The sequence below is a fragment of the Microbacterium sp. FW305-3-2-15-F-LB2 genome (genome assembly GCF_058787255.1).
Window position 1 is genome coordinate 2,585,645 of the sequence record NZ_JBYSZO010000001.1, and the last position, 56,114, is coordinate 2,641,758.

The 56,114-nt window shown below is 70.6% G+C and carries 54 protein-coding genes (2 of these 54 running past the window's edge); 27 read left to right on the plus strand and 27 right to left on the minus strand.

All coding sequences use genetic code 11. From position 1 onward, the window contains the following. Positions 1-1,243, plus strand: the 3' portion of a protein-coding gene (locus AC3WLZ_RS12535; protein WP_492470248.1) for a glycoside hydrolase family 2 protein. Its footprint begins 575 nt before the window's first position; the window shows 1,243 of its 1,818 coding nt (coding positions 576-1,818); its start codon lies beyond the left edge, outside the window; it ends in the stop codon at positions 1,241-1,243. Between the two features lie 53 nt (positions 1,244-1,296). Here the strand turns inward: AC3WLZ_RS12535 and iolD are convergent, their stop codons facing one another. The 6 genes from iolD to AC3WLZ_RS12565 all read right to left on the minus strand — a co-directional run bounded on the left by iolD (position 1,297) and on the right by AC3WLZ_RS12565 (position 10,918). Further along, positions 1,297-3,237 carry a 3D-(3,5/4)-trihydroxycyclohexane-1,2-dione acylhydrolase (decyclizing) gene (iolD, locus tag AC3WLZ_RS12540; RefSeq protein ID WP_492470249.1) on the minus strand — a complete coding sequence of 647 codons (1,941 nt, stop codon included), beginning with the start codon at positions 3,235-3,237 and terminating at the stop codon, positions 1,297-1,299. Then, positions 3,234-4,121, minus strand: coding sequence for a 5-deoxy-glucuronate isomerase (gene iolB / locus AC3WLZ_RS12545; RefSeq protein ID WP_492470250.1), 888 nt, complete (start codon positions 4,119-4,121; stop codon positions 3,234-3,236). The genes iolD and iolB overlap by 4 nt, the downstream gene beginning before the upstream one ends. Continuing rightward, positions 4,121-5,647 (minus strand): CoA-acylating methylmalonate-semialdehyde dehydrogenase, encoded by a 1,527-nt coding sequence (locus AC3WLZ_RS12550; protein WP_492470251.1) that lies wholly within the window; start codon positions 5,645-5,647, stop codon positions 4,121-4,123. Before AC3WLZ_RS12550 ends, iolB begins: the two co-directional genes overlap by 1 nt. A gap of 10 nt (positions 5,648-5,657) precedes the next feature. Further along, the gene (locus AC3WLZ_RS12555) at positions 5,658-6,560 is read right to left on the minus strand and encodes a Cgl0159 family (beta/alpha)8-fold protein (RefSeq protein WP_492470252.1); all 903 of its coding nucleotides are present in this window, start codon (positions 6,558-6,560) and stop codon (positions 5,658-5,660) included. Next, complete coding sequence (gene iolC, locus AC3WLZ_RS12560; protein WP_492470253.1) at positions 6,553-7,524, minus strand: 5-dehydro-2-deoxygluconokinase; 972 nt, start codon at positions 7,522-7,524, stop codon at positions 6,553-6,555. Before iolC ends, AC3WLZ_RS12555 begins: the two co-directional genes overlap by 8 nt. Positions 7,525-7,792: 268 nt before the next feature. Beyond that, a complete protein-coding gene (locus AC3WLZ_RS12565) occupies positions 7,793-10,918 on the minus strand; it encodes a glycoside hydrolase family 2 TIM barrel-domain containing protein (protein WP_492470254.1) in 3,126 nt (1,041 codons plus the stop codon). A 297-nt stretch (positions 10,919-11,215) separates the two neighbouring features. Here AC3WLZ_RS12565 and AC3WLZ_RS12570 point away from each other — a divergent pair, with 297 nt between their 5' ends. The 8 genes from AC3WLZ_RS12570 (at position 11,216) to AC3WLZ_RS12605 (ending at position 18,576) form a co-directional block, all read left to right on the plus strand. After that, the gene (locus AC3WLZ_RS12570; protein ID WP_492470255.1) at positions 11,216-12,427 is read left to right on the plus strand and encodes an ROK family transcriptional regulator; all 1,212 of its coding nucleotides are present in this window, start codon (positions 11,216-11,218) and stop codon (positions 12,425-12,427) included. A gap of 115 nt (positions 12,428-12,542) precedes the next feature. Beyond that, positions 12,543-13,211: a nucleoside/nucleotide kinase family protein gene (locus AC3WLZ_RS12575; RefSeq protein ID WP_492470256.1), complete on the plus strand. Its 669-nt coding sequence runs from the start codon at positions 12,543-12,545 to the stop codon at positions 13,209-13,211. An 82-nt stretch (positions 13,212-13,293) separates the two neighbouring features. Continuing rightward, a complete protein-coding gene (locus AC3WLZ_RS12580; protein WP_492470257.1) occupies positions 13,294-13,656 on the plus strand; it encodes a GntR family transcriptional regulator in 363 nt (120 codons plus the stop codon). After that, positions 13,653-14,549 carry an ABC transporter ATP-binding protein gene (locus tag AC3WLZ_RS12585; RefSeq protein WP_492470258.1) on the plus strand — a complete coding sequence of 299 codons (897 nt, stop codon included), beginning with the start codon at positions 13,653-13,655 and terminating at the stop codon, positions 14,547-14,549. Before AC3WLZ_RS12580 ends, AC3WLZ_RS12585 begins: the two co-directional genes overlap by 4 nt. Continuing rightward, positions 14,546-15,274, plus strand: a complete 729-nt coding sequence (locus AC3WLZ_RS12590; protein WP_492470259.1) for a hypothetical protein — start codon at positions 14,546-14,548, stop codon at positions 15,272-15,274. The genes AC3WLZ_RS12585 and AC3WLZ_RS12590 overlap by 4 nt, the downstream gene beginning before the upstream one ends. A gap of 17 nt (positions 15,275-15,291) precedes the next feature. Beyond that, positions 15,292-16,158 (plus strand): GNAT family N-acetyltransferase, encoded by an 867-nt coding sequence (locus AC3WLZ_RS12595; protein WP_492470260.1) that lies wholly within the window; start codon positions 15,292-15,294, stop codon positions 16,156-16,158. Between the two features lie 60 nt (positions 16,159-16,218). Next, a complete protein-coding gene (locus AC3WLZ_RS12600) occupies positions 16,219-17,526 on the plus strand; it encodes an HNH endonuclease signature motif containing protein (protein ID WP_492470261.1) in 1,308 nt (435 codons plus the stop codon). A 93-nt stretch (positions 17,527-17,619) separates the two neighbouring features. Continuing rightward, complete coding sequence (locus AC3WLZ_RS12605; RefSeq protein WP_492470262.1) at positions 17,620-18,576, plus strand: NAD-dependent epimerase/dehydratase family protein; 957 nt, start codon at positions 17,620-17,622, stop codon at positions 18,574-18,576. Between the two features lie 9 nt (positions 18,577-18,585). Here AC3WLZ_RS12605 and AC3WLZ_RS12610 read toward each other — a convergent pair whose 3' ends face one another. Then, the gene (locus tag AC3WLZ_RS12610) at positions 18,586-19,152 is read right to left on the minus strand and encodes a ribonuclease H family protein (RefSeq protein ID WP_412925256.1); all 567 of its coding nucleotides are present in this window, start codon (positions 19,150-19,152) and stop codon (positions 18,586-18,588) included. A 118-nt stretch (positions 19,153-19,270) separates the two neighbouring features. On the opposite strand from AC3WLZ_RS12610, the gene AC3WLZ_RS12615 reads away from it, so the two are divergent. After that, positions 19,271-19,798, plus strand: coding sequence for a hypothetical protein (locus AC3WLZ_RS12615; protein ID WP_492470263.1), 528 nt, complete (start codon positions 19,271-19,273; stop codon positions 19,796-19,798). A 1-nt stretch (position 19,799) separates the two neighbouring features. Here the strand turns inward: AC3WLZ_RS12615 and gnd are convergent, their stop codons facing one another. Both gnd and AC3WLZ_RS12625 read right to left on the minus strand, forming a co-directional pair. Next, entirely contained in the window at positions 19,800-20,861 is a 1,062-nt protein-coding gene (gene gnd, locus AC3WLZ_RS12620) for a phosphogluconate dehydrogenase (NAD(+)-dependent, decarboxylating) (protein WP_412925258.1), read from the minus strand. Between the two features lie 79 nt (positions 20,862-20,940). After that, entirely contained in the window at positions 20,941-21,444 is a 504-nt protein-coding gene (locus tag AC3WLZ_RS12625) for a bifunctional nuclease family protein (protein WP_412925259.1), read from the minus strand. Positions 21,445-21,638: 194 nt separating this feature from the next. Between AC3WLZ_RS12625 and AC3WLZ_RS12630 the strand changes: the two genes are divergently transcribed. The 4 genes from AC3WLZ_RS12630 to AC3WLZ_RS12645 are packed head-to-tail and all read left to right on the plus strand — an operon-like array spanning position 21,639 to position 25,988. Further along, positions 21,639-22,574, plus strand: coding sequence for a hypothetical protein (locus AC3WLZ_RS12630; protein ID WP_492470264.1), 936 nt, complete (start codon positions 21,639-21,641; stop codon positions 22,572-22,574). 5 nt (positions 22,575-22,579) lie between these two features. Continuing rightward, a complete protein-coding gene (locus tag AC3WLZ_RS12635) occupies positions 22,580-24,085 on the plus strand; it encodes an efflux RND transporter periplasmic adaptor subunit (protein WP_492470265.1) in 1,506 nt (501 codons plus the stop codon). After that, positions 24,082-24,759 carry an ABC transporter ATP-binding protein gene (locus AC3WLZ_RS12640; RefSeq protein WP_412925262.1) on the plus strand — a complete coding sequence of 226 codons (678 nt, stop codon included), beginning with the start codon at positions 24,082-24,084 and terminating at the stop codon, positions 24,757-24,759. Before AC3WLZ_RS12635 ends, AC3WLZ_RS12640 begins: the two co-directional genes overlap by 4 nt. Continuing rightward, on the plus strand, positions 24,756-25,988 hold the full coding sequence (locus AC3WLZ_RS12645) for an ABC transporter permease (RefSeq protein ID WP_412925263.1): 1,233 nt from the start codon (positions 24,756-24,758) through the stop codon (positions 25,986-25,988). Before AC3WLZ_RS12640 ends, AC3WLZ_RS12645 begins: the two co-directional genes overlap by 4 nt. 2 nt (positions 25,989-25,990) lie before the next feature. On the opposite strand, the gene AC3WLZ_RS12650 is transcribed toward AC3WLZ_RS12645, so the two are convergent. From AC3WLZ_RS12650 to AC3WLZ_RS12660, 3 genes are all read right to left on the minus strand, one after another. Next, positions 25,991-26,353, minus strand: coding sequence for a hypothetical protein (locus AC3WLZ_RS12650; protein WP_492470266.1), 363 nt, complete (start codon positions 26,351-26,353; stop codon positions 25,991-25,993). Between the two features lie 108 nt (positions 26,354-26,461). Beyond that, on the minus strand, positions 26,462-26,707 hold the full coding sequence (locus tag AC3WLZ_RS12655) for a hypothetical protein (protein ID WP_412925265.1): 246 nt from the start codon (positions 26,705-26,707) through the stop codon (positions 26,462-26,464). 96 nt (positions 26,708-26,803) lie between these two features. After that, a complete protein-coding gene (locus tag AC3WLZ_RS12660) occupies positions 26,804-27,355 on the minus strand; it encodes a PadR family transcriptional regulator (protein WP_412925266.1) in 552 nt (183 codons plus the stop codon). A gap of 131 nt (positions 27,356-27,486) precedes the next feature. Between AC3WLZ_RS12660 and AC3WLZ_RS12665 the strand changes: the two genes are divergently transcribed. From AC3WLZ_RS12665 to cydC, 4 genes are read left to right on the plus strand one after another with little or no spacing between them, the layout of a single operon-like run. After that, positions 27,487-28,929: a cytochrome ubiquinol oxidase subunit I gene (locus AC3WLZ_RS12665; RefSeq protein WP_492470267.1), complete on the plus strand. Its 1,443-nt coding sequence runs from the start codon at positions 27,487-27,489 to the stop codon at positions 28,927-28,929. Positions 28,930-28,939: 10 nt separating this feature from the next. After that, on the plus strand, positions 28,940-29,971 hold the full coding sequence (cydB, locus tag AC3WLZ_RS12670) for a cytochrome d ubiquinol oxidase subunit II (protein ID WP_412925268.1): 1,032 nt from the start codon (positions 28,940-28,942) through the stop codon (positions 29,969-29,971). After that, the gene (cydD, locus tag AC3WLZ_RS12675) at positions 29,968-31,593 is read left to right on the plus strand and encodes a thiol reductant ABC exporter subunit CydD (protein ID WP_492470268.1); all 1,626 of its coding nucleotides are present in this window, start codon (positions 29,968-29,970) and stop codon (positions 31,591-31,593) included. The genes cydB and cydD overlap by 4 nt, the downstream gene beginning before the upstream one ends. After that, entirely contained in the window at positions 31,590-33,278 is a 1,689-nt protein-coding gene (gene cydC, locus AC3WLZ_RS12680; RefSeq protein WP_492470269.1) for a thiol reductant ABC exporter subunit CydC, read from the plus strand. The genes cydD and cydC overlap by 4 nt, the downstream gene beginning before the upstream one ends. A 17-nt stretch (positions 33,279-33,295) precedes the next feature. Here the strand turns inward: cydC and AC3WLZ_RS12685 are convergent, their stop codons facing one another. The 5 genes from AC3WLZ_RS12685 to AC3WLZ_RS12705 form a co-directional block, all read right to left on the minus strand. Continuing rightward, entirely contained in the window at positions 33,296-33,865 is a 570-nt protein-coding gene (locus AC3WLZ_RS12685) for an ATP-binding cassette domain-containing protein (protein WP_492470270.1), read from the minus strand. After that, positions 33,826-34,341: an ATP-binding cassette domain-containing protein gene (locus AC3WLZ_RS12690; RefSeq protein WP_492470271.1), complete on the minus strand. Its 516-nt coding sequence runs from the start codon at positions 34,339-34,341 to the stop codon at positions 33,826-33,828. Before AC3WLZ_RS12690 ends, AC3WLZ_RS12685 begins: the two co-directional genes overlap by 40 nt. After that, positions 34,338-35,066, minus strand: coding sequence for a molybdate ABC transporter permease subunit (gene modB, locus AC3WLZ_RS12695; protein WP_492470987.1), 729 nt, complete (start codon positions 35,064-35,066; stop codon positions 34,338-34,340). The genes AC3WLZ_RS12690 and modB overlap by 4 nt, the downstream gene beginning before the upstream one ends. A 50-nt stretch (positions 35,067-35,116) precedes the next feature. Then, on the minus strand, positions 35,117-35,875 hold the full coding sequence (gene modA, locus AC3WLZ_RS12700; protein WP_492470272.1) for a molybdate ABC transporter substrate-binding protein: 759 nt from the start codon (positions 35,873-35,875) through the stop codon (positions 35,117-35,119). A gap of 70 nt (positions 35,876-35,945) precedes the next feature. After that, positions 35,946-36,347 carry a TOBE domain-containing protein gene (locus AC3WLZ_RS12705; RefSeq protein ID WP_412925274.1) on the minus strand — a complete coding sequence of 134 codons (402 nt, stop codon included), beginning with the start codon at positions 36,345-36,347 and terminating at the stop codon, positions 35,946-35,948. 169 nt (positions 36,348-36,516) lie between these two features. Here AC3WLZ_RS12705 and moaA point away from each other — a divergent pair, with 169 nt between their 5' ends. From moaA to AC3WLZ_RS12730, 5 genes are read left to right on the plus strand one after another with little or no spacing between them, the layout of a single operon-like run. Further along, on the plus strand, positions 36,517-37,572 hold the full coding sequence (moaA, locus tag AC3WLZ_RS12710; RefSeq protein ID WP_492470273.1) for a GTP 3',8-cyclase MoaA: 1,056 nt from the start codon (positions 36,517-36,519) through the stop codon (positions 37,570-37,572). Beyond that, positions 37,569-38,342 (plus strand): HesA/MoeB/ThiF family protein, encoded by a 774-nt coding sequence (locus AC3WLZ_RS12715; protein WP_492470274.1) that lies wholly within the window; start codon positions 37,569-37,571, stop codon positions 38,340-38,342. The genes moaA and AC3WLZ_RS12715 overlap by 4 nt, the downstream gene beginning before the upstream one ends. Then, entirely contained in the window at positions 38,335-39,558 is a 1,224-nt protein-coding gene (locus AC3WLZ_RS12720) for a molybdopterin molybdotransferase MoeA (RefSeq protein ID WP_492470275.1), read from the plus strand. The genes AC3WLZ_RS12715 and AC3WLZ_RS12720 overlap by 8 nt, the downstream gene beginning before the upstream one ends. Continuing rightward, positions 39,555-40,034: a cyclic pyranopterin monophosphate synthase MoaC gene (gene moaC / locus AC3WLZ_RS12725; protein ID WP_412925278.1), complete on the plus strand. Its 480-nt coding sequence runs from the start codon at positions 39,555-39,557 to the stop codon at positions 40,032-40,034. The genes AC3WLZ_RS12720 and moaC overlap by 4 nt, the downstream gene beginning before the upstream one ends. Further along, a complete protein-coding gene (locus tag AC3WLZ_RS12730) occupies positions 40,031-40,267 on the plus strand; it encodes a MoaD/ThiS family protein (protein WP_412925279.1) in 237 nt (78 codons plus the stop codon). The genes moaC and AC3WLZ_RS12730 overlap by 4 nt, the downstream gene beginning before the upstream one ends. Positions 40,268-40,272: 5 nt before the next feature. On the opposite strand, the gene AC3WLZ_RS12735 is transcribed toward AC3WLZ_RS12730, so the two are convergent. Genes AC3WLZ_RS12735 through AC3WLZ_RS12745 form a run of 3 tightly spaced genes read right to left on the minus strand, consistent with a single transcriptional unit; the run spans position 40,273 to position 42,812 of the window. Continuing rightward, on the minus strand, positions 40,273-40,701 hold the full coding sequence (locus tag AC3WLZ_RS12735) for a molybdenum cofactor biosynthesis protein MoaE (RefSeq protein WP_492470276.1): 429 nt from the start codon (positions 40,699-40,701) through the stop codon (positions 40,273-40,275). After that, the gene (locus tag AC3WLZ_RS12740) at positions 40,698-41,180 is read right to left on the minus strand and encodes a MogA/MoaB family molybdenum cofactor biosynthesis protein (protein ID WP_412925281.1); all 483 of its coding nucleotides are present in this window, start codon (positions 41,178-41,180) and stop codon (positions 40,698-40,700) included. Before AC3WLZ_RS12740 ends, AC3WLZ_RS12735 begins: the two co-directional genes overlap by 4 nt. Positions 41,181-41,189: 9 nt before the next feature. Then, positions 41,190-42,812: an SDR family oxidoreductase gene (locus AC3WLZ_RS12745; RefSeq protein WP_412925282.1), complete on the minus strand. Its 1,623-nt coding sequence runs from the start codon at positions 42,810-42,812 to the stop codon at positions 41,190-41,192. Between the two features lie 135 nt (positions 42,813-42,947). On the opposite strand from AC3WLZ_RS12745, the gene AC3WLZ_RS12750 reads away from it, so the two are divergent. After that, positions 42,948-44,429 carry an MFS transporter gene (locus tag AC3WLZ_RS12750; RefSeq protein ID WP_492470277.1) on the plus strand — a complete coding sequence of 494 codons (1,482 nt, stop codon included), beginning with the start codon at positions 42,948-42,950 and terminating at the stop codon, positions 44,427-44,429. Positions 44,430-44,435: 6 nt separating this feature from the next. On the opposite strand, the gene AC3WLZ_RS12755 is transcribed toward AC3WLZ_RS12750, so the two are convergent. The 3 genes from AC3WLZ_RS12755 to AC3WLZ_RS12765 form a co-directional block, all read right to left on the minus strand. Continuing rightward, positions 44,436-46,331 (minus strand): helicase HerA-like domain-containing protein, encoded by a 1,896-nt coding sequence (locus AC3WLZ_RS12755; protein WP_492470278.1) that lies wholly within the window; start codon positions 46,329-46,331, stop codon positions 44,436-44,438. Between the two features lie 9 nt (positions 46,332-46,340). Continuing rightward, positions 46,341-47,045: a phosphatase PAP2 family protein gene (locus AC3WLZ_RS12760; RefSeq protein WP_492470279.1), complete on the minus strand. Its 705-nt coding sequence runs from the start codon at positions 47,043-47,045 to the stop codon at positions 46,341-46,343. A gap of 82 nt (positions 47,046-47,127) precedes the next feature. Continuing rightward, complete coding sequence (locus tag AC3WLZ_RS12765) at positions 47,128-48,465, minus strand: multidrug effflux MFS transporter (protein WP_412925290.1); 1,338 nt, start codon at positions 48,463-48,465, stop codon at positions 47,128-47,130. 225 nt (positions 48,466-48,690) lie between these two features. Between AC3WLZ_RS12765 and AC3WLZ_RS12770 the strand changes: the two genes are divergently transcribed. Continuing rightward, positions 48,691-49,398 carry a thioredoxin-like domain-containing protein gene (locus AC3WLZ_RS12770; RefSeq protein WP_412925291.1) on the plus strand — a complete coding sequence of 236 codons (708 nt, stop codon included), beginning with the start codon at positions 48,691-48,693 and terminating at the stop codon, positions 49,396-49,398. A gap of 1 nt (position 49,399) precedes the next feature. Then, positions 49,400-50,071 carry a DUF305 domain-containing protein gene (locus AC3WLZ_RS12775; protein WP_492470280.1) on the plus strand — a complete coding sequence of 224 codons (672 nt, stop codon included), beginning with the start codon at positions 49,400-49,402 and terminating at the stop codon, positions 50,069-50,071. A gap of 72 nt (positions 50,072-50,143) precedes the next feature. Here AC3WLZ_RS12775 and AC3WLZ_RS12780 read toward each other — a convergent pair whose 3' ends face one another. The 3 genes from AC3WLZ_RS12780 to AC3WLZ_RS12790 all read right to left on the minus strand — a co-directional run bounded on the left by AC3WLZ_RS12780 (position 50,144) and on the right by AC3WLZ_RS12790 (position 53,922). Beyond that, complete coding sequence (locus tag AC3WLZ_RS12780; RefSeq protein WP_412925293.1) at positions 50,144-51,121, minus strand: carbohydrate ABC transporter permease; 978 nt, start codon at positions 51,119-51,121, stop codon at positions 50,144-50,146. After that, the gene (locus AC3WLZ_RS12785; RefSeq protein WP_492470281.1) at positions 51,118-52,470 is read right to left on the minus strand and encodes a carbohydrate ABC transporter permease; all 1,353 of its coding nucleotides are present in this window, start codon (positions 52,468-52,470) and stop codon (positions 51,118-51,120) included. Before AC3WLZ_RS12785 ends, AC3WLZ_RS12780 begins: the two co-directional genes overlap by 4 nt. A gap of 123 nt (positions 52,471-52,593) precedes the next feature. Further along, positions 52,594-53,922, minus strand: coding sequence for an ABC transporter substrate-binding protein (locus tag AC3WLZ_RS12790; RefSeq protein ID WP_412925295.1), 1,329 nt, complete (start codon positions 53,920-53,922; stop codon positions 52,594-52,596). Positions 53,923-54,155: 233 nt separating this feature from the next. On the opposite strand from AC3WLZ_RS12790, the gene AC3WLZ_RS12795 reads away from it, so the two are divergent. Next, on the plus strand, positions 54,156-55,163 hold the full coding sequence (locus AC3WLZ_RS12795; protein ID WP_412925296.1) for a LacI family DNA-binding transcriptional regulator: 1,008 nt from the start codon (positions 54,156-54,158) through the stop codon (positions 55,161-55,163). A gap of 50 nt (positions 55,164-55,213) precedes the next feature. On the opposite strand, the gene AC3WLZ_RS12800 is transcribed toward AC3WLZ_RS12795, so the two are convergent. Then, a protein-coding gene (locus tag AC3WLZ_RS12800) for an ExeM/NucH family extracellular endonuclease (protein ID WP_492470282.1) crosses the window boundary here: on the minus strand, positions 55,214-56,114 show its 3' end. 3,668 nt of this gene lie beyond the right edge of the window; only the last 901 of its 4,569 coding nucleotides appear in the window; its start codon lies beyond the right edge, outside the window; it ends in the stop codon at positions 55,214-55,216.

Below are 56,114 nucleotides of genomic sequence, written 5' to 3' on the forward strand. Positions count from 1 at the left end.
GCACATCGTCGAACTCACCTGGCGAGCCACGCGCGGCACCGACAGCGTGCAACTCGAGGTGCTCGCCAACCGGCCGCTCGCGCCGGGGGCGACCGTCGACGTCGAGTTGCGATACCAAGGCGCGCCTCTCGTACGGGCGTCCGTGGAGGTGCTCGGCTCCGGCGCGCCGATCCTCGACATCCCCCTGCGCGATCAGCGCAATGGCCAGCACTACGAGAAGCTCACGTGGTCCCCCGAGAATCCGCGCCTCATCGACGCAACCGTCACCGTGACCGACGGCGATTCGGTGGACTCCGTCGAGTCCTACCTCGGGCTTCGCACTGTGGGCATCGCGGCAGGGCGCTTCCTGCTGAACGACAGGCCGTACTTCGTCCGCGCGGTTCTCGAGCAGGGCTTCTGGCCCGAATCCCACCTCGCCGCGCCCCACGCTGAGGCGCTGCGCGCCGAGGTCCAGCTCATCAAGGACATGGGGTTCAACACCGCCCGCATCCATCAGAAGGCCGAGGACCCGCGCTTCCTGTACTGGGCCGACCGGCTCGGCCTCCTGCTGTGGGGCGAGGCTCCAGCGGCCTACGAGTTCACCACGAGCGCGATCACCGACCTCACCCGCGAATGGGTGGAGCTCGTGCGTCGTGACCGTTCCCACCCCTCGATCGTCACCTGGGTGCCGATGAATGAGAGCTGGGGGGTGCGCGACATCCTCACGGATGCCCCGCAGCGGGCCTTCTCCCGCGGGCTCGCCGACCTCACCCGCGCACTCGATCCCACCCGCCCGGTCGTCTCGAACGACGGGTGGGAGCACACCCACTCCGACATCCTCACGGTCCACGACTACGACGGCGACCCCGAGACCTTCGCGCAGCGCTACGAGGATCGAGACGCGCTGAGGAGACTCTTCGCCGGCTACGGCCCCTCGCACCGGATGATGATGGCCGAAGGGGATGCCGACATCGAGAACGTCCCGGTGATGGTCAGCGAGTTCGGTGGCATCAAGTTCGAGACGGCACCGTCGGCGCCGGCGTGGGGCTATTCGACCAGTGACAGCGTCGAAGAGCTCGAGACGCACCTGCGAGGACTGTTCGGGGCCCTGCTGGATAGCACGGTGCTCGCGGGATTCTGCTACACGCAGATCACCGACACCCTGCAGGAGGCCAATGGGCTGGCCGACGAGAACCGGGTTCCCAAGCTCCCGATCGAAGTGATCCGATCGATCGTCACCGGCGAGTCGCGCTCCAAACCCTGATCGTGACCGCGCGAGGCGGGCGGTGACCCTGTCGGGGCACCGCCCGCTCCCGTCTAACCGAGCAGCGGGCGCTGGGCGCCGCGGAGACGCTCGTACTCGACGCGCGCCTCGCGGGTGCTGTCGAGAGTGGACGCGGCGGCGACGGGGACGTCCCACCACCCACCGCCGTCGGGGCCGTACCGCAGTGGATCGGCGTCGACGTGGATGAGAGTGGTCGTCGACGATTCCTTCGCGCGGCGGACGGCGTCGCGGAGGTCCCGGGCGGCGTCGGGCCCGGGCGACACCTCGATCACGTCCACGCCATAGGACCGGGCGTTCGCCGCCAGGTCTACGGGGACGAACCTCTCATCGACGAAGTCGAGTGTCACCGGGTCCTGCGCGCGGTATTTGGTCCCGAACCGCGCAGACCCCACGGTCTCCGACAGGTGCCCGATCGAGGCGTAGCCGTGGTTCTGGACCAGCACCACGATGATCTTCAGCCCCTCGGCGACGGCCGTGACCAGCTCCGTGTGCAGCATGAGGTACGACCCGTCCCCCACCATGACGAGGACGTCACGGTCGGGTGCGGCGCGGCGGACGCCGAGACCGCCGGCGATCTCGTAGCCTATCGTCGAGAAGGCGTACTCGACGTGGTACCCCAGCGGATCGCGCACGCGCCACAGTTTGTGGAGATCTCCGGGGAGCGATCCCGCCGCCTGCACGAGCACATCCGTGGGATCACTGGCGGCATGGACGGCCCCGATGATCTCCGGTTGCCCGAGCAGTTCCGCGCCGCTGGGCGCGAGCGCCCGGTCGACGACGGCATCCCACGCGCTCTTCTCCGCGCTGACGCGCTGTGCGTATTCCGGCGCGACGTGCCATCCGTCCAGCGAGGTGCGCAGCGCCTCGATCGCGACACGGGCATCGGCCACGACCGGGTGCTGGGTCCCGTGCTTATAGGCGTCGAAGGGTGCGACGTTGATGTTGACGAATCTCACGCCGGGCCGCTGGAACGCGCTTCGGCTGGCGGTGGTGAAGTCGCTGTAGCGCGTGCCGATGCCGATGACCACGTCGGCCTCGGCCGCGAGGGCGTTGGCAGCCGTCGTCCCGGTCGCACCGATCGCGCCGACGGAGTTCGGGTGGTCCCAGCGGAGGCTCCCGACACCCGCCTGTGTGGCGCCGACGGGCACACCCGTCGCCTCGACGAGAGCGCGGAGCGCGTCCTCCGCGCCCGAGTACAGCACACCGCCACCGGCGACGATCACCGGCCTCTCCGCTGCGCGGATGACGTCCAGGGCCCGGGAGAGCTCGCCGGGCTCGGGCACCGTCCGACGGACGTGCCAGTCGCGCGGCTGCAGGAACTCCACCGGCACGTCGAGAGCCTCTGCCTGCACGTCCTCCGGGAGGGCGATCGTCACCGCCCCGGTCTCCGCCGGGTCGGTCAGAACCCGCATCGCCGCCAGCGCGATCGAGAACAGCTGTTCGGGGCGCTGCACGCGGTCGAAGAACCGCGATACCGGACGGAAGGCGTCGGTGACCTGCATGCCGGGATCGTGCGGATGCTCCAGCTGCTGCAGGACCGGATCGGCGACGCGGGTGGCGAAGGTGTCCGACGGCAGCAGCAGCACCGGGAGCCGATTCGCCGTGGCGAGGGCGGCACCGGTCAGCATGTTGGCCGCACCGGGGCCGACGGAGGCGGTCGCGGCGAAGGTCGCACGCCGTCGCCGCATGCGGGCGTAGCCGACCGCCTGATGCACCATGGCTTGCTCGTTGCGGGCTTGGTGATATGGCATGAGCCCCGGCGTGTCGGTATGCAGCTGCAGCAGCGCCTGCCCGATTCCAGCGACGTTGCCGTGGCCGAAGATCCCGAACGTCCCCGCGATCGTCCGCTCACGGACATCGCCATCGACCGTCCACTGGTTCGCAAGGAACGTCACCAACGCCTGCGCGACGGTCATGCGTCTGGTGTGCCCCGCGGGCACGGAAGTCTCGCGTTCATCGGTCGGTCGGGTCATCGTGCGGACTCCTTCGCCGTATAAGGCAGACGCGGATCGGGGTGCTGATCGGCCCAGAGACGCCGGATCCACCCCTGTGTCGGATCATCCGTGATCCGCCAGGCACGCTCGTCGCCGGGGCCCGCCATCACGTTGAGGTAGTACAGGTCGTACCCGGGGGCGGCGACGGCGGGACCGTGGAATCCGTAGGGGACGAGCGCGATGTCGCCGGTACCGACGCGGGCCGAGGTGTCGATCGCTCGGTCGTCCGAGGCGTAGGTCGCGAACATCCCGAACGGCCGGGCTCCGGGCGGAGTCTCGACGCCCCGGGCGACCGTGGACTCGAAGTAGTAGATCTCCTCCAGCTCGCTCTCGGTGGCGCTGGCGTGGTCGTGCTTGTGCGCGGGGTACGACGACCAGTTCTCCGCGGGCGTGATCACTTCGCACACGATGAGCTTCTGTGCCGCGAGCGCGCCGGGGACGCCGAAATTGTGCACCTGACGCGTGGACCGCCCGGCACCGCGGATCTCGACCGGAACGTCCTCACGCCGTAGGACGGTCGGCGGCAGGCGGGTCGTCGCAGGGGCCTCGGCGACCGCGACGCGCCCGGCTCCCTCGATGCGGAGCTCGGTCGTCGTACCCGCGTAGAGCACATCCGTCGGCCCGTCGAACACCGACCGCCGCCCCTCGAGCGCCCATCGATCACCCGATCCCGAAACGAGGAACGAGCCCGCAAGAGGAACGACCATGCGCTCGAGGTCGGATGCCGGGAGCACGACGTCGCCATCGATCTCGGCGACACGCAGCCCGGTGTGGTGCCACCCGCGCACGCCCGGCCCGACCACGCTCTCCCAGGGGCCCTCGGCGAGGGAGCCGCGCGGGAACAGCCATTCGTTCGTGGTCATCAGTTCTGGGGGAACCCGAGATCGACACCACCGTGCGAAGGGTCGAGCCACCGCGCGGTGACCGCCTTCTGCTGCGTGTAGAACTTCACGCCTTCGCTGCCGTGCGCTTTGGCATCGCCGAACAAGGACTGCCGCCATCCCCCGAAGGAGAAGGTGGCGACGGGCACGGAGATCGGCACATTGATCCCGATCATGCCGACCTCGACCTCGCGCTGGAATCGACGCGCGGCTCCGCCGTCGTTCGTGAAGATCGCCGTGCCGTTCCCGAAGGCGCCCGAGTTGATCAGCGCGACGCCCTCTTCGTAGCTGGCGACGCGGACGACGGACAGGACCGGCCCGAAGATCTCCTCGGTGTACACCCGCGACGAGGTCGAGACCCGATCGATGAGGGTCGGACCGAGCCAGAACCCGTTCGGGTCGCCGTCGACGAGCACGTCCCGCCCGTCGACGACGACGTCGGCGCCGTCGGCGACCGCGATGTCGATGTAAGACGCGACGTTGTCGCGGTGCTGCCGGGTCACGAGTGGGCCCATGTCGCAGGATCGACGGCCGTCACCGACCCGGAGACCGCCGATGCGGTCACCGATCTTCGCCACGAGCTCGTCGGCGACCGGTTCGACCGCGACGACGACCGAGATGGCCATGCACCGTTCACCCGCCGAACCGAAGCCCGCATTGACCGCCGAGTCGGCGACGAGGTCGAGATCGGCGTCCGGCAGCACCAGCATGTGGTTCTTCGCTCCTCCGAGCGCCTGGACGCGCTTGCCATGCTGCGCAGCAGTCTCGTAGATGTATCGGGCGATGGGGGTCGAGCCGACGAACGAGATCGCGCGCACGTCGGGATGCTCCAGCAGTCCGTCGACCGCGACCTTGTCGCCCTGCAGCACCGTGAACACGCCGTCGGGCAGCCCCGCCTCCGCGAGGAGTTCCCCGATCCACACCGCAGCGGACGGGTCCTTCTCGCTCGGCTTCAGCACGACGGTGTTACCGGCGGCGATCGCGATCGGGAAGAACCACATCGGCACCATGGCCGGGAAGTTGAAGGGGGAGATCACGCCGACGACGCCGAGCGGCTGGCGGAGCGAGTAGACGTCGACGTCGGTGGAGACCTGCTCGGAGTACTCGCCCTTCAGGTGGTGCGCCAGCCCGGTGGCGAATTCGACGACCTCCTGCCCGCGCGTGATCTCGCCCAGCGCGTCGGAGAGCACTTTCCCGTGCTCGCTCGTGATGATCTCGGCGAGCTCGCCTTTGCGAGCGTCGAGCAGTTCACGGAACCGGAACATGATCGCCTGCCGACGGGCGAGCGACATGTCACGCCACAGCGGAAAGGCGGCCTTCGCCGAAGAGACGGCGGCGTCGACGTCGGCGTGGTCGGCCAGGACCACCTGACGAGCCACGCGGCCGAGCGCCGGGTCGAACACGTCGCCCGTGCGCGCGGCCGAACCGGTGACGCGAGCCCCACCGATCCAATGCGGAACCGGTGACGGCGCGTGGTTCGGGTGGCCGTCGCGGATGGATGTCGTCATGACGTCTCCTTCAGATTCCTGCGGGGGTGGATGCCGAGACCGCGCCGTGCACGAGCGAGGCGGCGATGTCGACCGCACCGACCACATCGTCGTCGTGGGGGTACAGCAGTGTCCGTCCCACGACGAGACCCCGCATCCCCGGCAACGCCAGGGCGCTCTGCCAGGATGCGAAGGTCTCCTCCTGGCCCGATGTGGGGTCGCCGCCCAGCAGCAGAGTCGGCATCGTGGCGGCCTCGGCGACGCGTTCCATCTCTGCGACGACGGGGAGCTTCAGCCACGTGTACGCGGACGAGTTGCCGAGCCCGGCCGCGATGGCCACGGACCTGATCACGGCGTCCGCCGAGAGGTCGTTGACGATCCTGCCACCGCGCCACGAGCTCATGAACGGCTCGAGCATCACGGGCAGCTCGGCCGCGGCGGCAGCGGACACCGCGGCCGCGGTCCCCTCGAGGACGCCGGCGGTCGCGGCATCCTCGAGATTGACGCGCACGAGGAGCTTTCCGAGATCGATCCGGTCGCGCACCATCGCGGGGACGTCGTACGCGGTGAATCGGTCGTCCATCTCGAAGCACGCGCCCTGGAGCCCGCCGCGATTCATCGACCCCACCACGATCTTGTCGTCGAGGACCCCCAGGAGTGCGAGGTCTTCGATGATGTCGGGGGTGCCGAGAACACCGTCGACCCCGGGGCGTTCCAGGGCCACCGCGAGGCGTTCGAGCAGAGACACGCGGCTGCCCATGGCGAATCCCCGGGAACCGACGCCCAGCGAGCCGCGTGCGGGGTGGTCGGCGGCGATGATGAAGAGCCGACCGTCTTCGCCGAGAAGCGGGCGTCGACGGCGCGTTCGCAGGGCTTGCCCGATCAGCGTCGGGCTCTCCGCCCGGATCTGCCGAATCCGATCGATGTCAGGCATTCGCCACCGCCCGCTGGATGAACTGCTGCACCTCGGCGGCATCCGGCATCGCCGTGGAGCACTCGCGCTTGCCTGCCACGATGGCGCCGGCGGCGTTCGCCCAGAGCAGGGTCTGCTCCAGACCCCAACCGGCGAGGAGACCGTGGCACAGAGCGCCGCCGAAAGCGTCGCCGGCGCCCAGGCCGTTCACGACGTCGACGGGGAACGGTTCGACCTCGACGCGCTCCTCGCGTGTCTTGGCCAGGACGCCTCTCGGTCCCTGCTTCACGATCGCCAGCTCCACGCCCCGCTCCAACAGAGCGTCGGCCGCGCGGTCGGGGTCGGTCTCGCCGACGGCGACCTCGCACTCCTCGCGGTTGCCGACGGCCACGGTCACGTGGTCGAGCGCTCGCGACACCTGTTCCGCCGCGGCCGCCGCGTCTTCCCAGAACATCGGTCGGTAGTCGAGGTCCAGAACCGTCAGGGGTCGTCGATCCCGGGCCTGCCATGCCGCGAAGTGCGCCGTGCGGCTGGGCTCGCGACTCAACCCGGTGACGGTCGACCAGTACACCCGCGCACCGACCACCGCATCGAGGTCGAGTTCTTCGGGATGGATGACGAGGTCGGGGGCGATCGGGTCGCGGTAGAAGTAGAGGGGGAAATGATCGGGCGGGAAGATCTCGCAGAACGTGACCGGCGTGCGCAGCGCCGGGACGACGCCCACGAATCGGTCGGACACCCCCAACCGTGTCAGCTCGCGGCGAGCGAAGACTCCGAACGGATCGTCGCCGGTTCGGGTGATCAGCGCCGCGGTCCGGCCGTAGCGGGCCGCTGCGACGGCGACGTTGGTCGCCGACCCGCCGAGGTACTTTCCGAAGCTCGTCACGTCTTCGAGGCCGACCCCGTCTTGCAGGGGATACAGATCCACACCGATCCGTCCGATGGCGAGCACATCGGGCGGCGAGGCGAGGTGGGAGGGGCTCAAGGGTGATCCTCTTCGATCGGGGGGAACTTACTTTGTCCTAACAAAGATGAGGTTAGAGCGTGCGGACGCGATTATCAAACACGAGGATGCCGACCGCCCCCGCCGCGTGACGCGCGGGCGGGGGCGGCTCCTTGGGGCCGGGCGGTCCCGCGGGGCTGTCGCACGGCGTCGGAGAGTACGGGCGCTGTCGAGCGATCCACCGGGCAGCGGTCACGCGGACCGCCGACCCCTGTCGGCGGGGAGGACGACGGCGACGTCGGGCGCTGCGTTACGACAGGGAGTCGGCGCGGATGTGCAGGCGCATCGAGCGGGCTTCAGGACGCAGGATCGCATCGGGCCAGACGTCGGGACCGCAGGCCCGCGAGCCGAGGCCGTTCTGCGCCACGTCCAGGTACAGGAAGGTGGATGAGGGCTCGGGGAGTTCGTGGGCATGTGCGGCGCGGTCGATCTCCTGCGCGGTGTGCCGGGCGAGCGTGAAGCCGGGACGTCGACCGCGCGAATCCCGCTCGGCCTCGATCCGCAGCACGCTCCGGCCGCCCCGGCGGATGTCGAGCTGACGCACCTCGCTGCGATGACCGCTCTCCTGGGGGTAGGCGTAGGGGAAGGTGAGCCGATCGAGATCCTCCGCATACCTCCCCACGAGGACGCCCCGACGCGAGTCCGGGTACGACTCCCCAGGCCCGGTGCCGAACCACTCGGCGCCATCGACGTCGACAGGGAGGTCCAGCCGCACGCCGAGGCGCGGCCAGACCAGATCCCACCGCGACGAGGGAAGGAAGTGCAGGGTCAGGAAAACACCGTCGTCGGCCTCTTCCCACCGCTCCTCGAGGGTCACCGCCGCCCGGGTGTCTGCGGCGGCCCATCGCGTGCGGCGCGCCAGAACCGCGTCACCGCGGTGGATCTCCACGACCCGCGAGGTGAGTCGGTCCAGTCCGGCCTGACGCCATCGCGATGCGTGGGAGGGCCCTGGAACGCCGAGCCCGCGCCCCGCCATGGGGTCGCTTTCGTCATAGCTGCCCATGTGGGATCCGTTGTCGTTGTCCGTCGGCGCCCGCCAGAGCTCCAGCCGCGGCCCGTCCACCGCGAGCGCGCCCAGCGACACGAGATGGCCGTCGACGAACTCCGCCGCACCGAGCCGATATCGCCCGCCGATGTCTCGCGCGGTGCCGGGCATCCGAGCCGGACGCGAGACGGGGCTCGACGGTGCGGGCGTGTCGGAGACAAGTGCCTGCTGCGCCGCCACGACGTGGCCCGCGGGGGCCCAGGGAGCGTCCTCGATGAGCGCTGCGCTCACGGTGAACCACACCTCACCGTCCATGTCCGAGGCTCCGCTGAGATCGACGTGGGCGACCGCCTGCCCGCCCGCGGGGATGACGCCATCGTCGGCCGCCGGAAACGAGAGAGTCCCCGATCGCACGCCGACGCCGTCGATCTCCATCCGCCAGGGGAAGACCAGGTCGGACGTGTCGGCGGAGTGCCGCGTGTTGCTCACGCGCACGGCGACCGCGTCCCCCTCCACCTCGATGTCGAAACGAAGGGGGGCGGTCACGGCGGCGAATTCGATCAGCCCGGGCGTGGGGGTGCCATCGGACAGGACCATGCCATCCATACAGGTGTGCCCGTCATGCACACCCGCCGGGGCGAAGTCGTCACCGTAAGCGAAGAATTCGACGCCCTCGGGAGTGCGTGCACGGATGCCGTGGTCGCGCCACTCCCACACGAACCCCCCGTGCAGGCGGGGATAGCGGTCCACGAGATTCTCGTAGAGCTCGATACCACCCGGCCCGTTGCCCATGGCATGCACGTACTCGCACATGACGAAGGGCTTCGACCGTTGGCGCGCGGACTGCGCACCCGAGGCGTCCTGCAACAGCGCGGTCGAGTCCGACCCGATGCTGACGACCTCCGCGACGGCGGGATACATGCGGGAATAGACGTCGGTGTAGTCGCCGGCCCGGTCTCCTTCGTAGTGCACCGGTCGCTCGGGATCGCGCGCGCGCACCCACTCCGCCATCGCCGCGAGGTTCGCGCCCGTCCCCGACTCGTTGCCGAGCGACCACATGACGATGCTCGGGTGGTTCTTGTCGCGCTCGAGCGTGCGCTCCATGCGGTCGAGGTACGTCGCACGCCAGGCGGGGTCCTCGCTCGGGTTGTCCATCCATTCGTCGACCCCGGGCGAGAACACGTCGTTGCCGTGATGGAACGCGTGGGTCTCGAGGTCGCATTCGAGCATCACCCAGAACCCGATCTCATCGGCGAGATCGAGGACCCGTGGATGCGGCGGATAGTGGGCGGTCCGGATCGCGTTCACGTTGTGCCTCTTCATCAGCTCGAGATCGCGACGCACGAACTCCTCGTCGAAGCCCCGGCCGAGGTCGGGATGCGTATCGTGACGGTTCATCCCGTGCAGCACCACTCGCCGGCCGTTCACGAGGAACTGATCGCCGCGCACCTCCACCGTGCGGAACCCGAGGCGCAGCGAAACCGTCTCGGCGTCGTCACGACTGGATACGGTCGCGTCGTAGAGGCGGGGCTGCTCGGCGCTCCAGGCCTCGACGTGCGCGACGACGAGAGGGGCGATCTCCTCGTGGCTCGCCCACTGCACGTCGATGCCCAGCTCGGGCACACGCAGGCGCACGGGGAACGCGCGGTCGTCCGCACGAAGTTCGGTCGTGAGCAGCCCCACTCCCGCGCGGTGGTCGTATCCGGCCCGCACCCAGACGTCTTCGATGCCGGCCACCGGTCGTGCCTGAAGAGTCACCTCGCGGTAAATGCCCGGCAACCACCATTGATCCTGGTCTTCGACGTAGGTCGACGCCGACCACTGATGTACGCGCACCGCGATCGTGTTGATTCCGGCGTGCACGGCCTCGGTGACGTCGAACTCCTGCGCCAGGCGCGAGCCGGAACCCACTCCGATGTCGACTCCGTTGACCCACACGCGGTATCGGGACTCGACGCCGTCGAAACGCAAGACGACGGCGGCGACCTCGTCGCGCCGCATCCACTGTTCCGGGACTTCGAACGTCCGCCGGTGGTCTCCCGTCGGATTCCGGTCGGGGGTGTAGGGAGGGTCCTGGGGGAACGGCAGCTGGACGTTCGTGTACTGGGGAGTCCCGTAGCGCCCCTCGCCCTGCAGGACCCAATGGCCCGGCACGCGCAGGGTGTCCCACGCCGAGTCGTCGAAGCCCGGATCGGCGACGTCGTCCGGACGCTCCCCGGGGGGAAGCACCCCCGGGGAGCCCAGAGCTCCGGGCACGCCACCGAGCAGACGGAAGCGCCACTCCCCGTCCAGTGAGAGCGTGGGTGCGCTCGTGTGCAGCCAGGAGCGCGCCGGCCGGCGCCGCCCCCGTCCCGGTCCGATGTCGTCGACGTAGTGAAGCCCGTCCGTCATGCGAGTCCTCTCGAGGGCGTAGCGTCCACGCGGCTACGCTTCATTGCGCTGCACTGTCCCATCCGGTTTCGACACTTTACCGATTCGATGGGAAAAATAGGCGAGACCAAAAATAAGCGACGGTGAGCATTGCGTCAAGCCAACGGAACGAAGGGGAACGGCGATGATCCTCGACCGCACGTCGCCGTCGACAACGCCATCCCGGTTTACCCTCACAGGTAGGAAATATCCGACCGAGCGCGACCTCTTCGCCGACCCGTGGTCGCCCGGCTCCGTGACCGAATCGAGCGTGCGGCCATGCTGAGGGGAAGCAACATCCTGCGCCTGGGCGATTTCAACCAGGCGGTGATCCTCGATCTCATCCGTCGCGGTCCCGGTCAGAGCCGAACGGATCTGCAGCGAGCGTCCGGACTGTCGTCGCAGACCATCTCCAACATCACGCGACGGCTGCTCGACCTCGGGATGATCTGCGAGAGCGCGCCGAGCGACGCCGGCCGGGGACGGCCCAGCATCCCCCTCGCCGTGAACAGCGCCGGCGCGTTCTCGATCGGCATCCACGTCGACCCGGCCCGACTGACCATCATGCTTCTCGACCTCGGCGGACACGTCCACCGTCGGGAGCAGCTGCGCACTCCGCAGGCGTTCGCGCCCAGCGAGATGACCTCGCTCATCGCGGTCAGCGCGGGCCGCGTGATCCGCGAGGCGGGAGTGGAGCGGGAACGGGTACTGGGCGTGGGTATCGCGGTGCCCGGCCCGGTGGACGTGCGGTCGGGGACGGTGCTCGCGCCCCCGCAGCTCCCCCGCTGGCGGGATGTGCGACTGCGGGCGGATCTTCACGACGCGACCGGCATGCCCGTTCTCCTCGACAAGGACGTCACGGCTTCGGCGACGGCGGAGCTGCGCGCTTCCGCTCACCCCGACTTCGTCTTCCTGTACCTCGGGTCCGGTGTCGGCGCAGCGGTCGTGAGTCAGGGACAGGTCCTGCGCGGCGCGAGCAACAACATCGGGGAGATCGGCGACATCCTGGTCGATCCGGATGCCGAAGACCTCGGATGGAGCGGCCGGCGTGGCGGCCTGGCCGCCGCCTGCGTGCCCGAGGCGCTCGTCATCCAGGCAGCCCAGGCCGGCCTCATCGACCTTCCCGATCTCACCGACCATCTCGCCCTCGATGACGCGGTCACCGACCTGGCCCATCGCGCCGCCGCGGGCGACGCAACCGCGGCTGCGATCCTTCATCGAGCCGCCGAGCGGGTCGCCGTCGCGATCGGTGTGCTGGTGAACCTCCTCGACGTCCCTCGCGTCGTGATCGGGGGGCCGCTCTGGGACCGCCTGCGCCCGGCCTTCCTGCCCGTGATGGAAGAGGCTGTGCGCCGGCAACTCGTGGTCTCGCGTCCCACGTTCCGGGTGGAGGGCTCCACGGTCGGAGACGAGATCGCCGCACAGGGGGCGGCCGAGCTGGTCATGGATCACTTCCTCGCACCGCGGGCGACAGCGCTGCTCATGGAGTGAGCCGGGGGTCGAGGGCCGAGATCGTTCCGCCGCGGGACAGCCGGGCCGATCCGCTGGGCCGGGAACTCTGCACGCGAAACCGGTGCGGCCCGAGCACGACGGATACATTCGGCACATGCCCGCGCTCGCCTCACCGCCCCCGGACGCCGTCGCGGCCCTGGCCGACCGTGTCGAGCGGGCGGCATCCGGACCGTCCCGATTCCTGCTCGGCGTCGCCGGGAGCCCCGGGAGCGGGAAGACGACGCTCGCCGCGGCGCTCGTCTCGGAGCTGAACACCCGACGCCCGGACACGACGGCGGCATTGCCGATGGACGGTTTCCACCTCGCCAACGCCACGCTCGACCGGCTCGGCCGCCACGGTCGCAAGGGCGCGATCGACACGTTCGACGGGTGGGGCTTCCTCGCGCTGCTGCGCCGCGTGCGCGCGGAGACCGGGCACACCGTCTTCGCGCCGAGCTTCCGTCGCGAGGTCGACGAGGGCGTCGCGGGCGAAATCGCCATCGAACCCGGAGTGCGGGTCGTCGTCGTGGAGGGCAACTACCTCCTCGTCGACGACGGCCCGTGGGCGCTCGTGGGCGACGAACTCGACGAGGCGTGGTTCTGCGCGACGCCGCCGGGCGCGCGCGAGCAGCGTCTCATCGAGCGGCACACGCGGCACGGTCGCACGATCGAGGCGGCGACGGCGTGGGCGCGGGAGGTCGACGGCGTCAACGCCGCGCTGATCGAGGCGACGCGCACGCGGGCCGACCTCGTGGTGTCCGGCGAGACGGGAGCGGTCGCCTAGGGAACCGCGAGGTGCCCGGTCCTTGACATCCCGCGTCCGACCTCCTAGGTTCATTACTCAAGTAACGAACCCAAGGAGTCCGATGCTCGACGACGGCAAGCCGATCTTCATCCAGATCGCCGAGTCCATCGCCGACGGCGTGCTCGCCGGCAGCTATCCCGAGGGCACGCAAGTGCCCTCGACGAACGAGCTCGCCGCGTTCCACCGCATCAACCCCGCGACGGTCGGCAAGGGTCTCGGCCTCCTCGTCGACCGCGACATCCTCCACAAGCGGCGCGGTCTCGGCATGTTCGTCAGCGAGGGTGCCCGCCAGCGACTCCGCGACGAGCGCACGACCGCCTTCCGCGCCGGCTTCGTCGCGCCACTCCTCGCCGAGGCCCGCTCCCTCGGCCTCGACCTCACCGACATCCATCGCATCATCGACCAGGAAGGGGCATCCTCATGACGCAGCCCGCCGTCCGCCTGTCGGGGGTGTCGCGCCGTTTCCGGCGCACGCATGCCCTCGACGACCTCACCCTCGACATCCCCATGAACGCCATCACGGGCCTCCTCGGCCGCAACGGCGCGGGTAAGACGACACTCATGTCGATCATCGCCGGCCATGACCGGCCCACATCCGGTTCGGTGGAGGTGTTCGGCACCGACCCCTTCGAGGATGCCTCGACCATGTCATCCATCAGCTTCGTCCGCGACAACCAGAGGTACCCCGAGGACTTCACGCTGCGCCAGGTGCTCGAGGTCGCTCCACTGTTCCACGCGGGGTGGAGCACCGAGGTCGCCGAGCGCCTCGTCCACGGGTTCCGACTCCCCCGCAAGACGGCGATCAAGAAGCTGTCCCGGGGCCAGGCATCGTCGCTCGGCATCGTGCTCGGCCTCGCCTCGCGTGCGCCACTGACGATCTTCGACGAGCCCTACCTCGGACTGGATGCCACGGCCCGCCGCTTCTTCTACGACACCCTCATGCAGGACTACATCGATCATCCCCGCACGATCCTGGTGTCCACGCACCTCATCGACGAGATGGAGCCCCTCCTGGAGCACGTCGTGATCGTGGACGAGGGGCGTCTCGTGCGCACGGCCGCCGCCGACGATCTGCGCGGCAGCGCGGTCACCGTCAGCGGATTCGCGGCGGCGGTCGAGACCGTAGCCGCGGGACGACCGGTGCTGCAGCGACGGACGATCGGCGGCCTCTGCTCCGTCGTCCTCGAGACGCCGGCCGACGACGCCCTCCGGGACGGCGCGGCGAGAGCCGGGGTGCAGCTGACCCCGGCGACCCTGCAAGACCTCGTCGCCGCGTACGGCGTCGAGGCGGAATCCCTGGAAGGAACGCGCGCATGAGCACCTCGACCATCGAACGTCGACGCGGCGCCTCGCCGCTGGACGTGCTGCGACTCCATTTCGCACAGCGTGCCCTGCTGCTGCGCACTCCACCGGGGATCATGCTCGTGGTCTTCGCATTCATCGTCATCCTCGCCGTCATCTTCTGGCGCGCCGGTCTCGAGCCGGGCAGCGCCGAATGGGTGCAGAGCAGTCGGGGTAACGGCGGTGTGGTCTGGGCGCTGCCGGGCTTCCTGGTGTGGCTCGGGATCCAGACGGTGTCGCTGACCTTCCCGCTCGCGCTCTCCCTCGGGAGCACACGCCGCACCTTCGTCGGGGGAACCCTCCTCACTCACGTCGCGCTCGCGCTGTACGTCACCGCGATGCTGTTGGTGCTGCTGGCCGTCGAACTCGCCACGAACCACTGGTTCTTCGGTCTGTACCTCACGGACGTCGCCATCCTCGGCTCCGGCAACCCGTGGCAGCTCGCGCTCACGTCCTTCCTCGGCGCACTGTTCGCGTTGTCCGGCGGCGGTGCGTTCGCCGCCGCCTGGGTGCGGTTCGGGGCCATGGGTCCCACCGCGCTCGGCGCCGTCTCGGTGCTCGGCCTGGGGATCGCCGTGATCCTGCTCATCCCCCTCGCCCCGGCCGCGCAGCCGTGGTGGGCCGCCGTGGCCGCGGTGATCGTGATCGTCCTCGCCTTCGTCGGCCAGTACGTCCTGCTGCGCCGCGCGTCGGTGCGATGAGGTCGGGCCGCCCCTCCGTGAACGTTCGCCTCGTTCCCCTGGATGCCGCAGGCACCGACCGCGAAGAGCTCCGCCGGTTCCTCACGACCGAGGCCTTCCCGTTCCATGTCGTCGAGCGGCCGACCGCCGACCAGGTGGATGCCGCGATCCAGGCCGGCGCATGGGGCGACGCCGACACCGAAGCGCTGTGGATCGATCATCCCGAGTACGGCCGTGTCGGTGTGCTCCGCCTCGAAGACCTGAACGATCCGACCGCGATGATCGACCTGCGGCTCGCGGAGCGGTGGCGCGGCCGCGGGCTGGGCGCCGAGGCGCTCGACGCGGCGACCGACCGCGTCTTCGAGACGCGGCCGGCGGTGCTCCGGTTCGAGGGGCAGACCCGCGCCGACAACGTCGCGATGCGCCGCATCTTCTCTCGCTGCGGGTGGACGCAGGAGGCCTCCTACCGCGACGGCTGGCCCGTGGAAGGCGGCGAGCCGCTGGCATCCGTCGCCTACGCGATTCTCCGACGCGAGCGCGATCGGGATGCAGTCACCGTTCCCGATCCGGTCCGGCTCGCGTGGGAAGGCGAGGAGCTGCTGCTCACACCCACCGTCCGCGGCGATGCCGCCCGACTGCGCGAGCTCCTCACGGAGGACTTCGCCGAGATCGGGCAGTCGGGACGGCGGTGGACCCGGAGCGAGATCATCGCGGCACTGACGACGGACACTCCGGGCGGCCGTTTCGAGATGAGCGAGCGGGAGGCCCGGGTCGTGGGCCCGGACCTCGTCCTGCTGCACTACCGCCTCCTGTTCGACGGGCGCGACAGTCGTCGATCGGCGCTGTGGCGCTGCGACCCGTACCCGCGCTGCGTCTTCCATCAGGGCACGGCTGTCGGAGCCTGACCGCTCCTCCCCCGTGGACAGCCGGGACGCGATGTCGGTGGCCCCTGGCAGCATGTGTGCATGCCAGATCGACCGCCCGTCTTCGACGATCGGGAGGACGCCGTCCTCACCGACGTGGTCGGCGCGCTGATCGAGAGCGAGCGCGCTCTCGCCGAGCTCGAGGCGGCCCGCGTCCTGCAGTTCGCGGCCGCGATGCGCGTCGCACTCCACCGGACCGAGCACCGCCCCCGAGCGGTGCAGGAACGCGAGATGGCGCTGCGCTCCATCGCGGCGGAGATCGGGGTCGCCCTCCGATGGAACGACCCCACCGTGCAAAGCCGCCTCGGCGAGGCCCTGCAGTTGGTCGACGACTTCCCGGCGACGCTACGGGCACTCGCCGAGGCGCGGCTCGGCCCCCGGCACGCGGCGGTCATCCGCGAGATCGGCGCAGAGCTCGCCGATCCGTCCGTCCGTGCCGAGTTCGAGCGTCGCGTCGTCGAACGCGCGGCGACCGACACGGTGGCCGGAACGCGGGCCTTCGCTCGCGCCCTCGTCGAGGAACTCCATCCCGCGTCGATCAGTGAGCGGTTCGCGCGGGCCGAACAGCATCGCCGCGTCTGGATCGACGACGACGTCGACGGCATGGCCCGACTCGGCGTGCTCGACGGCGCCACGAAGATCCGGGCGATGTACGACCGCCTCACCCGACAGGCGCGCGAGATCCGGGCAGTCGCACGATCCGCCGAGCTCGACGACACCGGTCCGGATGCCGTGCACGACCGCCGTACGATCGACCACGTCCGCGCCGACCTGCTGTGCGATCTCGTCCTCACCGGCCAGCCGGCGGTCGACCCCACCACCGGATCCCTGCCGGGCGGACTCGGGGCGATCCGCGCGCAGGTGTCGGTCGTGGTTCCCGCCCTCACCGCCGTCGGTGCGAGCGACCGCGGCGCCGAGGTCGACGGGGTCAGCCCGATCGACGCCGACACCGCGCGGCGACTCCTCGCCGACTGCCCCGCGTGGGAGCGGCTCGTCACGCATCCGATCACCGGCGCGGTGCTCGCGGTCGACCGGTACCGCCCCTCCCCCACCCTCCGACGCTTCGTCAGGGCGCGCGACGTGCACTGTCGATTCCCCGGATGCCGTCAGCCGGCGCGCCGATGCGACCTGGACCACAACCACGATCACGCCCGTGGCGGACCGACCGCCCGAAGCAACCTCGCGTGCCTGTGCAAGCGCCATCACACGCTCAAGACCGAGACCTCCTGGACCGCCCAGCAGCTCCCCGACGGGAGCATCGAGTGGACGAGCCCGCTCGGGCGCTCGGTCACGGACCGGCCCGAAAGGTACGTCGCGTTCGTTCCCGAACCGGATCCGCCGCCGTTCTGATCCGCTCTCGGGCGACGTGCCGGCTCGGGCGGGCACTCCGCCCTCCGCGAACGTCCCTCCTCACGCGACCGTGACGATGCTTGGCTGGCGACCATGCGACGTGTCCTCATCCTCGGCGGCACCGCGTGGCTCGGCCGCGCCATCGCGAAAGCCGCGCTCGCGCACGGCAGCGAGGTGACGTGCCTGGCCCGCGGAGAATCGGGCATCGTCCCCCGGGGTGCCCGACTGCTCCGCGCGGACAGGCGCACCCCCGGCGCGTACGACGATGTCGACGGTGAATGGGACGACGTCGTCGAGCTCTCGTGGGACCCGGGCTTCGTGGCATCCGCGCTGGATGCCCTCGCCGGTCGCGCCGCGCACTGGACGCTGGTGTCCAGCGTGTCCGTCTACGCTCGCGCCGACGTCCCCTTCGCCGACGAGATGGCAGAGCTCGTCGACCCCGTCGATCTCACGCGATACGCGGATGCCAAAGTGCACGCCGAGCGACTCACCTCGGTGCGAAGGGGGGAACGGGCGCTGCTCGTCAGGGCCGGACTCATCGTCGGTCCGGGTGACCCCACCGACAGGTTCGGCTACTGGCCCGCGCGCTTCGCCCGCGGCGGACGAGTCCTGGTTCCGACGAGCACCGGGCGTCACGTCCAGGGCATCGACGTCGATGACCTCGCGGCATGGATCGAACTCGCCGGGCGCGCGGGTGTCACGGGGCCCGTGAACGCGGTCGGCGAGGAGCATCCGCTCGCCGACGTCCTCACCGCGGCCCGCGACGCCGCGGACGCGGCGACGGAGAGCGTCACCCTCGACGACGACACGCTCGAGGCACGGGGCGTGCAGTACTGGTCGGGACGGCGATCCCTCCCCCTGTGGCTGCCTGCCGGCGAGGCAGGCTTCGCGCGGCGGAGCGACGCCGCGTTCCTGGCGGCGGGCGGGGTACGTCGACCGCTCGCCGAGACGATGCGTCGCACTCTCGACGATGAGCGGGCACGCGGGATCGATCGCCCCCGCCACGCCGGGCTCACCGCCGCCGAGGAGCGTGAGGTGCTCGAGACCTGATACCTCGCGTCAGCGCCCGTTGCGGTCGGCGGCGGAGCGCGGCGGGGCCGACGCGACATCGAGTCGGTCGAGGCCGCGGAGCGAAGTCCAGATGAGCTCCTCGCCCTTCGCGGCATGCTGCGACGCCCGCACGGCGCGCTCGTCGGCCCACGAGTTCAGCACATGGCCGCTGTGCCCGCGAACGTGCTCGAGCACCACGTCGGGGAGCCCAGCGGCGCGACGCGCATCCCTCGCCGCGATGAGCGCCTCGAGGATGCCGCGATTGGCGACGGGTTTCTTCGCCGACGTGACCCACCCGCGGCGGCGATGTCCGTCCATCCACGACGAGTACGTGTCGATGGCGTACTTCGAGTCCGCTTGGACCACGAGGTCCCGGACATCGGCGTGGTCGGTGATCGCGTGCAGCAGTCCGAGCAGCTCGCCGATGTTGTTCGTCCCCTCCGGGATCGAGCCGGCGGCCCAATGGCCGTCTTCGCCGACCCAGGCCCACCCGGCGGGACCCGGATTCCCCTTGCACGCGCCGTCGGTGGCGACGACGTAGCGATCGGAGGATGCGGGTGAGGAAGCACTGCTCATCCCTCTAGTCTCCCCGACCCCGCACGGATGAACTGCCGGATGGAGTCTCGGGCCGCGGCGCGCGTCATTCCGGCGCCGCCGCGCGGCCGAGCGTGGCGCGCCTGCCAGAGTCCCGTGCATGACCGTGCCGCGCACTCGCTTGTCGTTCGCCGCCCGCAGTGCCATCGCCGCAGGCGCCGTGATCATCGCCGCCGCCGTCGGCTTCCTCGTCTGGTTTCTGACCGCTCAGCCCGCGCCCGCCGGACCGAACGCCGAGGCGACCGAGCGGCTGAGTCAGTGGCAGCAGATCTTCGAGCAGTACCGAGCGCGCAACGGCGCCCTGCCCGACCTGCCCGATGGCGGGTACTGCCTCGGCACGGGCTTCCCGACGGGAAGCGGTGGCACCGCGAACTGCCGCGACTATGACGCCAGCAACTATTACACCGAGGCCGGCAGCGTGTCCCTGATGCAGGCGCTCTCTTCTGTCGGCTCGTTGCCCGAAGGTGTCTCCGCCCCGGTGCAGGGAACGATCGGGCCCTACGCGGAGTACCGCAACGGCCAGATCGCGCTCCTGACCGCGGAAGAGGGCGGCTGCGTCGCTCCGGCCACCGAAGTGTGGAACGACGGAGCCACCCTCTTCATCTGCGGGATCACGCTGAAGCGCTGACTCAGCTCCCGCTGCTGTCGGCCTTCTTGCCGCCCGCTTCGAGCACGTCTCCGGCGGGAAGCTCCTGGTGACCGCCGAACTGCAGTCGCATCGCCGAGAGCACCTGGTTGGCGAAGTGGTCCTCACCTCGCGAAGCGAACCGCTCGAACAGCGACGATGCCAGCACGGGGACCGGAACGCCGGTGTCCACGGCGGCCTTCACGGTCCAACGTCCCTCACCCGAGTCCGACACGCGGCCCGCGAGCCCGTCGAGAGTGGGATTCTGCGCCAAGGCCGCGGCCGTGAGGTCGAGCAGCCACGACGAGATGACCGATCCGCGCCGCCACAGTTCCGACACCTTGGCGGTGTCGATGTCGAACTGGTAGAACTCGGGTTCCTCCAGCGGCGCGACTTCGGCGGAGTGCTCGCCCTGCTTGAGGCCCGCGTCGGCGTTGTTGAGCACGTTGAGTCCCTCGGCGAGCGCGGCCATGATGCCGTACTCGATGCCGTTGTGGACCATCTTCACGAAGTGCCCGGCGCCGGACGGGCCGCAGTGCAGGTAGCCGCGCTCCTCCGGGGAGTAGTCACCGGTCCGACCGGGGGTGCGCTCGACGTCGCCGGGGCCCGGAGCGATGGTGCGCAGCACCGGCTCCAGGTGGGTGACGGCCTCATCGGGGCCGCCGACCATGAGGCAGTAGCCGCGCTCCAGACCGAACACGCCGCCGCTCGTGCCGACGTCGACGTAGTGGATGCCGGCGTCCTTGAGCTTCGCGGCCCGACGGACGTCGTCGCGGTAGTTCGAGTTGCCCCCGTCGATGATGATGTCGCCGGCCTCCAGCACATCGGCGACCTGGTCCACGACGCTGCCGGTCAGCCCGGCGGGGATCATGAGCCAGACCACGCGCGGCGCCTCGAGCTTCGCGGCCAGATCCGCGAAGCTGTTCGCCCCGACGGCCCCTTCCGCAGCCAGACCGCTCACCGCGTCCTGGTTCACGTCGTAGACGACGCAGTCGTGGCCGTCTTTCATGAGCCTGCGGACGATGTTGCCGCCCATTCGTCCGAGTCCGACCATGGCGAGTTGCATCCGTACCCCGTTCGTCGTGATTTCCGCCACGGCGGGCGGCTCTTCGAGTCTAGGAGCGCGCGGGGCGCTCACGGCCCGGTCAACTGTCGAAGTCTTCGGGGTCCACGTCGTCGAGGAACCTGCGGAACTCCTCCACGCGATCCTCGTCTCCGCGCGTGTCCAATTCCACGGCTCCCTCGGGCACGCCCGCGACGGCGAAGACTGCTTCCGCGACGGCGATCGGCGCGTCCGTGCGCACGGCGAGGGCGATGGCATCGGAGGGACGCGCATCGATGATCAACGGACCCGTCGGTGTCCGCAGGTGGATCTCGGCGTAGAAGGTGCCCTCGGCGAGCCGCGTCACCTGTACGCGCTCGACGGATGCCGCCAGCTGACGCAGCATGACGACCATCAGGTCGTGCGCGAGCGGCCGTGGAGTACTCGTTCCCTCGACCGCGACGAGGATCGACATCGCCTCCTGCGGACCGATCCATACCGGGAGGACGGTGCCGTCCTCGACGCCCGAGCCGGGCAGCGGAGCCAGGAGGATCACGTGCTGGTGGGCGGAGTCCAAGGCCACGCCGAGAACACGAACCGGGACCATGACGCCATCGTACGGCGCGGCCGAGATCGTCGAGATGGTCGGTGGAACAGCGCGGATGACATGACGGGTGATTCGGTGAGGTCGCGAAGCGGCGACTCCCGCGAGATGGCGCGGGAGACATCAGAGACTCATAGGTGCGCATAAGTCTTCGCTAAGAACGCTTGTTACCTCTGACCTCCGAACCGGAGGTATCAATGTCCATCAATCGCATCACTCTCACCGTCCCCGCCACCCTCGGCGCGCTCCTGATGTTCGCGGGGTGCGCGTCGTCCAGCCCGACGCCGGACGCCAGTTCAGCGGGCGAGTCCCCGCTCACGCCCTACCTGTCCGCCATCTACGGCGTCGATGCCGATCCGACCTCGCGCAACGCCGAGTTCGCGGAGCGACAGAAGAAGTCCGAGACCCTCGTCGCCGCGTGCATGAAGGAGAAGGGCTTCGAGTACACCCCCGTCACCGACCTGGGCTCGGTCGCGAGCGGGCAGGAGCAGAAGCCCGACGACCGCGAGTGGGTGGCGCAGAACGGCTACGGGATGCTCAGCTCGCTGGGCGAGTCCACGACCACCGACCCCAACGCGGACTACGTCGAGTCGCTCTCGGAATCGGAGCGAAACGCCTTCAACGAGGCGCTCTGGGGCCAGTACGCCACGGGGGAGGTCAGCGGTCAATTCGATCCCGAGAAGGCCGGATGCCAGGGTGCCGCCCAGGTGGAGGCCGGACAGCAGAACCCCCTCGATTCGGACGAGTTCGCCGATCTTCGGCAAGCGTTCGAGGACCTCTCGTCCGAGATCAGCTCCCTCCCCGAGCAGCAGAAGGCGGACAGCGACTGGTCCTCGTGCATGGCGGATGCCGGCTACCCGGACCTGAAGACCCAGTCCGACGCCCTGATGAGCATCAGCACCCGTATCGGCGAGGTCAACGGCGACGGATCCACGCTGCCGGACGAGTCCAAGATCGCCGAACTGAAGAAGGTCGAGATCGACACCGCCCTCGCCGACTTCGACTGCCGCGCCAAGACCGACTACGCCGAGCGTTCGAAGAAGGCGCAGTGGGCGGTAGAGGAGAAGTTCGTCGCCGCACACAAGTCCGAGCTCGAGGCAGCCAAGGCGGCCGCCGAACAGGCACGATCGTGACGGGATTGCGGGAACGCACGACGGCGGTCGTGGCATCCACTGTCGCCGTCGTGCAGCGGAACCGACCCTTGTGGATCGTCGCGGCCGTGGCGGTCGCGTCGCTGGCGACGGGGCTCGGGGTCGGCCGCTTCGTCATCTCACCCGCCGACGCGGCCGCGAACAGCGCGCCTCCCGCGCCCGGGTACGTCACGGCTCCCGTCGAATCCGGCCCGCTCAGCAACGACGTGACCCTGCGGGCCGACTTCGGCTACGCCGACCCGGTGGAGGTCAAAGTCGACACCGCCGGACTCCCCGGCGCCGCGATCGTCACCGGTCGTGTGCCGGAGGTCGGGGCGCAGGTGGACAAGCTCTCGATCGCGCTCGAGGTTGCCGGGCGCCCGGTCATCGTTCTCCCCGGCGAACTCCCGGCTTACCGCGCTCTCCGATTCGGGGTCTCCGGTCCGGACGTCTCGCAGTTCAAGACCGCGATGCGGGCGATCGGGCTGGATGCCGGAGACCCGGCCAACGCGATGTTCGACGAACAGGCCGCCTCCGCGGTCACCGCGTTGTATGCACAAGCGGGGTATCCCGCTCCGACCATCCCCGACGAGACCATCGCCGCGGTGCGGAGCGCCCAGAGCGCCGTCGCGTCCGCCGAACGCGCGGTGGCGGCCGCCCGGACCGCCGACGACGCGGCGCGCGCCGGGGCCACAGCGGTGGACAAGCAGGAAGCCGACAACGCGGTCGCCGCCGCTCAGCGTGCCCTCGACACGGCCGTGGGCCAGGGGGAAGACGATGCGACCGTCGCCACCCTGCGCGACGCCCTGTCGCTCGCTCAGGCCAAGCGGACTCAACTCGACGCGCCCAAGGACACGTCGGCGACCCGCGCCGACCTCGAATCAGCCAGGGACCAGCTCGAGCAGGCGCGCGACGACCTGGCACGTGCGCGGGAACGGGCGCTCCCGTCGCTCCCCGCCGGGGAAGTGCTCTACCTCTCCAACTTGCCCCGGCGCGTGGACTCCGTGGACGCCCAGCGCGGCACCGAGCTCAAGGGCACCGCCATGGTCGTGTCGGGGGCGACGCTGTCGCTGGCGGGCTCGGCGCCCGAGTCGGATGGGCGCCTCCTCGCGAAAGGGTCTAAGGCGACGGTGGATCTGCCCGACGGGACGTCTCTCGACGCCACCGTGTCGGAGGTCACCCCGGGCGAGAAGTCCGGAGACCGGTGGAAGATCCTCCTCGCCCCCGCGGCCGTGACCGACCAGCAGCTCGCTGAGCTCCGGGGGAAGAACCTCCGAGTCCGCATCCCCGTCGCCAGCACCGCCGGCGACGTCCTGCACGTGCCCCTGGCTGCGCTCTCCGCGGGCCCCGGCGGTGAGGACCGTGTCGAGGTCGTCTCCGGCGACCCACGGGACCCGAAGGCTTCCACCCGTCTGGTCGTCGTCGAGACGGGCCTCGCGGCCTCCGGCGCGGTGGAGATCCGCCCGGTCGACGGCGACCTGTCCGTCGGCGACCAGGTCGTGGTCGGCCGATGAGCGCGCCACTGCTGGAGCTGCGCGAGGTCACGCGATCCTTTCCCGGCGACCCGGAGGTTCGCGCCCTGCGCGGAATCGACCTCACCGTCGTCGATGGCGACTATCTGGCCATCGTGGGGCCGAGTGGCTCGGGAAAGTCGACGATGCTGAACGTCCTGGGGCTGCTCGATCGCCCCACCAGCGGGGAGTACCTGCTGGAGGACACCTCGACGACAGCACTGGGGGACGAGGCCCGCACGGCGCTGCGGGCGCGCGTCCTCGGATTCGTCTTCCAGTCGTTCCATCTGCTCCCCCGTCGGACGGTCCTCGAGAACGTCCTGCTCCCCCTGATCTACAGTGGCGCGCCCCGTGCCGAGCGAGAGACTCGCGCGCGCGAGGCTCTCCACCGGGTGGGGCTCGACCACCGCATCGACTTCCGACCCGACGTCCTCTCCGGGGGCGAGCGTCAGCGTGTCGCCGTCGCGCGCGCCATCGTCACCCGGCCCCGCGTGGTGCTGGCGGACGAACCCACCGGCAACCTCGACGGCGAGAGGACGGAGGAGATCATGACGCTGTTCGAGGAACTGCACCGAGGGGGAATGACGCTCGTCGTCATCACCCACGACACCGCCGTAGCGGATCGCGCCGATCGCGTCGTGCGGATCACCGACGGCCGCCTGAGCGAGGTCTCATGAAAGACAAGAAGTCGCCCGACCGTTTCCGTTTCGGCGATCTCATGATCGAGGCGACCAGCGACATCGGCGCGCGCCCCGGCCGACTGATCGTCACCATCGCCGGCGCGGTCCTCGGCATCGCGGCTCTCGTGGCCACGGCCGGTCTCGCGCAGACCGCCTCCGACCAGATCGAGCGGCAGTTCACCGCCATCGCGTCGACGCAGGTCGTGGCACGCCCCGCGACGGCCAAGAACCAGGACGGCGAGAGCGTCGCCACCGCGACCCTACCCGCCGACGCCGCGGATCGGATCAGCCGTCTCGCGGGCGTGGAGGCATCCGCGACCCTGAGCCCCCTCGACCTGCGCGGCGGGTCGGTGTCGGCGGTGTCGGTGGTCGATCCCTCCGCCCCCGCCACCGTCTCACCGAAGGTCTTCGCATCCGGTGCCGGACTGGTCAACACCGTGGGAGCCCGGGTCGTGAGCGGACGGTTCTTCGACGCCGGACACGATCGGCGCGGAGACCGGGTCGCCGTCCTGGGCGCCGAGGCCGCGGACGCGCTCGGCGTGCGCCGGTTGGACGCTCAACCGTCGATCTTCCTCGACGGGCGGGCGTACGCGGTGATCGGCATCATCACCGACGTCGACGCCGTGGGCGACCTCGCCGGCGCGGTGATCATTCCCGACGGGGCCGCGCGGGTCGATTTCGCGTTGCGTTCCCCGAGCGAGGTCCGAGCGCGCATCGTGCCCGGAGCCGGCCCGCAACTGCGTCCGCAACTCGCCCTCGCCCTGGCTCCCGATGCACCGGACGACATCACGGTGGGAGCGCCGGCATCCCGATCCGAGGTCAGCAAGGGGGTTCAGAGCGACGTCGCGTCCATCTTCACGGTGGTGGGCATCGTGGTGCTCCTCGTCGGGGGCCTGGGGATCGCCACCGTGACGATGCTCTCGGTCACCGAGCGCACCGCCGAGATCGGCCTGCGTCGCGCGCTGGGAGCGACCCGCCGCCAGATCGCGGCGCAATTCGTCGTGGAGTCGGTGGTGATCGGCGGGCTGGGCGGACTGATCGGTTCCTCGCTCGGGGTGTTCACGGTGGTCGCGGTGGCACTCGTCCAGCACTGGACACCCGTGCTCAACCCCCTCGTGGCCGTCGGCGGCGCCTTCCTCGGGGCCGCGGTCGGCCTCGTCGCGGGTGGTCTCCCGGCGCGCCGCGCGGCACGCGTCGAACCCGTCGTGGCGCTGCGGGGCACCTGACCTCACCAGCCGAAGGCGTTGAACCAGTCGCGACGTCGATCGGCGTCCGCGCGGGTGGGGTCCCCTCGCCACGTATCGTGCGGGCTGAGGGTGCCGTCCTCGGTCAGCGGGACGAACGCCCAGCACACGGAGCACAGGGCTCGTCCGCCGGGGAAGCCGTCGTCGAGAGTCGGTGCCGCCTCCGCGGCCGACCCGGCGCCCGGGCATTCCGGCGGATCCGCCTGCGAGTCGTTCCACAGCAGCGACCCGCCGCGACGGTGATGGAGGCCGCGATGGCCTTCCTCACGCGTGCAGATCTCGCCCCTTCGGCGGCTCAGGCACAGCAGACGAGCCGCCCCGGGAAGAGCGGCCAGCGTTCGTGTCATCCTTCGATTCTCGCCCCTGCTTGCGCAACGGGGGCAGGTGCGCGATACGCACAGGGCGATGGGGGCCGGTGGGGAGGGGATCCGCGGTCATGGTCGGAGACCTCCGCGTCACCGGCCGACGCGCCGGAGCACGGTGTCGACGGCCGCGTGGAATGTGAGGTGCTGTGCAATCTCGACTGCGCGGTCGTAGCGCACGCCGCCCAGGGCCACGAAGATCGAGCCGACGACTTCGACGTAGCCGACGATGCGTCCGTCTCGCGCCACCTCGTAGAGGTCGAGGTCGATACGGGTCCACGGGATCTCGGTGACGATCTGACGCTGCTCCGGACGACCGATCGGAACTTCCATGACCATGAGAGACCTCCTTGTTCGACCGGTGTGCTCTCAGAATGCGCCGTCGAACGGAATGCCGCTCCGGGCTTGACGGATCGGCGTCGCGGAGTTACGCCGTCAGCGCGCGCTGCGGACGGGGCGCCCGCGACGGGGACGCTCATCCGAGAGATCGAAGGGGACGGCCTCCCCCGCCAGCCGCTCGACCTCGTCCAGGAAACGCAGGTCCGCCTCGAGCCGTGCACGGCGGGCGGCGGAGAGCACGGCCCGGGAGACGGCATCCATGTTCTCGTCCTCGGGCATCGCGGCCTCGAGCGCGTCACGGACCGCAGCGCGCTGCGCGGAGAGCAGGGCGGGGACGTCGGTACCCGGCAGCGTGAGCGCGAGCGCGATGCGCAGGGCGACCTCGTCGCGACGCTCCGCGATCGACGCGGCACCGAGCCATGCCCGGGCCTCGGCCCGGCCCGCGGCGGTCGCTCCCCACAGCACACGGCCTTCGTCGTCGGCGCCCCGGTTCTCCACGAGTCCGTCCCGCTCGAGTCGCTCGAGGGTCGTGTAGACCTGCCCGACGTTGACGGCGACACCGGTGCGCCGCAGGTATTCCGCGCGCAGTTGGGAGCCGTAGCAGTCGCCGCGATCGAGGATCGCTAGCAGGCTCTGGCGCACCGTCATAGGGACCTCCGACCTACCAGCAAATGCTTTTCCGAGTATATGGTTCGACACCGAATGAACCCGTTTTCCGCGTCGTGACGCGGGAGTAGCCTGTGGTCAGACCACAGAGAAACGTCGATCGGAGACATCCCGTGGAGTGGCTCGACCCCCTCATGCTCGCTCGGTGGCAGTTCGGACTGACCACCCTGTACCACTTCCTCTTCGTGCCCCTCACGCTCGGGATGTCGCTGGTCGTCGCGATCTTCCAGACCGTCTGGTACCGCACCGGCGACGTGAAGTGGCTCCACCTGACCCGCTTCTTCGGCAAGATCTTCCTGATCAACTTCGCCATGGGCGTCGTGACCGGAATCGTGCAGGAGTTCCAGTTCGGCATGAACTGGTCGGCCTACTCCCGCTTCGTCGGTGACGTGTTCGGCGCCCCGCTCGCGTTCGAGGGACTCCTCGCCTTCTTCCTGGAAGCGACCTTCATCGGCCTCTGGATCTTCGGCTGGGACAAGCTGCCCCGGCTCGCGCACCTGGCCAGCATCTGGCTTGCGACGCTGGGCGCCACCTTCTCGGCGTACTTCATCATCGCCGCCAACGCGTTCATGCAGAACCCGGTCGGCTACCAGATGTCCGCCGACGGCAACCGGGCGGAGCTCATCGACTTCGGGAAGCTCCTCTTGAACCCCGTCGCGCTCGCGGCCTTCCCGCACACGATCTTCTCCGGCTGGATGTTCGCCGCGATGGTCGTGGTGTCGGTGTCCGCGTGGCACCTGGCGCGCGGCCGGAACGTGGAGATGATGCGCGCCCCGTTGCGCTTCGGCCTCTGGTCGACGGTCGTGTCCTTCGTCCTCGTCGCGATCGCCGGCGACCAGCTGAGCCTGGTCATGGTGGCGACGCAGCCCATGAAGATGGCGGCGGCCGAGGCGACGTTCAACACGGTGTGCGGCGCGAACGCCTCCTTCTCGATCTTCACGCTCGGAACTCCCGACGGCACGAGCGAGCTGTTCTCGATCCGCGTGCCGTTCCTCCTCAGCATCCTGTCGACGCACTCGCTGGACGGCTGCGTCGAGGGCATCAACGACCTCAACACGATGTACAGCCAGCAGATGTTCCCGCAGTTCGCCGATCAGGTGGACGGCAACTTCGCCCCGGTCCTGTGGGTAACGTACTGGGCCTTCCGCTGGATGATCGCTCTCGGCGGTCTCGCGACCCTCATCAGCGTCGTCGGCCTGTGGGTCACGCGCAAGAACGCCAAGCGCCCCGTCGCTCCGTGGATGTGGCGTGTCGCGATCTGGGCGGCTCCCCTGCCGCTGCTGGGCAGCCTCGTCGGCTGGGTCTTCACCGAGATGGGTCGTCAGCCGTGGATCGTCTTCGGCCTGATGCTCACGCAGGACGGGGTCTCTCCCAGCGTCCCCGGCTGGAGCGTGCTGATCTCGCTGGTCGCCTTCACCGCGATCTACGCCACCCTCGCCGTGGTCGAGTTCGGACTCATCAAGAAGTACGCGCAGAAGGGGCCGGACCCGCTACCCGACCCGAACGCGCCGAGCGAGCCCGACACCGTCGAGAACACCCCGACGACCGTCTACTAGGAGCACAGTCATGGACCTCGCATACCTCTGGTTCTGGATCGTCGGATTCCTCTTCATCGGCTACTTCGTCCTGGACGGGTTCGACTTCGGCGTCGGCATGTCGCTGCCGTTCCTGGGCAAGGACGACATCGCCCGCCGACAGATCATCAACACCATCGGCCCCGTGTGGGACCTCAACGAGACGTGGGTGATCGTCGCCGGCGCGGCGTTGTTCGCCTCGTTCCCCGAGTGGTACGCCACGCTGTTCAGCGGCTTCTACCTCCCGCTCCTGCTGATCCTGCTGGCGCTCATCGCCCGCGGCGTCTCGTTCGAGTACCGCCACCAGCGCGAGTCGCTGAAATGGAAGCGCGGCTTCGACCGCATGATCGTCATCGGTTCCGCCGTCCCCGCGTTCCTCTGGGGCGTCGCGTTCGCCAACATCGTGCAGGGCGTGCCCCTGGATGCCGACCACGAGTACGTGGGCACCCTGTTCACGCTGTTGAACCCCTACGGCATCCTCGGGGGTCTGGTGACCCTGCTGCTGTTCTTCACCCACGGCGTCTACTTCGTCGCGCTGAAGACCGACGGCCAGGTGCGCACCGATGCCCGCGCCCTCGCGCGGAAGTCGGGCCTGGTGACGATCGTCGCCGCTGCCCTGTTCCTGGTCTGGACGATCATCCAGGCCGCGAACAACCAGGCACCGCTCCTGCTCGGCGTCGTCGCGTTCTCCGGGATCGCGGCGCTGACCCTCATCGGCTCGTGGGTGGCGAACCTGCGCGACCGCGAGGGAACGGCGTTCACGCTCGGGGCGATCACGATCGTCACCGCGGTGGCCGCGCTGTTCTTCGCCCTCTTCCCGAACGTCATGCCCTCGACCCTCGAGCCGGGTTCGGGCCTCACGATCGAGAACGCTTCGAGCACCGACTACACCCTGACGATCATGAGCTGGGCTGCGCTCATCTTCCTCCCTCTCGTCCTGGCCTACCAGGCGTGGACCTACTGGGTGTTCCGCAAGCGCGTCACCCGCGCGCGCATCGAGAAGGCCGCGCTGGTGGCGCATTGACCGACACGACCCGGGTGCGCCCCGTCGACCCCCGACTGGTGCGATACGCCTCCGCCTCCCGCAGCTTCTTCGCGGTCAGCGCGGCGATCGTCCTCGCCCAGACGGGGGTCGTCGTCGGCTTCGCCTGGGCGCTCACCTCGGCCCTGGTCGGGGCGATCGACGGGCGGCCCCTCCCCGAACTCTGGGGATACGTCGGGGCGGCGGCATCCCTCGTCCTTCTGCGCGGGCTGCTCATCGCGGCGTCGGAGCGCGTCTCGGCCCGCGGCGCCGCCGCCGCATCGCTGCAGCTGCGCGAGCGCCTCGTGGCCGCGGTCGCCGCGCTCGGCCCCGGGTGGCTCGCGCGACGGAACGCGGCGTCGTTGTCGGTGACCGCGGGTCACGGACTCGAGGCGCTGGACGCGTACTTCGGTCGCTACCTCCCCCAGCTCGTCGCCACGATGATCACGACGCCGATCCTCATCGGCGCGATCGCGCTGGCCGACCCGCTGTCGGGGCTCACGGTCGTGCTGACGATCCCCCTCATCCCGCTGTTCATGGTGCTCATCGGCCTGGCCACGCGCTCCGTGCAGAAGAAGCAGTACGGCACGCTCGGACGCCTCGCCGCCCGGTTCGCCGACACCGTCGAGGGCCTCGGAACACTCAAGGCCTTCGGGCGCGAGCACCGTGCTGCCGACACCATCGAACGGGTGACGCGCGACTACAAGCGCGAGACCATGACGGTGCTGCGCGTGTCGTTCCTCTCCGGCTTCGCGCTGGAGTTCCTGGCATCCATCTCGGTCGCCATCGTGGCCGTGACGATCGGGTTCCGGCTGCTCGCGGGCGACATGAGCCTGCTCGTCGGCCTGTTCGTGCTGCTGCTCGCCCCCGAGGCCTACCTGCCGCTGCGGCAGGTGGGCGTGCAGTTCCACGCCGCGTCCGAGGGGGTCGCCGCGACCGAGGAGATCTTCGACGCCCTGGATGCCGCCCGCAGCGCGACGCCGACGGACTCGACCCCCGCCGCGAAGGGGACGACGCTCGAACTGCACGACGTCCGCGTCGAACGCGGAGCGCACCGGATGCCGACGGTGTCGCTGTCGGTCGGACCGGGAGAGGTCGTGCTGCTGTCGGGCCCGAGCGGCGTGGGCAAGTCGAGCGTCCTGGCCGCGGTCCTCGGGTACGTCGACCACGACGGTGAGCTGCGGCTGGACGGGCGTCCGGTGGCGCACGCGCGCGCCGCCGTCGCGTGGGCCGGACAACGACCCGGGCTCGTGTCGGGCACGGTCGCCGCGAACGTGGCGCTCGGGTCCGACGCCGATCCCGCGGCCATCGCGGCCGCGCTCACCGACGCGGGTGCCGCCGACGTCGACCCGGCGACACCGCTCGGAGCGGGCGGTGCGGGACTGTCGGGCGGACAGGCGCAGCGCGTCGCCGTCGCGCGCGCTCTCTACCGCTCGCGGGTGGCCGGGGCGAGGATCCTCGTCCTCGACGAGCCGTCGAGCGCCTTGGATGCCGACACCGAGGGCCACGTGTGGCGCACCCTGCGCGCCGAGGCCGACGCGGGCGCCGCCGTGCTGCTCGTCTCGCATCGGCCCTCCGCGCGCGGGATCGCCGACCGCGTGATCGACCTGGGGGTGCCGGCGTGAACGGTCGGGTGCGCGGCATCCTGGGAGCCGCGATGCCCTCGCGGCGGCGGTTCGCCCCCGCTGTCCTCTCGGGATTCGGCACCGCGGGGAGTGCGGTGGCCCTGCTCGCGACGAGCGCGTGGCTCATCGCGCGGGCGGCGGAGCAGCCGCTGGTCATGTACCTCTCCGTCGCGGTCGTCGGCGTGCGCGCGTTCGCGCTCTCGCGCGGCGTGTTCCGGTATCTCGAACGCCTCTCGGGGCACGACGCCGCACTCGAGCGGCTCGCGGGTGTCCGCGCCGACCTCGTGCGCGAGCTCGTGCCCCTGGCCCCCGACGGCCTGGCGCGCGCTCGACGGGGCGGGCTGCTGTCCAGCGTCGTCGACGACGTGGAGGAGTTGCAGAACCTCCCCCTGCGGGTCGTGCTGCCCCTCTCGGTCGCGGCGCTGACCTCGCTCGCCGCGGTCGTCTTCACGGCGTTCGTCTCGTGGCCCGCGGCGCTGACGCTGCTCGCGTGCCTGGTCGCGGCCTTCGCCGTGTCGGTGGCCGTGGGGTGGGCTGCGGGCGCGCGCGCCGAACGCGCCATCGCCCCGCTGCGCGCCGATGTCGCCGACGCGGTGCACGACCTGCTGACCACCCTCGACGTCCTCACCGCGTACGGGGCGCTCGAGACCGCGCGGGCGCGGGTACGCGACGCCGACCGGGCGCTGCGCCGCGCCGTCGTGCGACGCGGAGCCGCGCAGGGACTCACCTCGGGCACCGTCTCGGTGCTCGCGGGGCTGGCGTCGCTCTTCGCCCTCGCTGTCGCGGCGCCGGCCGTGACGGGCGGCACCCTCTCCGGACCGGGCCTTGCGGTCGTGGTGCTGCTGCCGATGGCGGTGTTCGAGGTGTTCGGCCCGGTGCCTCTGGCGCTCGCCTCCTGGCGCCAGGTACGCGCCGCCGCGGAGCGCATCGCCGCGGCCGTCCCGGCCGAGATCCCGGAAGGTCTCCCCCGCGACGAACCCGCCGCCACGGGCGTCGCCCCGGCCCTCGGCGGGGGCCTCGACCTGCGCGACCTGCGCGCGCACTGGCCGGCCCGGTCGGACGCGGGCCTCGACGACACCGGTCGCATCGACGACGTCACGCTGCACGTCGGCGCGGGTGAACGTGTGCTCGTCACGGGACCGAGCGGCGCCGGAAAGACGACGCTCGCGCACGCCCTCGTCCGGTTCCTCGACTACGAGGGCTCCTTCACGGTCGGTGGCGTCGAGGCGCGCACCCTCGCGGGCGACGACCTCCGCCGCACGATCGGGCTCGTCGAGCAGGCGCCCTACCTCTTCGACGAGTCGGTGCGCCAGAACCTGCTGTTCGCCCGCGACGACGCCACCGACCACGACCTGACGCGCGTGCTCCAGCGGGTCGGACTCGACGCCTGGGTCACCGAACGCGGCGGATTGGATGCCACGGTCGGCGACCGCGGCGGACTCGTCTCGGGCGGGCAGGCGCAACGTCTCGCCCTCGCGCGGGCCCTGCTGCGCGGCTTCCCCGTGCTCGTGCTCGACGAGCCCACCGCGGGCGTCGATCCCGCGGCATCCGACGCCCTGCTCCGCGACCTGCTCGGCGCGGTCGGCCGCGAGCGCGCGGTCGTGCTCGTGTCGCACGTGGAGGTACCGGAAGACCTCGTCGACCGCACGGTGCGACTCGAGGGCGGGCGGGTCGTCGCGGCGTAGCGCACCCGAGACACCCCCTATCGGACGGTCGGCTCCACCGCGACGAGCCGGACGTGCTCGGGGGCGACGAAGAACCGGACGGCATCCCCCGGCGTGAGCCCCGCGGCGGCGAGAACCGGGATCTCCGCCGCACCCCGGTCCGCGACGACGCGGACGCCCGTCGCCGTCGGCTCGAGGTGCCTGACGATCGCGTCCCATCCGCTCGGACCGTCGCCGATGCGCACGTCCGCGGCCCGGAAGACCGCGGCGAGCGCGGAGCCGTCCGCCCCGGCGAACGGGACGACGGAGCTCAGGTGCCATCCTCGCGATTCCCACTCGCCGCGCGAGGCGACGCCCACGACGCGTTCCAGCCCCGCGATCCGCGCGGCGACGTCGGTCGCGGGGGTCGCGAGCACCTCCCGCACCGGTCCGAGTTGCGTCGCCCGTCCCTCCTCCACGATGAGCAGACGGTCGGCGAGGGCGGCGGCGTCGACCGCGTCGTGCGTGACGGCGACAGCCGTGACCCCGTCCAGCGCCTCTCGCAGCATCGTCCGGATTTCGGCGGCGGTCACGGCATCCAGTGCGACGAGCGGCTCGTCCAGAAGCACCGCCCGCGGCTTCGCGGCGAGCGCGCGAGCCACCGCCACCCGCTGCTGCTCCCCGCCGGAGAGCTCGGCCGGACGGCGATCGCCGACCCCGGCAGGCCCACGCGGGCGAGCCACGCGTCCGCATCGGCGCGGGCGGCGGCGGCCGCGACACCCGCCGCGCGCGGCCCGAACGCGACGTTCTCGCGGACCGAGAGGTGCGGGAACAGCCGGGCGTCCTGCCCGAGCAGCGCGATACCGCGGCGCATGGGCTCGGTGCGCACGCGCGGGTGCTCGGTCCGGTCGATCACACGACCATCGATCGCGATCACGCCCGCATCGAGGGGCTGAAGGCCGGCGATCGCCTGCAGCACCGTCGACTTGCCCGCGCCGCTGCGGCCCATGATCGCCACCGTCTCGCCCGGTGCGACGTCGATCGCGACGTCCACCGTGAACGCCCGGCGCCGCACGACGACGTGCGCCGACAGCGCCGCGCTCACAGCGCCCCTACCGACGGGCGCCACCCGCGGACGAGGAGCAGCACCGCGATCGCGGTCACCAGCAGGAGCAACGCCAGCGCCACGGCGGTGCCCTGCGCGACACCGCCGCCGTTGAACGCCGTGTAGATCGCGAGCGGCATCGTCTGCGTGACACCGGGGCGGTTGCCGGCGAACAGCGCCGTGGCACCGAATTCGCCGATCGCCCGGGCGAAGCACAGCACGACCCCCGCGACGATGCCGGGTGCGGCCAGCGGGAGCGTGATGCGTCGGAGGATGGTCGCGCGGCTCGCGCCGAGCGAGGCCGCGGTCCGTTCGATCTCGACACCGGTGCTGCGCAGCGCCCCCTCGACGGCCAGCACCAGGAACGGCAGCGCCACGAACACCTGCGCCAGCACGACCGCGGCCGTGGTGAACGGCAGGCCCAGCCCGCCGAGCCAGCCGTTGCGGCCGAAGAGGTAGAGGAGAGCGACGCCGCCCACCATCGGCGGCAGCACGAGCGGCACGGTCACCACGGCGCGCAGCAGGGCGGCCGTCCGGGGCGAGCTGCGCGCGATGAGCAGGGCGAGGGGGATGCCGAGCGCGGCGCACACGAGCGTCGCCGCCGCCCCGGTCGCCAGCGACAGCAGCAACGCCGAACGGGCGGCATCCGAGGTGACGTCCGTCCAGAACGTGTCCGCCTGCACCCGCGTCACGAGCGCGATGAGCGGGACGAGGAGGAACAGCATTCCGGCCACCGCGGGGACGACGAGCCACCGCGGGACGTACCCGGCGCCGCTCACGGGGCGCGGAACCCGTCTGCGGCGAGGATCTTCTGCCCCGCGTCGGAGAGGACGAAGTCGGTGAATGCGGCGGCGCCCGCGCTGTTCGCCGCGTCCTGCACGGGCGTGATCGGGTAACGGTTGACGACGGCATCCGCCCCGGCGGGGACGATCGCTTCCACGTCGTCGCGCCCGCTGACGTCGGTGGCGTAGACCAGGCCCGCCTGGGCGTCTCCGGCGGCGACCTTGGCGAGCACCGCGGTGACGTTCTGTTCCTGGCTCACCGGCGTCACCGAGACGGCCGCGTTCTGCAGCAGTGTCGCGGCGGCCGCGCCGCACGGTACCTCCGCCGCGCAGAGCACGGTGGGGACGCGCGTCAGGTCGGCCAGCCCCTCGACCCCACCCGGGTTGCCCTTCGGGACCGCGATGACCAGGGTGTTGGCGGCGAACACGCGCGGGTCGGCGGCGAGGTCGCCGATCTTCTGCATGTTCTTCTCGTCGGCGGAGGCGAAGACGTCGGCGGGCGCGCCCTGACCGATCTGCGTCGCGAGCGTGCTGGACCCGTCGTACACCGTCACGACGTCGACCCCCGGGTGGGCGTTCTCGAACGCGGAGGCGATCTTGTCGAACGCCCGTTGCAGCGAGGCGGCGGCGTAGACCTGCACCGTCCCGGTCGTAGGGTCCCCGGGGGAGGCGGGGGCGGCGGGGCCGGTCGCCGCGCACGCCGTCAGCGAGAGAGCCGCGCCGAGGGCGACGACGAGACGCAGGGTCCGCATGGAGCACTCCGATCCGCGCGCCCGGGGCCCGCGGCGTCCATCCTCCCGCATCTGAGGAGGATTCGGCGATTCAGATCCGCTCTCGCGGTGTCTCCACGGTCACGACGGTCGCCTTCACGGACGCCACGGCGAGCGCCCCCGGCTCGAGACCGAGTTCCTCGGCGGCCTCGGCCGACATGAGCGACACCACGCGGTGCGGGCCGCACTGCAGGTCGACCTGGGCCATGACTCCGTCGATCCGTACGCGCGTGACGATCCCGACGAAACGGTTCCGCGCGCTCGACGCGATGCCCGTGGGGTCGTCGGGCTCGTCCGCGAGCGCCACGGCGCGGGCGGCGAGCGCCTCGCCGGGGATCTCCGTGGGTGTCGCGCCCGTCGTGGGGAGAAGGCCCTGATCGATCCAGCGGCGGACCGTGTCGTCGCTGACCCCGAGCAGTCGCGCGGCCGGCGCGATGCGGAAGGTGTTCGGCATGGCACGACGGTATCGCCGCGACCCCGCCTCCCGCGAACAAGGATCCGCGAGACTGCATCCGGCCGACGCCTCCCGGGCAGGCTGCGGCGCACATGTCGGGAAAATGACGTCTCGCGAACCCGGCTCCCGCGGCGACCCCGGCCCGCCGCCGCTCGCCTAGGCTCGAGCCATGGATGACGTGCGCGAGACCGGGGCCCCGCGTGAGGGCGGGCTGCTCGACCGGTTCGGGCGTGTCGCCCGCGACCTGCGCGTGTCGGTCATCGACAAGTGCAACCTGCGGTGCACGTACTGCATGCCGGCGGATGGCCTGCCGTGGATGCCGCAGCAGCAGCTCATGACGGGTGAGGAGATCGCGCGCATCGTGCGCGTCGCGGTGCGGGCTCTCGGCGCGGAGGAACTGCGCCTGACCGGCGGCGAACCGCTCGTGCGCAAGGACCTCGAGGACGTCATCGCCCGCATCCGCGGCGACCACCCCGACCTGCCGATCTCGATGACCACGAACGCCGTCGGACTCGACCGTCGCGCGCAGGCCCTGAAGGATGCCGGCCTCAACCGCCTCAACGTCTCGCTCGACACGCTGCACCCCGAGACCTTCGCCGAGCTCACCCGACGCCCGCACCTCGACAAGGTGCTCGCGGGCCTCGAGGCGGCGAGCGCGGCGGGCCTCGGGCCGATCAAGATCAACGCGGTCCTCCTCCGTGGCATCAACGACACCGAGGTCGTGCCGCTCGTGGACTGGGCCGTCACGCACGGCTTCGAGATGCGGTTCATCGAGGACATGCCGCTCGACGGCGATCGTTCCTGGACCGAGACGCAGGTCGTGCCGGCGCGCGAGATCCGTGCCGCCCTCGAGCAGGTGTTCGACCTCGCGCCCGACCCGCGCGGGCGCGGCGCCGCCCCCGCCGAACGGTTCGAGGTGCGCCGCCGCGGCGACGGCTCCCTCGCCGGCCACGTCGGCATCATCTCCTCGGTCACCGAGCCGTTCTGCGCCACGTGCACGCGCACCCGCGTGACGGCGGACGGGCGTGTCCGCTCGTGCCTCTTCTCGCACGAGGAGACCGACCTCCTCACGGCGCTCCGCGACGGCGCCGACGACGCCGACCTGGCGCAGATCTGGCGGGAGGCGATGTGGCGGAAGCCGCGCGCCCACGGTTCCGACCGCGTCGGTCTCGCCCGCGCCGACTTCGTCCAGCCGGAGCGCACGATGAGCGCGATCGGCGGATGAGGCCGCTCGTCGAGCCGGTGGCATCCCTCGCCCCCGAAGAACTGATCCGCACGGCCCGCCACGCCGTCCTCGTCGGCATCGGCGAAGAGGGACAGCGGCGTCTCGCCGCCGCCCGCATCGCCGTCGTCGGGGCCGGGGGCCTGGGATCGCCCGTGCTTCTCGCCCTCGCGGCCGCCGGTGTCGGCGAACTCGTCGTGATCGACGACGACATCGTCGAGCGCACGAACCTGCAGCGGCAGCTGATGCATCGCGTCGACGACATCGGGATGCCCAAGACCGCCTCGGCGGCTCGCGCGATCCGCGACCTCTCGCCGCTCACCCGCGTGCGCGAGGTGGACGCGCGCCTCACGACCGCGAACGCGCGAGACCTCCTCGGCGACGCGCACGTCGTGATCGACGGCAGCGACACGTTCGATACCCGCGGCGCCGTGGCATCCGCGACCGACGAGCTCGGGATGCCGCTCGTCTGGGGCGCCGTGCAGGAGTGGTCGGCGCAGGCGACCGTGTTCTGGTCGCGACCCCCCGCGGGATACTCTCCGGTCACGCTGTCCGACGTCTTCCCGCCGGACTCGGTGGGCGAACCGCCCACGTGTGCACAGGTGGGCGTCCTCGGGGCGCTGTGCGTCCAGGTGGGTGGTCTGCTCGCCACGGAGGCGATCAAGCTCGTCACCGGTGCCGGGGAGCCCCTGCTCGGACGCCTCGCCATCGTCGACGCCCTGCGCGCCCGGCAGGACATCGTCCCGCTCGTCGGAAGGACCCCGCGTGCCTGATCTCCGCACCGTCGAGGAGCACCGAGCCCGCGTGCTCGCCGCCGCCCGTCCCCTCGCCGTCGAGACGGTACCGCTCGCGGAGGCCGCGGGCCGAACGCTCGCGACCGACGTGCGCGCGCACCACGACCTGCCCGGCGACGACAACTCCTCGATGGACGGTTTCGCCGTGCACTTCGCCGACGTGAAGCGGGCGGATGCCGACAGCCCCGTGTCGCTGCGGGTCGTCGGCGATCTGCCGGCCGGCTCGTCCGACGACCCGGCGTTCGGCGTCGGCGAGGCCGTCCGGATCATGACGGGCGCCCCGGTCCCCTCGGGCGCCGACACCATCGTGCCGTTCGAGGACACCGCCGGCGGGCTGGCCGACTCCCTCGGCGAGATCGAGGTGCGTCGCGCCCCGGCCGCCGCCGGGGCGTTCATCCGGCGCCGCGGCGGAGACGTGCGCGTCGGCGACGTCGTCCTCACGGCGGGTGAACGACTCGGCCCCTTCGCGCTCGCGGCCGCTGCGGCGGCCGGTGTCGACCGGGTCGACGTGCGGCGCCGTCCGCGGGTCGCCGTGGTGTCGACGGGGAGCGAACTGGTGCCGCCGGGCAGCGCGCCCGGCCGCGGCCAGACGCCCGACTCGAACTCGACGCTGCTCGCCTCCCTCGTCGCCGAGGCCGACGCCGAGGTGGTGCTGGTGGCCCGCGTGACCGACGAGGTCGGCACGGTCGACGACGTGCTCGCTCGTGCGGCCGACGCCGACGTCGTCGTGTTCACCGGGGGCGTGAGCGCCGGAGCCTACGAACCGGTGCGCCAGGCGCTGTCCGACCGCATCCGGTTCGACCGGGTGGCGATGCAGCCCGGCAAGCCCCAGGCATTCGGCGCACTCGATGATGGGCGTCTCGTCTTCGGGCTCCCCGGCAACCCCGTGAGCGTCGCGGTCTCGTTCGAGGTGTTCGTGCGGCCCGCGCTCCTCGCGCTGCAGGGTCGCACGGCGCTCGACCGTCGCCACACCCGGCTCACGGCCTCCGAGACCTGGACCACACCACCCGGTCGGCGCCAGTACCTCCCGGCCGCGATCGACCTCGTCGCCGGCACGGTGCGCCCCGCGACCCCGGGCGGATCGGGCTCGCACCTGGCCGCCTCGCTGGCGCGCGCGGAGGCGTTCGCCGTGATCCCCGCCGAGGTGGCCTCCGTCGCCGTGGGCGACCCGGTCGATGTCATGCTGATTCCATGACCTTCACCCACTTGGATGCCGCGGGCCACGCCCGCATGGTCGACGTCACCGCCAAACAGCCCACCGTTCGCACCGCGACGGCTCGCGGCTTCGTGCGGTGCAGCCCCGAGGTCGTCGCGGCGCTCCGCGGCGGCACCGCCCCGAAGGGCGACGTGCTGGCCGTGGCGCGGATCTCCGGCATCCAGGCGGCGAAATCGACGCCCGCGCTCCTCCCCCTCGCGCACGTCATCGGCGTGCACCGCGCCGCGGTCGACCTCGAGATCGTCGACGACGGTGTCGAGATCGAGGCCACCGTCGGCACCGCCGACCGTACCGGCGTCGAGATGGAGGCCCTCACGAGCGTGTCGGTCGCGGCCCTCGCGATCGTCGACATGGTGAAGGGCATGGACAAGGGCACGTTCATCGAGAACGTCCGCATCGTCTCCAAGACCGGCGGGAAGTCCGGCGACTGGCACCGGCCCGGGGAGCCCGCGTGACCGTGCGGGTCCGCTACTTCGCCGCCGCGGCCGAGGCGGCGGGGACGGATGCCGAAGACCGCGAGGAACAGACGCTTCTTGCGCTCCGCGCCGCCGTCGTCGCGGACCACCCCGCGCTCGTCGGCATCCTGGAGCGTTGCGCCGTGCTCGTGGACGGCGAGCGTCGAGACGACGACGCCCCCCTCGCCGGGATCACGCACGTCGACGTCCTGCCGCCGTTCGCCGGCGGCTGACGACCTCAGCCGCCCAGGCCCTTCCACGCGGTCGTGCCGTCGGCCTCGACCTGGCGCTTCCACACCGGGAGGTCGGTCTTGATCGTCTCGATCACCGCGCGGCACACCTCGAACGCCTCCGCGCGGTGGCCTGACGCGACCGCGATGATGACCGCCGCTTCCCCCACGTCCAGCCGCCCCACGCGGTGGCTCACCGCCACGATCGCGTCGGTGCCTGCGGCGGCGTCCGCCGCGATGCGGTGGAGCGTCTGTTCGGCATCGGGGTGCGCGCTGTACTCGAGCGCGACGACGGCGTCGGTGGCATCCGGATCCGTGTTTCGGACGCGCCCGACGAACGTGGTGAGGGCTCCCGAGGCGTCGTCCTCGACGGCGCGCAGGTGCGCATCGAGGTCGAGGGCCTCCTCCGACAATCGGGCCATGCGGACGGCGCTCATGAGTGGTCTCCTCCGGCGAGCTGATCGAGGACGTGGGGGGCGAGCTCGGCGAGCACGGCGATGCCGGATGCCACGGCCCGCGTGGATCCCGGGAGATTGACCACGAGGGTCGCGGGGTCGGCGATTCCGGCGAGCCCGCGCGAGATCACCGCGAGCGGGGTGTCGGCGAGCCCGCGGCGCCGCAGTTCCTCGGCGATGCCGGGGAGTTCGCGATCCAGGACCCGCGTCGTCCCCTCGGGGGTGCGATCGGTGGGGGCGATGCCGGTGCCCCCGGTCGTGACGACGAGTCCGACGCCCGTGGCGATCGCGGCGCGGAGGGCGGCCTCGACGCTGTCGGCGCCGTCCGGCACGACGACCGGAACGTCGCAGTCGAAGCCCGCGTCGCGCAGGAGCGACACCGCGAGCGGGCCGCCCCGGTCCTCGCGGAGCCCCGCGGCGGAGCGGTCGGACACGGTGATCACGCGGGCGGTGTACGGCACCGTCCCAGCCTAGGCGCGCGAATCGGCCTCGGCGGGGATCGTCTCGACGTCGGGCACCTCGGGGGCGATGCGCCCCGCCGTCGCCTTCGGCTCCAGATCCTCGCGCTGGACCGACTCCGCCGCCGCGGTGATCCGCCGGGCCATCCCGCTGAAGATGAGCCCGTGGAACGGGAGGACCGCGAGCCAGTACGCGCGCCCCGCGAGACCGGTCGGGAAGAAGAGGGCCCGCTGATCGAAGCGGGCCCCGTCTCCGTCGGGGCTGGCGCGCAACTCGAGCCACGCGCCACCCGGCACCTTCATCTCGGCGCGCAGCCGCAGCAGGTGCCCGGGCTCGATCGCCTCGACGCGCCAGAAGTCGAGGGCGTCCCCCACCGTGACGACGCTGCGGCTCCGGCGGCCACGGGCCAGACCGACGCCCCCGACGAGGCGGTCCATCCATCCGCGGATGGCCCACAGCAGCGGCGATGAGTACCAGCCGTTCTCCCCGCCGATCCCCTCGATGACCGACCACAGCTGCGCGGGGCTCGCGCTCGTGCGCATGGTCCGCTCGTCGGTGTACACCAGGCGTCCTGCCCACTCGGGGTCGCTCGGCAGCGGGTCGCTCGGGACGCCGGAGACCTCGGCATCCTGCCAGCTCGTCTCGATCGCGTCGTCGTTCACGCGCCCGAGCGCCCGGCGGACGGCCTCGCGGTAGGGCATCAGCCCGCCCTCGGGGCGCGGAACGAGGTCGTCGATCGCGCGGTCCTTCACGACGCAGTCGTTCTGCAACGACTCGACCAGCGGGCGGGCGATCGACTTCGGGATCGGCGTGACGAGGTTGACCCAGTGCGAGGCCAGGCGAGGGGTGAGCACGGGCAACGACGCGATCGCGCGCTGATGAAGACCCGCCTCGAGGGCGTAGCCGTTCATCATCTGCCCGTACCGCAACACGTCGGGGCCGCCGATGTCGACGGCGCGATTGACGTTGGGCGCGACACGGGCGGCGCCCAGCAGGTAGTGCAGCACGTCGCGCACGGCGATCGGCTGGATGCGGTTGCGCACCCATTTCGGCGCGGGCATGTACGGCAGGACATCGGTGAGGTGGCGGATCATCTCGAACGACGCCGACCCCGAGCCGATGACGACTCCGGCCTGGAGCACCACCGTCGGCACACCGCTCGCGAGGAGGATCTCGCCCACCTCGACCCGCGAGCGCAGGTGCGCCGAGAGCGGAGCGTCGTCGGGGTGGAGTCCGCCGAGGTAGACGATGCGGGAGACGGATGCCGCGCCCGCGGCGTCGGCGACGGTGCGTGCGGCGCGACGGTCGGTGTCCTCGAAATTGCGGCCACCGCCCATCGAGTGGATCAGGTAGTAGAGGACGTCGACCGCGTCGACGGCGCGCGCCACGGCCTCCGCGTCGGTCGCATCGCCCTCGACCGTCTCGACGTCACGGCCCCACGGGAACGCTTCGACGCGGCGCGCGTCGCGCGCGAGCACGCGGACCCGATAGCCGGCCGAGAGGAGCCGGGGCACGAGGCGTCCGCCGAGGTATCCGGTGGCACCGAGGACGAGGGCGCGCGGTGGGGAACCGTCGGCACGCGGATGCGCGACGAGGGCGGGTTCACGGCCGGTGGGCGCGGACAGCTCGGTCATGCCGAAACGGTACGCCCGACGCCCGCCGTTGCCGGGGGCTTGACGCCGGCGGGGCCACGACCTCCGGGTACCACACCGCCCCGGAGCGCCCCGGTCGACTGGAAATCGCCGGACGATCCCGGTAGGGGTAGAAGGATGAGCCAGCAATCCCCCGCGGCATCCGAAGCCCCCCGTCTCGAGGTCGACGACGTCATCGTCGTCGACAAAAAGCGCGTTCGCACCGCTATCGGCGGCACCGTCGTCGGCAACTTCATGGAGTGGTTCGACTTCGGCATCTACGGCTACCTCGCCGTGACGCTCGCCGTCGTCTTCACGTCCGACCTGCCCGAGCCATGGGGCCTGCTCGTGACCCTCCTGGGCTTTGCGATCTCGTTCCTCGTGCGTCCCTTCGGCGGTTTCGTCCTCGGTCCCCTCGGCGACCGCATCGGGCGCCAGAAGGTGCTGTTCCTCACGATGGCGATGATGGCCGCGGCCACCGCCCTCATCGGTCTGCTGCCCACCTCCTCGGCGATCGGACTGTGGGCGATCGTCCCGCTGTACCTGCTGAAGATGGTGCAGGGCTTCTCGACGGGCGGCGAGTACGCCGGCGCGACGACGTACGTCTCGGAATTCTCCCCCGACCGCAGCCGCGGCTTCTGGTCGTCATGGCTCGATGTCGGCTCCTACGTCGGGTTCGCCGCGGGAGCCTCGGCGGTGGCGCTGACCACCGTCGTCACGACCGCGATCTCGGGCGATGACGCGATGGTCGAGTACGGTTGGCGCATCCCGTTCCTGCTCGCGATTCCCCTCGGCATCGTCGCGATCTACTTCCGCCTTCGCATCCCCGAGACGCCGTCCTTCGAGCAGACCCACGCCGCCGAGGCCGCCCAGCAGAGCAACTCCGACGACCCGATGGCCCGGCAGGGGCTCGCGGGCATCGTCCGCCACCACTGGCGCGCGCTGCTCATCGGCATCGCGCTCGTCGCGGCGACGAACACCGCCGGATACGCCCTCACGAGCTACATGCCCACGTACCTCGAGACGGAGGTGGGCATCTCCAACCTCGGCGCAGCGGTCGCGACCGTCCCGGTTCTGATCGTGATGTCGGCGGCACTGCCCTTCATCGGCAAGCTCAGCGACCGCATCGGCCGCAAGCCCGTCTACGCGATCGCGGCCGGCTCCGCGCTCCTGCTGCTCGTCCCCGCGTTCCTCATCATGCAGATCGGCGAGCTGTGGGCCGTCGTGGTGGCGCTGTTCCTCGCGGCCGTGCCGGTCGCGTTCTACGTCGCGATCTCGGCATCCGCTCTGCCGGCGCTGTTCCCGACGGCCTCGCGCTTCGGGGCGATGGCCGTGGCGTACAACATTGCGGTGTCGCTGTTCGGCGGGACGACCCCCCTGTTCAGTCAGGCGCTCATCGAGTGGACGGGGAACACGCTCATGCCCGCGTTCTACATCATGTTCTTCGCCGCACTCGGTCTCATCGCTCTGATGTCGATGCGCGAGAGCGCGCGCCGACCGCTCCTGGGGTCCGTCCCGGCGGTGGAGACCCCCGCCGAGGCCGAGGCCGTCGTCGCCCGTCAGGACGACGACCCGCTCATCGACACCTCGACGATGCCCCTCGAGGTCCGCCGGGGCTGATCCGGATCAGCGGCGGCGACCCGTGCCGAAGATGCCTCGGATCACGCCGTTGAGGATCGTCTTCGTCGACCCTCGGCCGAGCAGATCGTCCAGCGGCCCCGCGGACGGCGTCGAACGCCGCGCGGGTGCGGCCGTGCTCTTGAGGAGCCGGTCGTACTCGCGTTGCGCCTTCTTCTGCGCTTCCGCGTGCGCCTTGTCGATCGCGGCCTTCTGCTTGGCGTACTCCGCCTCGTCGGCGGCGGCCCGCTTCGCCCGTTCGGCGGCCTCGCGCGCCTCGGTCGCCGCCTGCATGCGGGCCGCGAGGATCTCGCGCGCCGACTCCCCATCGATCGGGGTGCCGTACTGCGCGAAGAGGGGGGATGCCGAGACCGCGGCGGCGAGGTCGGTCGCGGGAATCGGCGACATCGACGCCCGCGGCGCGAACAGCCGCGTCCACGCGACCGGGGTCGGCGTGCCGCGCTCGTCCATGACCGTCACGATCGCCTCGCCCGTTCCGAGCTCCTGGAGCACGCGCTCGAGGTCGTATCCCGACGCCGGGTACGTGCGGACGGAGGCGCGGAGGGCGGTCGCGTCGTCGGGGGTGAAGGCGCGCAGAGCGTGCTGCACGCGCGAGCCGAGCTGCGCGAGCACGTCGCCCGGGACGTCCTTCGGCGTCTGCGTGACGAAGAAGACGCCGACACCCTTCGACCGGATCAGCCGCACCGTCTGGGTGATCGCCGCGAGGAACGCCTTCGAGGCATCGCGGAACAGAAGGTGCGCCTCGTCGAAGAAGAACACGAGCTTCGGCTTGTCGAGGTCGCCGACCTCGGGCAGCACCTCATACAGCTCGGCGAGCAGGTACATGAGGAACGTCGAGTAGAGCTCCGGGCGCGACGCGACGTTCGGCACCTCGAGGAGGCTCACCACGCCCTCGCCCTGGGCCGTCGTGCGCAGGAAGGCGGAGACGTCCAGCTCGGGCTCGCCGAAGAACGTGTCCGCCCCCGCGGCGGAGAACGCGACGAGCTCACGCAGGATGACACCGGCCGTCGCGCCGGAGAGCCCGCCGAGGTCCTTCAGCTCGCTCTTCCCCTCGTCACTGGTGAGGAAGGTCAAAACGGCGCGCAGATCGGAGAGGTCGACGAGCGCCAGACCCTTCTCGTCGGCGTAGTGGAAGACGAGACCGAGGCTGGACTCCTGCGTGGCGTTCAGCCCGAGCACGCGGCTCAGGAGCAGCGGCCCGAAGCCGGACACCGTCGCGCGCACCGGGATCCCCGACCCGGCGTCGTCGCCCAGCGCGTAGAACTCCGTCGGGTACGCCCGCGGGGACCAGTCCTGTCCGAGCGCGGCCGTGCGAGCGAGGAGCTTCTCACTCGCGACGCCCGGGGCGGCGATACCCGAGAGGTCGCCCTTGATGTCCGCCGCGAAGACGGCCACGCCGTTCGCCGACAGCTGCTCGGCCAGCAGTTGCAGTGTGCGGGTCTTCCCTGTTCCCGTGGCTCCGGCGACGAGGCCGTGGCGGTTTGTCATCGCGAGGGGGATGCGGACGGGAACGGATGCCACGGGCTCACCGTTCACCAGCACGCCGAGGTCGAGGGCGGGCGCTGTCCCGGTGTATCCCGCGGCGATCGTGGCGACCTGCGCGTCGGTGAGCGGAGCGGCCGCAGCCGGGAGCGGCGCCGCGGGTGCCGCCGGCGGCGTCTCGACCGCCGGCTCCGCGGGAACCGTCTCCGCGGGAACCGGCTCCGCGGCCGCGTGACCGCTCGTCGCGGCGCGGGCACGTGCGGCGGCGGCTTCCGCCGCGGCGAGGTCGGCACGGGCGCGGGCCAGGCGCAGTTCCGCCTCCGCGGCTTCGGCCTCGGCACGCAGCCGCGCGAGTTCGGGGTCGTCGGCGGAACCGGGAACGGACGGCGCTGTGTCGCTCATGCCGTCAGCCTAGGAGGGCGCCGACGACGCGGCATCCGGAATCCGCCGACGGCGGCGGAGCGTGGCCCGGTCGTCGTCCCGCGCACGGAGACGGGAGAAGACCACCGCCAGCACGAGCGCGGCACCGGCACCCACGAGCGCGCCCCCGACGGTGTCAGAGAGCCAGTGGGCGTGCAGGTACGTGCGGCTGAACGCCATCAGGACGATCCACGCGGCCCCGGCCACGCGCACCCACACCGTGGGGAAGACGATCGCCGCCACGACCGCGATGGTCGCCGCATTCGCGGTGTGTCCCGAGGGGAAGGAGCCGTAGTCGGCCAGCACGAGGATGTCCTCCGGACGCGCGCGGCCGAACGTGTGCTTGAGCACCTGGACGAGCAGCGCGCTTCCCGCGGACGCCGCGAGGAAGTACACCGCCGTCCACCGCCGCCCGGTGAGGAAGAGCGCGAGCGCTCCCCCGAGCGGGACGATGAGGATCGCGGTGATGTATCCACCGACCTGGTTCATCGCCAGCGCGATCGTGAGCAGCGGCTGGAGGGGCGCGGACGCGAACAGCTGGTTCCACCACACGTCGATCGCGAAGGGACTCGGCCCGCGGAAGTACACCCAGGCGCCGAGTCCGCACGCGAGAGCGATGAGCACGAGACCGAGGACGGCCCGCACGCGCTCGGAGCGCACCGTCACGATCGGCGGGTACTCCGGATGCAGGTCCATCGGCCCATGATGCCCGTCCGATCGGGTTCCGGGGAGCATCGGGCCCGCCGACCCGCCCTCTGCTACTGTTCTCGACCGGCGCTCAGGGCGCGAGACGGGCGACGGTGCGAGGACGCACCAGAAGCCAGAGCGCGAGGACGCCGATGATCGCGCAGCCCACCATGACGGATGCCATGGTCGTGGCGGTGATACCGGTACCCGTGGCGAGCAGACCCACGACGGGCGAGATGACACCGGCGATGCCGAAGTTCGACGCGCCGATGATCGACTGCGCCGTGCCCGCGGCCTTGCCGTGCCGGTCGAGCGCGAGCACCTGCGCGCACGGGAACGTGAAACCGCACGATGTCATGAACAGGAACAGCGGGATGACGGTTCCCCAGAGTCCGAAACCGAGCTGATCGAACACGACGATGACGATCCCCCACAGCACGAGCGACGCGGTGGAGAAGGCGAGCACCCACTGGGGTCCGAACTGCGCCGCGAGCCGGGACGCGACCTGCACGCCGATCACGAGACCGACCGAGTTGGCGGCGAACAGCACCCCGTACTGCTGCGCGTCGAAGCCGTAGCTCTGCTGGAACAGGAAGGACGACGCCGACAAGTACGAGAAGAGACCGCTGAAGGTCATCGCCCCGATCACGAGGACCCCGACGAAGACCCGGTCACGGAACACGCTGGCGTACCGCTGCCAGACGGTCGTCGCGCCCTTGCCTCCGCGCCGCGCAGCGGGCAGCGTCTCGGGCACGAAGGCGATCGCGGAGACGAGCATCACGGCCCCGTAGGCCGCGAGCACCCAGAAGATCCCGCGCCACGGCATCACCGAGAGCAGCAGCGACCCGGCCAGGGGCGCCAGCACCGGGGCGACGCCCGAGACCAGCGCGAGTCGCGAGAGCATGACGACCAGACGGCGGCCGCCGAAGAGGTCACGGACGATCGCGGCAGCGACGACACCGCCCGCCGCTGCGCCGGCCCCCATGAGGACGCGCGCGATCGAGAGGGTCCCGAGGGTCGGCGACAGCGCGGCGAAGACGCTGGCGGCCACATGCAGCGCGGTCACGGCGAGCAGGGGAATGCGGCGACCGACCTTGTCGCTGAGGGGACCCACGATGAGCTGCCCGAGCGCGAAGCCGATCATCGTGCCGGTCAGCGTCAACTGGATCGCGGCCGCCGAGGTCTGGAAATCGGCCTCCAGCACGGGGAACGCGGGGAGGTAGAGGTCGATGGTGAACGGGCCGAGGGCGGTCAGTGCACCCAGCAGCACGATGTAGAGGACACGACGCCGCGCCGAGATGCTGTCGCCCGGGTGAAGGACCACCGGGGCGGTCTCGGGATTGCTCCCGAGCGCGCGGATGGCACCCGTCGTCGGGGAGCCGCCACGGGAGGAGGGCGGGATCACGGGCTGAGAGGCGGTGTCGAGCACGGCGTCCGTTCGTTTGCAACACGGATTGCCCGGCGGCAGACCGGGCGGAAATTTCGGGGGGCATCGAACCTCGAATCGATTCGACGTCGTTATCTTATCGCGCGATCTCGGCCGATCACCACCCCCGTTCGGGGGTTGCTCTCAGGTCGTCTCCGCATTCACCCGCATAGGCTAGGCGCATCGCCCGCCGAGCCTCCCGCCCCAGAGAGAGACAGCACACACCGCATGAGCCCCTCCCCCGACAAGCGCACGAGCGGCAACCCCGCCACTCGGGCCGACATCGACCTGACGGTCAAGCAGCAACGCGAGCAGAAGCGTCAAGAGAAGCTCGCCGAGTACCAGAAGCAGATCGCGCGTCGCAAGCGCAGCAAGGTGGTGTGGTGGGTCGTCGGTTCGACGGCCGTCCTGGCCGTGATCGCCGTCGTCGTGGCATCCTTCGTCTTCGCTCCCGCTCCGGCGCCCAGCTACCAGGCGGGGAACACCACAGGACGCGAGATCGACGGCGTCCAGACGTTCCAGAACCGCTCCGACCACGTGCAGGGGTCGGTCACCTACGAACAGACCCCGCCCGCCGGTGGACCCCACAATCCGTACTGGCTGAACTGCGGTGTCTACAGCGAACCGCAGCAGAACGAGAACGCGGTGCACTCCCTCGAGCACGGCGCGATCTGGATCACCTACGACCCGGAGCGCGTCGACGAGGCCGGGATCGACACGCTCAAGGCCGTCCTGCCCTCCAGCTACGCGATCCTCTCGCCGTACCCCGGGATGGACACCCCCGTCGCGGTGAGCGCGTGGAACCACCAGCTCAAGGTCGACGACCCGGCCGACCCGCGCATCAAGGAGTTCTTCACCGAGTACTGGCGCAGCCAGAACGCGCCCGAGCCCAACGCCGCGTGCACGGGCGCGATCGACGGTCCCGGCAGGGAGTGAGGTGAGCGACGACGCCCCCGTCGCCCGCCCCACGACGCGACGCCTCGTGGTCGCCGTCGCGGTCGTCGCGCTTCTCGCCGTGGCCTTCGCCGTCGGACGGTTCACGGCGTTCGGCGCGACGGCGGCACCGGTGACCCCGTCCAGCACGTCCGCCGACGCCGGCTTCGCCCGCGACATGCAGGTCCACCACACCCAAGCAGTGCAGATGGCGATGGAGATCTACCGCAAGACCTCCGACGATGAGCTGCGCACCCTGTCGTACGACATCGCGACGACCCAGTCCGGCCAGCGCGGCGAGATGTTCGGCTGGCTCGTGCAGTGGGGCGTCCCGCAGGCGTCGTCGCAGCCGCTGATGCAGTGGATGGCTTCCTCCGGCGCGCACAGCCACGGCGACACGTCGGCGCTGTCGCAGGACGACCTGCTCTCCCAGATGGGGATGGCGACGGATGCCGAGCTCGATCAGCTGCGCGACCTGGACGGACAGCCCGCCGACTGCCTCTTCCTCGATCTCATGATCCGGCACCACCAGGGAGCCATTCCCATGGCCGAGGCCGTGATCGAGCTGGGCAGCGATCCGCGCGTGAAAGAGGTCGCGCAGGCGATCATCACCGGCCAGTCCGCCGAGATCGACGCGATGCGCGACATTCAGACCCGTCTGTCCTGCGCGGGCTGACGCGTCCCGCACACACCGAAGGGCGTGGCATCCGATCGATGGATGCCACGCCCTTCCGTGTTCGTGCGAGCGTCAGCCCTTCGTCGCTCCGGCGAGCAGGCCCCGGACGAAGAAGCGCTGCAGCAGGAAGAAGACGATCAGCGGAACGAGGATCGAGATGAACGTTCCCGCCGACTGCAGGAACCACTGGTCGCCCCACGTCCCCGACAGCGAGTTCAGCGATTGCGTCAGCGGTAGCGAGGACGATGGCGCGAAGATCGTCGCCACGAGCAGGTCGTTCCACACCCAGATGAACTCCAGCACCGCGAACGACGCCAGCGCGGGAGCCGCGAGAGGCAGGATCAGGCGGAAGAACACCTGGCCGTGACCCGCGCCGTCGACACGGGCCGCCTCGATCACCTCGTGCGGGATCTCGGCGATGAAGTTGTGCAGCAGGAAGATGGCCAACGGCATCGCGAAGATCACGTGGGCGATCCACACCGTCGCGAAGCTGTGCTCGATACCGCGCAGCTCGAAGCCGGGGAAGATCGTCACGTCGTTGATGGTGAGTCCGCGCGAGAACAGGCTGAGCAGCGGAACGAGGGCCATCTGCAGCGGCACGATCTGCAGCGCGAAGATGAAGATGAAGAAGAAGTTCCGGCCCTTGAAGTCGATCCACGCGAAGGCGTACGCGATGAGCGACGCGATCGCCAGCGCGAAGAACACGACCGGGATCGTGATCGCCAGCGAGTTCAGGAACGACGCGGCCAGGGTGAGCGCCGTCCCGCCCGACGTCAGCGCGAGACGATAGTTCTCGAGCGTGAACGACGGGTCGACGAAGGCGGTCCACCATCCGGTCGACTGGGTGTCGGAGCCGGGGCGGAACGAGGTCACCAGGAGGCCGAAGGTGGGGATCGTCCAGAAGAACGCGATCGCGATCGCCGCGATCGTCGCGCCCTTGGAGGTGAGACGCTTGCGCGCCATCGCCTCGTGGCGGCGCGTGTCGCGGGCGACCTGACGGGCCGAGCGTGTGTCTTCGGTGGGCTCGAGCACCACGGTGGAGGTGGTCATCGCACTTCCCTCTGCTTCCGGATCTGACGCACGTTGAAAATGATCAGCGGCAGGACGAACAGGAACAGCACCACGGCCAGCGCCGCGGAATGCCCGTAGCTCTGGAACCGCTGCTGCTGGTTGACCATCTCGAAGGCGAGGACGGTGGAGTCGTTGCGACCACCGGTCATGACCGCGACGATGTCGTAGATCTTCAGCGCGCCGATGGCGATCGTGGTGAGCACCACGATCAGCGACGAGCGGATGCCGGGAACGGTGACGTTGATGAAGCGCTCCCAGGCGTTCGCGCCGTCGAGTTCGGCGGCCTCCATCTGCTCCGGCGGGACGGCCTTGATCGCGGCGGACAGAATGACCATCGCGAGGCCCGTCTGGCTCCAGATGAACACCACGACCAGCAGGAGGGTGTTGATCAGCGGGGTCGCCGCGAGCCACGACACGGGATCGCCGCCCAGACCGGTCACGATCGCGTTCAGGATGCCGATCTGGTCGCCCTGGCGGAAGTCGTAGACGAACTTCCAGATGATGCCCGCACCGACGAACGAGATCGCGAACGGCATGAAGATGAGGACCTTGAGGAACCGCTCCCCCGCCGCGCGGTCGATGAAGACGGCGTAGGCCAGGCCGATCGCGGTGGCGAAGGTCGGAGCCAGGAGCACCCAGATGAGGGTGTTGATGACCGACCAGAAGCCCTCCGGGTTGGTGAACGTCCAGACGTAGTTCTCGAAGCCGACGAAGTTCTCGCCGGTCTTGTCCATGAACGACTGCACGAGCGTCGACAGCGCCGGGTAGACCAGGCCCATGAGCAGCAGGATCGCGGCCGGTGCCGCGAACAGCACCAGCTGGAACAGGTACCCTGCGCCCTGACGCGACCGGTAGTCGGCGTAGAACAGGATGCCACCGAGGATGACGGCGATCCCGAGGACGTAGATCACGGCGTTCTGGTACGGGCGAAGCAGCATGAACGCCAGGATCGGGATGCCGAAGCACGCGACCAGTCGGAGCCAGAAATATCCCGTGCCCGACCGCGGTGCGTACTCGATGAGGAGCAGCAGCAGACCCACGACCGCGCCGAACACGAGGAGGATGAGCGGGATCTGCACCAGCGGATTCATCCCGCCCAGCGTCTGGAAGAAGCTGTTGAGGGAGATGCCGATCGTCGTCGGCCTGGTCTCGGACGGTGCCCGCGTGACCATGAAGAGGAACAGTGCCACCGCGGCGATGAGCGCGATGACGACGACCATCAGGGTCGTCCGATGCCTTCGTGCGAGATCGCGGGCTGCCGTGGCGGCATCCGGCGCCTCGCGTCGGGGAGATGCCGAGGGCTTCTCCGCCTGCCTGAGCTGGGTCATGACTTCCCTCCCGAACACACCGTCGTGTTCATCGTCGGACGGGCCGCACTGCGGCACCGTGAGGCTTACGGTACCGGTGGACCGCCCGCCGAAGCGGACGGCCCACCGGTCAGGGGATCGAGGTCAGTTGTTGTAACCGGCCTGGATGTTGCTGAGCACCTCGTCGGTGGGCGTGCCGTCGATCCAGCTGACCATGCCCTTCCAGAACGAACCGGCACCCACGGTGGCCGGCATGAGGTCCGACGCGTCGAAGCGGAGCGTGGTCTTCGGGTCCTGCAGCGTCTTCATCGCCTCGGTGAGGAACTCGCTGGAGGCCAGGGACGGGTCGGCACCCTTGTTGGCGGAGATGACGCCGCCGAGCTTGACACGGGCATCGGCGAACTCGGGGGTCGACATGTACTCGACGACCTTCTGAACGCTCTCGTCCTCGGAGAAGGCCGCAACGAACTCGCCGCCACCCTCGACGGCCAGCTCGCCCTCCTTGACGCCCGGGAGGAGGAACGCGTAGACATCACCGTCGGGGGCGATGGTGGGCGTCTCACCCGAAGCCGTCTTGACCGTCAGGAAGTTGGCCGAGAGGAAGGACGCCTGGTGCGTCATCGGGCAGCTGCCGTCGGCGACCTTGGCGGCGACGTCGGCGAACGCCGTCGAGTTGATGCTCTTGACGTCACCGAAGCCGGCGTTGACGTACGACGGGTTCAGAAGGATCTCCCCCACCGCGTCGAAGGCCTGCTTGATCTGCGGGTCGGTGAACTTGACCTCGTTGGCGACCCACTGGTCGTAGACCTCAGGACCGGACTGACGCAGAACCATGTCCTCGATCCAGTCGGTGCCCGGCCACCCCGAAGCGGCGTCGGACGCGAAACCGGCGCACCACGGTGCGGCACCCGTCTTCTGCTGAATCGTCTGCGTGAGGGTGAGGAGTTCGTCGAACGTCTTGGGAATCTCGACGCCCCACTCGGCGAACTTCGCCGGCGAGTACCACACGTAGCCCTTCAAGTTGGCGAGCATCGGAGCGGCGTAGAAGGTGCCGTCCTCGGTGCCGTACGACTTCCAGTCCTCGCCCCAGTACTCGTCGACATTGGCCGAGACGGCGTCAGAGGCCTTCTGGACCTCACCGGTGCCGATCAGGGTCTTGAGCAGGCCGGGCTGCGGAACGATGGCGATGTCGGGAGCGTCGCCGCCCGACACCTTGGTGACGATGTTGCCCTCGAAGCTCTTGTCACCGGTGTACACGACCTTGATGCCGGTGTCCTTGGTGAACTGATCGAAGCTCTGGTTCAGCGCGTCGGCCTCGGTACCGGTGATGCCGCCGGAGATCCGAACGGTGGCCCCCTCGCTGGAACCGCCGGAGCCGCTCGAGTCGCCCTCGGCGCAGCCCGCGAGCGCGATCGCACCGACCGCCAACAGCCCGACGGGAGCCAGGAGGCGATACCGCTGTGACATGCCCATGTGATTTCTCCTCTTTGAGTTCTGTGCATCGGAACCTGTCGGGAACCGATTCCAGATCACCGTAAGGGAGAACAACGCGTTGCGCAACAATCTTTGGTCACGAGTCAATAACTGGCGGATTCCCGCGCCCTTTCGCCGCGTCACGGTGCAGGAACCGGTTCCAGTTTGTGGAATTGTCGGATACTCTTTCTGACGTCGACACGGACGTTGACCAGCTTCAAGGAAGACGGCTCATGAGCGGAATCGCCGATGTGGCACGCCTGGCGGGCGTGTCCAAGTCGACGGCAAGCCGCGCGCTGACAGGCGGCGGCTACGTCTCCGACGACACACGTCGGCGCGTCACCGACGCCGCGGCATCCCTCGGCTATGTCCCTTCGACGAGCGCCGTGAGCCTGGCAACGGGCCGCACGCGCACGGTGGCGCTCATCGTCCCCAAGGTCAACCGCTGGTATTTCGGCGCCATCATCGAAGGCGTCGAACGCTCGCTCATCTCGCAGGGGTACGACGTCACGCTCTACGTCGCCGAGCCCGGTTCCCGCGACCGCGAGAGCCTGTACTCCACGTATCTCGCGCGCAAGAGATTCGACGGCATCATCGCCGTCGCGCTCGAGCCCGGCGACACCGACCTCGAGCGCCTCCTCGCGATCGACAAGCCGACGGTGTGCATCGGGAACCCTCTGCAGGGCATTCCGACGCTCGGCCTGGACAACGTCGGCATCACCCGCATCATCACGCAGCACCTCATCGCGCTGGGGCACACCGACATCGCGTTCGTCGGCAGCACCCCGCCCACGGACGCCCCCGCGCGCGACGTCGACGAGCGCTCGATCGGGTACCGCAACGCCATGGCCGACAGCGGGCTCGCGGTGCGTATCCGCAACGTCCCGTCGACACTCACGATCACCGACGCGTACGCCGCCGCGGCATCCTTCCTCGCCGACGCGGCCTCGCGGCCCACCGGTGTCGTCGCGGCGTGCGACGAAGTCGCGGTCGGCGTCATCATCGCGGCGCGCCGCATGGGCATCTCCGTCCCCACCGAGCTGAGCGTGGTCGGCATCGACGGGCACGACTACGCGGAGATGTTCGCATTGACGACGATCGAGCAGTATCCCGGAGCGCAGGGCGTCGAGGCGACGCGTCTGCTCCTGTCGATGCTCGAGGGCGAGGAGCCGCCACCCCGGAGCACCGTCGACACGCGGCTGGTCGTGCGCGCGTCGACCGCTCCCCCGCGCGCACTGTGACACGAACGGGACCCCGGATGCCAGGCATCCGGGGTCCCGTCGCATGTGGGTCAGTCGGGCTGTCGCACCGACCGGCGCCGCACCACGACGCCGAGACCGAGGAGCGCCAGAGCGGCGAGGACACCCGCGCCCAGCCACGCCCCGTCGGTGCCGGTGACGGCCAGCGAGCCGCCGGACGGCGCGTTCTCACCCTCACCCGCACCCGCGCCCGGGTCGACGACCCGGAGCGGCACCGTGACCGACGTTCCGGTGGGCTGCGCCATGAGCTGCAGGTCGAGCGCGTCGGGGGCGGTGGCGGGAACCGCGACCGTGACCGTCGCCGCGCCGCCGACGACCGGGACCTCGACGGTCTGACCGGCGCCGAGCGTCGCCGACAGCGACGTGTGGGCCGGGGCACCGAGCGACGTGAGGTCGAGGTTCGAGACCGCGAAGGTCGCCGATCCGCCGCGCTCCACCTGGGCGGGGACACCCGAGACCTGCACCGCGCGGGCGGTGAAGTCGGGGGTGAGACCCGGGTTCTTCCGCAGGAAGTCGAACCAGCCGTCGCGGTCGATCAGACCGGAGTCGCGGGTGTCGGTCCCATCGCGGAACACCGAGAAGCTGTCGCCGCCCTGGAGGAGGAAGCTGAACGAGCCGACGCGGTACTCGGCGGCCGGGTCGACGGGGGCCCCGTCGATCCAGATGCCCGACACGCGCTGCCCCGCGGGCCGGGACGCGTCATAGGTGTAGCGGACGTTCTCCGACACCCCGAGCGCGAGGTTCGTCGTCCCCCGGCCCGATGCATCGCCCCACTGCTGCTCCAGCATGAGCCGCAGCTGGTCACCCGTGAGGGTCGTCGTCCACAGGTTGTTGACGAACGGCAGGACCGCGTTGGCCTCCGCCACGGTGATGACGCCGTCCTCCCCGTAGAGCAGCTCGTCGCGCAGACCGCCCGGGTTCACGACGGCCAGG

Bases quoted from the DNA above. Each gene is read 5' to 3' on its own strand.
- AC3WLZ_RS12705 (WP_412925274.1), bottom strand. From the start codon at position 36,347: ATGCCGAACACCTTCCGCATCGCGCCGGCCGCGCGACTGCTCGGGGTC.
- AC3WLZ_RS12790 (WP_412925295.1), bottom strand. From the start codon at position 53,922: ATGGGCATGTCACAGCGGTATCGCCTCCTGGCTCCCGTCGGGCTGTTG.
- gnd (WP_412925258.1), bottom strand. From the start codon at position 20,861: ATGCAACTCGCCATGGTCGGACTCGGACGAATGGGCGGCAACATCGTC.
- AC3WLZ_RS12770 (WP_412925291.1), top strand. From the start codon at position 48,691: ATGAGCCCCTCCCCCGACAAGCGCACGAGCGGCAACCCCGCCACTCGG.
- AC3WLZ_RS12625 (WP_412925259.1), bottom strand. From the start codon at position 21,444: ATGGTCCCGGTTCGTGTTCTCGGCGTGGCCTTGGACTCCGCCCACCAG.
- AC3WLZ_RS12645 (WP_412925263.1), top strand. From the start codon at position 24,756: ATGAAAGACAAGAAGTCGCCCGACCGTTTCCGTTTCGGCGATCTCATG.
- AC3WLZ_RS12550 (WP_492470251.1), bottom strand. From the start codon at position 5,647: ATGACGACATCCATCCGCGACGGCCACCCGAACCACGCGCCGTCACCG.
- AC3WLZ_RS12580 (WP_492470257.1), top strand. From the start codon at position 13,294: ATGCTCGACGACGGCAAGCCGATCTTCATCCAGATCGCCGAGTCCATC.
- AC3WLZ_RS12655 (WP_412925265.1), bottom strand. From the start codon at position 26,707: ATGGTCATGGAAGTTCCGATCGGTCGTCCGGAGCAGCGTCAGATCGTC.
- AC3WLZ_RS12575 (WP_492470256.1), top strand. From the start codon at position 12,543: ATGCCCGCGCTCGCCTCACCGCCCCCGGACGCCGTCGCGGCCCTGGCC.
- AC3WLZ_RS12565 (WP_492470254.1), bottom strand. From the start codon at position 10,918: ATGACGGACGGGCTTCACTACGTCGACGACATCGGACCGGGACGGGGG.
- AC3WLZ_RS12555 (WP_492470252.1), bottom strand. From the start codon at position 6,560: ATGCCTGACATCGATCGGATTCGGCAGATCCGGGCGGAGAGCCCGACG.
- AC3WLZ_RS12640 (WP_412925262.1), top strand. From the start codon at position 24,082: ATGAGCGCGCCACTGCTGGAGCTGCGCGAGGTCACGCGATCCTTTCCC.
- AC3WLZ_RS12610 (WP_412925256.1), bottom strand. From the start codon at position 19,152: ATGAGCAGTGCTTCCTCACCCGCATCCTCCGATCGCTACGTCGTCGCC.
- AC3WLZ_RS12600 (WP_492470261.1), top strand. From the start codon at position 16,219: ATGCCAGATCGACCGCCCGTCTTCGACGATCGGGAGGACGCCGTCCTC.
- modA (WP_492470272.1), bottom strand. From the start codon at position 35,875: ATGCGGACCCTGCGTCTCGTCGTCGCCCTCGGCGCGGCTCTCTCGCTG.
- moaC (WP_412925278.1), top strand. From the start codon at position 39,555: ATGACCTTCACCCACTTGGATGCCGCGGGCCACGCCCGCATGGTCGAC.
- moaA (WP_492470273.1), top strand. From the start codon at position 36,517: ATGGATGACGTGCGCGAGACCGGGGCCCCGCGTGAGGGCGGGCTGCTC.
- AC3WLZ_RS12715 (WP_492470274.1), top strand. From the start codon at position 37,569: ATGAGGCCGCTCGTCGAGCCGGTGGCATCCCTCGCCCCCGAAGAACTG.
- iolD (WP_492470249.1), bottom strand. From the start codon at position 3,237: ATGACCCGACCGACCGATGAACGCGAGACTTCCGTGCCCGCGGGGCAC.
- iolB (WP_492470250.1), bottom strand. From the start codon at position 4,121: ATGACCACGAACGAATGGCTGTTCCCGCGCGGCTCCCTCGCCGAGGGC.
- modB (WP_492470987.1), bottom strand. From the start codon at position 35,066: ATGCTGTTCCTCCTCGTCCCGCTCATCGCGCTCGTGACGCGGGTGCAG.
- AC3WLZ_RS12755 (WP_492470278.1), bottom strand. From the start codon at position 46,331: ATGAGCGACACAGCGCCGTCCGTTCCCGGTTCCGCCGACGACCCCGAA.
- AC3WLZ_RS12650 (WP_492470266.1), bottom strand. From the start codon at position 26,353: ATGACACGAACGCTGGCCGCTCTTCCCGGGGCGGCTCGTCTGCTGTGC.
- AC3WLZ_RS12570 (WP_492470255.1), top strand. From the start codon at position 11,216: ATGCTGAGGGGAAGCAACATCCTGCGCCTGGGCGATTTCAACCAGGCG.
- AC3WLZ_RS12615 (WP_492470263.1), top strand. From the start codon at position 19,271: ATGACCGTGCCGCGCACTCGCTTGTCGTTCGCCGCCCGCAGTGCCATC.
- cydB (WP_412925268.1), top strand. From the start codon at position 28,940: ATGGACCTCGCATACCTCTGGTTCTGGATCGTCGGATTCCTCTTCATC.
- AC3WLZ_RS12590 (WP_492470259.1), top strand. From the start codon at position 14,546: ATGAGCACCTCGACCATCGAACGTCGACGCGGCGCCTCGCCGCTGGAC.
- AC3WLZ_RS12735 (WP_492470276.1), bottom strand. From the start codon at position 40,701: ATGAGCGCCGTCCGCATGGCCCGATTGTCGGAGGAGGCCCTCGACCTC.
- AC3WLZ_RS12585 (WP_492470258.1), top strand. From the start codon at position 13,653: ATGACGCAGCCCGCCGTCCGCCTGTCGGGGGTGTCGCGCCGTTTCCGG.
- AC3WLZ_RS12780 (WP_412925293.1), bottom strand. From the start codon at position 51,121: ATGACCACCTCCACCGTGGTGCTCGAGCCCACCGAAGACACACGCTCG.
- AC3WLZ_RS12630 (WP_492470264.1), top strand. From the start codon at position 21,639: ATGTCCATCAATCGCATCACTCTCACCGTCCCCGCCACCCTCGGCGCG.
- AC3WLZ_RS12750 (WP_492470277.1), top strand. From the start codon at position 42,948: ATGAGCCAGCAATCCCCCGCGGCATCCGAAGCCCCCCGTCTCGAGGTC.
- AC3WLZ_RS12745 (WP_412925282.1), bottom strand. From the start codon at position 42,812: ATGACCGAGCTGTCCGCGCCCACCGGCCGTGAACCCGCCCTCGTCGCG.
- AC3WLZ_RS12795 (WP_412925296.1), top strand. From the start codon at position 54,156: ATGAGCGGAATCGCCGATGTGGCACGCCTGGCGGGCGTGTCCAAGTCG.
- AC3WLZ_RS12660 (WP_412925266.1), bottom strand. From the start codon at position 27,355: ATGACGGTGCGCCAGAGCCTGCTAGCGATCCTCGATCGCGGCGACTGC.
- AC3WLZ_RS12760 (WP_492470279.1), bottom strand. From the start codon at position 47,045: ATGGACCTGCATCCGGAGTACCCGCCGATCGTGACGGTGCGCTCCGAG.
- AC3WLZ_RS12785 (WP_492470281.1), bottom strand. From the start codon at position 52,470: ATGACCCAGCTCAGGCAGGCGGAGAAGCCCTCGGCATCTCCCCGACGC.
- AC3WLZ_RS12605 (WP_492470262.1), top strand. From the start codon at position 17,620: ATGCGACGTGTCCTCATCCTCGGCGGCACCGCGTGGCTCGGCCGCGCC.